General features: G+C 57.5%; 54 protein-coding genes (2 of these 54 cut by a window edge). 19 read left to right on the forward strand and 35 right to left on the reverse strand.

The window, feature by feature from the left end; genetic code table 11:
• From FJW00_RS00675 to gltP, 4 genes are all read right to left on the reverse strand, one after another.
• Positions 1-1,132, reverse strand: partial view of a methyl-accepting chemotaxis protein gene (locus FJW00_RS00675; RefSeq protein ID WP_046101031.1) — the 5' portion only. It extends 413 nt beyond the left edge of the window; the window shows 1,132 of its 1,545 coding nt (coding positions 1-1,132); it begins with the start codon at positions 1,130-1,132; its stop codon lies off the left edge, out of view.
• Positions 1,133-1,359: 227 nt separating this feature from the next.
• A complete protein-coding gene (gene murP, locus FJW00_RS00680; RefSeq protein ID WP_140922772.1) occupies positions 1,360-2,814 on the reverse strand; it encodes a PTS N-acetylmuramic acid transporter subunit IIBC in 1,455 nt (484 codons plus the stop codon).
• On the reverse strand, positions 2,814-3,725 hold the full coding sequence (gene murQ, locus FJW00_RS00685) for an N-acetylmuramic acid 6-phosphate etherase (RefSeq protein ID WP_140922774.1): 912 nt from the start codon (positions 3,723-3,725) through the stop codon (positions 2,814-2,816). The genes murP and murQ overlap by 1 nt, the downstream gene beginning before the upstream one ends.
• 358 nt (positions 3,726-4,083) lie before the next feature.
• A complete protein-coding gene (gltP, locus tag FJW00_RS00690; RefSeq protein ID WP_009092578.1) occupies positions 4,084-5,385 on the reverse strand; it encodes a glutamate/aspartate:proton symporter GltP in 1,302 nt (433 codons plus the stop codon).
• Positions 5,386-5,970: 585 nt separating this feature from the next.
• On the opposite strand from gltP, the gene acs reads away from it, so the two are divergent.
• The 3 genes from acs (at position 5,971) to FJW00_RS00705 (ending at position 10,048) form a co-directional block, all read left to right on the forward strand.
• Complete coding sequence (acs, locus tag FJW00_RS00695; RefSeq protein WP_009092579.1) at positions 5,971-7,926, forward strand: acetate--CoA ligase; 1,956 nt, start codon at positions 5,971-5,973, stop codon at positions 7,924-7,926.
• 140 nt (positions 7,927-8,066) lie between these two features.
• Complete coding sequence (locus FJW00_RS00700) at positions 8,067-8,396, forward strand: DUF485 domain-containing protein (RefSeq protein ID WP_140922776.1); 330 nt, start codon at positions 8,067-8,069, stop codon at positions 8,394-8,396.
• A complete protein-coding gene (locus FJW00_RS00705; RefSeq protein WP_009092581.1) occupies positions 8,393-10,048 on the forward strand; it encodes a cation acetate symporter in 1,656 nt (551 codons plus the stop codon). The genes FJW00_RS00700 and FJW00_RS00705 overlap by 4 nt, the downstream gene beginning before the upstream one ends.
• A gap of 78 nt (positions 10,049-10,126) precedes the next feature.
• Here the strand turns inward: FJW00_RS00705 and FJW00_RS00710 are convergent, their stop codons facing one another.
• From FJW00_RS00710 to FJW00_RS00720, 3 genes are all read right to left on the reverse strand, one after another.
• On the reverse strand, positions 10,127-10,672 hold the full coding sequence (locus FJW00_RS00710) for a YfaZ family outer membrane protein (RefSeq protein WP_009092582.1): 546 nt from the start codon (positions 10,670-10,672) through the stop codon (positions 10,127-10,129).
• A 136-nt stretch (positions 10,673-10,808) separates the two neighbouring features.
• Entirely contained in the window at positions 10,809-11,504 is a 696-nt protein-coding gene (locus tag FJW00_RS00715; protein WP_046101024.1) for an LrgB family protein, read from the reverse strand.
• On the reverse strand, positions 11,497-11,922 hold the full coding sequence (locus FJW00_RS00720) for a CidA/LrgA family protein (RefSeq protein WP_140028718.1): 426 nt from the start codon (positions 11,920-11,922) through the stop codon (positions 11,497-11,499). The genes FJW00_RS00715 and FJW00_RS00720 overlap by 8 nt, the downstream gene beginning before the upstream one ends.
• 102 nt (positions 11,923-12,024) lie before the next feature.
• Between FJW00_RS00720 and FJW00_RS00725 the strand changes: the two genes are divergently transcribed.
• Positions 12,025-12,927, forward strand: coding sequence for a LysR family transcriptional regulator (locus tag FJW00_RS00725; protein ID WP_140922778.1), 903 nt, complete (start codon positions 12,025-12,027; stop codon positions 12,925-12,927).
• 42 nt (positions 12,928-12,969) lie between these two features.
• Here the strand turns inward: FJW00_RS00725 and FJW00_RS00730 are convergent, their stop codons facing one another.
• From FJW00_RS00730 to soxR, 4 genes are all read right to left on the reverse strand, one after another.
• Positions 12,970-14,619 carry a Na+/H+ antiporter gene (locus FJW00_RS00730; RefSeq protein ID WP_009092586.1) on the reverse strand — a complete coding sequence of 550 codons (1,650 nt, stop codon included), beginning with the start codon at positions 14,617-14,619 and terminating at the stop codon, positions 12,970-12,972.
• Positions 14,620-14,764: 145 nt separating this feature from the next.
• On the reverse strand, positions 14,765-16,114 hold the full coding sequence (locus tag FJW00_RS00735) for an NCS2 family permease (RefSeq protein ID WP_009092587.1): 1,350 nt from the start codon (positions 16,112-16,114) through the stop codon (positions 14,765-14,767).
• A gap of 357 nt (positions 16,115-16,471) precedes the next feature.
• The gene (locus FJW00_RS00740; RefSeq protein ID WP_140922808.1) at positions 16,472-17,137 is read right to left on the reverse strand and encodes a glutathione S-transferase family protein; all 666 of its coding nucleotides are present in this window, start codon (positions 17,135-17,137) and stop codon (positions 16,472-16,474) included.
• A gap of 39 nt (positions 17,138-17,176) precedes the next feature.
• Positions 17,177-17,662, reverse strand: a complete 486-nt coding sequence (soxR, locus tag FJW00_RS00745) for a redox-sensitive transcriptional activator SoxR (RefSeq protein ID WP_140922780.1) — start codon at positions 17,660-17,662, stop codon at positions 17,177-17,179.
• Positions 17,663-17,762: 100 nt separating this feature from the next.
• Here soxR and soxS point away from each other — a divergent pair, with 100 nt between their 5' ends.
• Positions 17,763-18,188: a superoxide response transcriptional regulator SoxS gene (gene soxS / locus FJW00_RS00750; protein ID WP_009092591.1), complete on the forward strand. Its 426-nt coding sequence runs from the start codon at positions 17,763-17,765 to the stop codon at positions 18,186-18,188.
• 254 nt (positions 18,189-18,442) lie between these two features.
• Complete coding sequence (locus FJW00_RS00755) at positions 18,443-18,724, forward strand: YjcB family protein (protein WP_009092592.1); 282 nt, start codon at positions 18,443-18,445, stop codon at positions 18,722-18,724.
• Positions 18,725-18,796: 72 nt separating this feature from the next.
• Here FJW00_RS00755 and FJW00_RS00760 read toward each other — a convergent pair whose 3' ends face one another.
• Positions 18,797-19,747: an ATP-grasp fold amidoligase family protein gene (locus FJW00_RS00760; RefSeq protein WP_033736441.1), complete on the reverse strand. Its 951-nt coding sequence runs from the start codon at positions 19,745-19,747 to the stop codon at positions 18,797-18,799.
• Between the two features lie 8 nt (positions 19,748-19,755).
• A complete protein-coding gene (locus FJW00_RS00765) occupies positions 19,756-21,012 on the reverse strand; it encodes an oligosaccharide flippase family protein (RefSeq protein WP_033736443.1) in 1,257 nt (418 codons plus the stop codon).
• A 525-nt stretch (positions 21,013-21,537) separates the two neighbouring features.
• Between FJW00_RS00765 and FJW00_RS00770 the strand changes: the two genes are divergently transcribed.
• Positions 21,538-21,933 carry a transposase gene (locus FJW00_RS00770; RefSeq protein WP_009092595.1) on the forward strand — a complete coding sequence of 132 codons (396 nt, stop codon included), beginning with the start codon at positions 21,538-21,540 and terminating at the stop codon, positions 21,931-21,933.
• Positions 21,934-22,857: 924 nt separating this feature from the next.
• Here FJW00_RS00770 and FJW00_RS00775 read toward each other — a convergent pair.
• Together FJW00_RS00775 and FJW00_RS00780 are read right to left on the reverse strand one after the other, a co-directional pair.
• Positions 22,858-23,817, reverse strand: a complete 960-nt coding sequence (locus FJW00_RS00775; protein ID WP_140922782.1) for a DMT family transporter — start codon at positions 23,815-23,817, stop codon at positions 22,858-22,860.
• A gap of 76 nt (positions 23,818-23,893) precedes the next feature.
• Positions 23,894-24,721 carry an AraC family transcriptional regulator gene (locus tag FJW00_RS00780; RefSeq protein WP_009092597.1) on the reverse strand — a complete coding sequence of 276 codons (828 nt, stop codon included), beginning with the start codon at positions 24,719-24,721 and terminating at the stop codon, positions 23,894-23,896.
• A 122-nt stretch (positions 24,722-24,843) separates the two neighbouring features.
• On the opposite strand from FJW00_RS00780, the gene FJW00_RS00785 reads away from it, so the two are divergent.
• On the forward strand, positions 24,844-25,365 hold the full coding sequence (locus FJW00_RS00785) for an isochorismatase family protein (protein ID WP_140922784.1): 522 nt from the start codon (positions 24,844-24,846) through the stop codon (positions 25,363-25,365).
• Between the two features lie 72 nt (positions 25,366-25,437).
• Here the strand turns inward: FJW00_RS00785 and ssb1 are convergent, their stop codons facing one another.
• The gene (ssb1, locus tag FJW00_RS00790; protein ID WP_009092599.1) at positions 25,438-25,980 is read right to left on the reverse strand and encodes a single-stranded DNA-binding protein SSB1; all 543 of its coding nucleotides are present in this window, start codon (positions 25,978-25,980) and stop codon (positions 25,438-25,440) included.
• Positions 25,981-26,204: 224 nt separating this feature from the next.
• Here ssb1 and uvrA point away from each other — a divergent pair, with 224 nt between their 5' ends.
• Positions 26,205-29,033 (forward strand): excinuclease ABC subunit UvrA, encoded by a 2,829-nt coding sequence (gene uvrA / locus FJW00_RS00795; protein WP_046101018.1) that lies wholly within the window; start codon positions 26,205-26,207, stop codon positions 29,031-29,033.
• A gap of 234 nt (positions 29,034-29,267) precedes the next feature.
• Positions 29,268-30,332: an NAD(P)-dependent alcohol dehydrogenase gene (locus FJW00_RS00800; RefSeq protein WP_009092601.1), complete on the forward strand. Its 1,065-nt coding sequence runs from the start codon at positions 29,268-29,270 to the stop codon at positions 30,330-30,332.
• A 38-nt stretch (positions 30,333-30,370) separates the two neighbouring features.
• On the opposite strand, the gene FJW00_RS00805 is transcribed toward FJW00_RS00800, so the two are convergent.
• The 6 genes from FJW00_RS00805 to dnaB all read right to left on the reverse strand — a co-directional run bounded on the left by FJW00_RS00805 (position 30,371) and on the right by dnaB (position 35,348).
• A complete protein-coding gene (locus FJW00_RS00805) occupies positions 30,371-30,706 on the reverse strand; it encodes an MmcQ/YjbR family DNA-binding protein (protein ID WP_009092602.1) in 336 nt (111 codons plus the stop codon).
• On the reverse strand, positions 30,706-31,125 hold the full coding sequence (locus FJW00_RS00810; protein WP_009092603.1) for a secondary thiamine-phosphate synthase enzyme YjbQ: 420 nt from the start codon (positions 31,123-31,125) through the stop codon (positions 30,706-30,708). The genes FJW00_RS00805 and FJW00_RS00810 overlap by 1 nt, the downstream gene beginning before the upstream one ends.
• A 119-nt stretch (positions 31,126-31,244) precedes the next feature.
• Complete coding sequence (locus tag FJW00_RS00815; protein ID WP_009092604.1) at positions 31,245-32,438, reverse strand: amino acid aminotransferase; 1,194 nt, start codon at positions 32,436-32,438, stop codon at positions 31,245-31,247.
• 38 nt (positions 32,439-32,476) lie between these two features.
• On the reverse strand, positions 32,477-33,091 hold the full coding sequence (locus FJW00_RS00820; RefSeq protein ID WP_009092605.1) for a YitT family protein: 615 nt from the start codon (positions 33,089-33,091) through the stop codon (positions 32,477-32,479).
• A 241-nt stretch (positions 33,092-33,332) separates the two neighbouring features.
• A complete protein-coding gene (locus tag FJW00_RS00825; RefSeq protein WP_111208872.1) occupies positions 33,333-33,812 on the reverse strand; it encodes an Lrp/AsnC family transcriptional regulator in 480 nt (159 codons plus the stop codon).
• A gap of 129 nt (positions 33,813-33,941) precedes the next feature.
• Positions 33,942-35,348: a replicative DNA helicase gene (gene dnaB, locus FJW00_RS00830; RefSeq protein ID WP_009092607.1), complete on the reverse strand. Its 1,407-nt coding sequence runs from the start codon at positions 35,346-35,348 to the stop codon at positions 33,942-33,944.
• A 96-nt stretch (positions 35,349-35,444) separates the two neighbouring features.
• On the opposite strand from dnaB, the gene FJW00_RS00835 reads away from it, so the two are divergent.
• Positions 35,445-36,428, forward strand: coding sequence for a quinone oxidoreductase (locus FJW00_RS00835; protein WP_140922786.1), 984 nt, complete (start codon positions 35,445-35,447; stop codon positions 36,426-36,428).
• A gap of 208 nt (positions 36,429-36,636) precedes the next feature.
• Here the strand turns inward: FJW00_RS00835 and pspG are convergent, their stop codons facing one another.
• From pspG to FJW00_RS00850, 3 genes are all read right to left on the reverse strand, one after another.
• Positions 36,637-36,903: an envelope stress response protein PspG gene (pspG, locus tag FJW00_RS00840; RefSeq protein WP_009092609.1), complete on the reverse strand. Its 267-nt coding sequence runs from the start codon at positions 36,901-36,903 to the stop codon at positions 36,637-36,639.
• Positions 36,904-37,079: 176 nt separating this feature from the next.
• Positions 37,080-38,072 (reverse strand): tRNA dihydrouridine(20/20a) synthase DusA, encoded by a 993-nt coding sequence (dusA, locus tag FJW00_RS00845; protein ID WP_009092610.1) that lies wholly within the window; start codon positions 38,070-38,072, stop codon positions 37,080-37,082.
• Between the two features lie 106 nt (positions 38,073-38,178).
• A complete protein-coding gene (locus FJW00_RS00850; RefSeq protein WP_140922788.1) occupies positions 38,179-39,426 on the reverse strand; it encodes a conjugal transfer protein TraF in 1,248 nt (415 codons plus the stop codon).
• Positions 39,427-39,876: 450 nt separating this feature from the next.
• Here FJW00_RS00850 and zur point away from each other — a divergent pair, with 450 nt between their 5' ends.
• Positions 39,877-40,398, forward strand: coding sequence for a zinc uptake transcriptional repressor Zur (gene zur / locus FJW00_RS00855; protein ID WP_009092612.1), 522 nt, complete (start codon positions 39,877-39,879; stop codon positions 40,396-40,398).
• 42 nt (positions 40,399-40,440) lie between these two features.
• Here the strand turns inward: zur and dinF are convergent, their stop codons facing one another.
• The 3 genes from dinF to FJW00_RS00870 all read right to left on the reverse strand — a co-directional run bounded on the left by dinF (position 40,441) and on the right by FJW00_RS00870 (position 42,952).
• Positions 40,441-41,763: an MATE family efflux transporter DinF gene (gene dinF, locus FJW00_RS00860; protein WP_140922790.1), complete on the reverse strand. Its 1,323-nt coding sequence runs from the start codon at positions 41,761-41,763 to the stop codon at positions 40,441-40,443.
• A 100-nt stretch (positions 41,764-41,863) separates the two neighbouring features.
• The gene (lexA, locus tag FJW00_RS00865) at positions 41,864-42,478 is read right to left on the reverse strand and encodes a transcriptional repressor LexA (RefSeq protein WP_009092614.1); all 615 of its coding nucleotides are present in this window, start codon (positions 42,476-42,478) and stop codon (positions 41,864-41,866) included.
• 105 nt (positions 42,479-42,583) lie between these two features.
• Entirely contained in the window at positions 42,584-42,952 is a 369-nt protein-coding gene (locus FJW00_RS00870; protein ID WP_009092615.1) for a diacylglycerol kinase, read from the reverse strand.
• A 127-nt stretch (positions 42,953-43,079) separates the two neighbouring features.
• Between FJW00_RS00870 and plsB the strand changes: the two genes are divergently transcribed.
• Positions 43,080-45,503, forward strand: a complete 2,424-nt coding sequence (gene plsB / locus FJW00_RS00875) for a glycerol-3-phosphate 1-O-acyltransferase PlsB (protein WP_140922810.1) — start codon at positions 43,080-43,082, stop codon at positions 45,501-45,503.
• A gap of 245 nt (positions 45,504-45,748) precedes the next feature.
• Here the strand turns inward: plsB and ubiA are convergent, their stop codons facing one another.
• From ubiA to FJW00_RS00895, 4 genes are all read right to left on the reverse strand, one after another.
• On the reverse strand, positions 45,749-46,615 hold the full coding sequence (gene ubiA, locus FJW00_RS00880; protein ID WP_009092617.1) for a 4-hydroxybenzoate octaprenyltransferase: 867 nt from the start codon (positions 46,613-46,615) through the stop codon (positions 45,749-45,751).
• 28 nt (positions 46,616-46,643) lie between these two features.
• On the reverse strand, positions 46,644-47,156 hold the full coding sequence (ubiC, locus tag FJW00_RS00885; RefSeq protein ID WP_140922792.1) for a chorismate lyase: 513 nt from the start codon (positions 47,154-47,156) through the stop codon (positions 46,644-46,646).
• Positions 47,157-47,242: 86 nt separating this feature from the next.
• Positions 47,243-47,653 (reverse strand): phosphate-starvation-inducible protein PsiE, encoded by a 411-nt coding sequence (gene psiE / locus FJW00_RS00890; protein WP_009092619.1) that lies wholly within the window; start codon positions 47,651-47,653, stop codon positions 47,243-47,245.
• Between the two features lie 70 nt (positions 47,654-47,723).
• Positions 47,724-48,431, reverse strand: a complete 708-nt coding sequence (locus FJW00_RS00895) for a UTRA domain-containing protein (protein ID WP_009092620.1) — start codon at positions 48,429-48,431, stop codon at positions 47,724-47,726.
• A gap of 206 nt (positions 48,432-48,637) precedes the next feature.
• Between FJW00_RS00895 and FJW00_RS00900 the strand changes: the two genes are divergently transcribed.
• From FJW00_RS00900 to FJW00_RS00925, 6 genes are all read left to right on the forward strand, one after another.
• On the forward strand, positions 48,638-49,699 hold the full coding sequence (locus FJW00_RS00900; RefSeq protein WP_009092621.1) for an ABC transporter substrate-binding protein: 1,062 nt from the start codon (positions 48,638-48,640) through the stop codon (positions 49,697-49,699).
• A gap of 19 nt (positions 49,700-49,718) precedes the next feature.
• Entirely contained in the window at positions 49,719-50,531 is an 813-nt protein-coding gene (locus FJW00_RS00905) for an alkaline phosphatase family protein (protein WP_009092622.1), read from the forward strand.
• Positions 50,528-51,373, forward strand: a complete 846-nt coding sequence (locus FJW00_RS00910) for an ABC transporter permease (protein WP_140922794.1) — start codon at positions 50,528-50,530, stop codon at positions 51,371-51,373. Before FJW00_RS00905 ends, FJW00_RS00910 begins: the two co-directional genes overlap by 4 nt.
• Before the next feature lie 10 nt (positions 51,374-51,383).
• Complete coding sequence (locus FJW00_RS00915) at positions 51,384-52,169, forward strand: ABC transporter permease (protein WP_140028707.1); 786 nt, start codon at positions 51,384-51,386, stop codon at positions 52,167-52,169.
• A 2-nt stretch (positions 52,170-52,171) separates the two neighbouring features.
• Positions 52,172-53,164: an ABC transporter ATP-binding protein gene (locus tag FJW00_RS00920; protein ID WP_140922796.1), complete on the forward strand. Its 993-nt coding sequence runs from the start codon at positions 52,172-52,174 to the stop codon at positions 53,162-53,164.
• A 108-nt stretch (positions 53,165-53,272) separates the two neighbouring features.
• Positions 53,273-54,898: a Na/Pi cotransporter family protein gene (locus FJW00_RS00925; protein WP_009092626.1), complete on the forward strand. Its 1,626-nt coding sequence runs from the start codon at positions 53,273-53,275 to the stop codon at positions 54,896-54,898.
• Between the two features lie 37 nt (positions 54,899-54,935).
• On the opposite strand, the gene panS is transcribed toward FJW00_RS00925, so the two are convergent.
• The 3 genes from panS to lysC all read right to left on the reverse strand — a co-directional run.
• Positions 54,936-55,853: a ketopantoate/pantoate/pantothenate transporter PanS gene (panS, locus tag FJW00_RS00930; RefSeq protein WP_009092628.1), complete on the reverse strand. Its 918-nt coding sequence runs from the start codon at positions 55,851-55,853 to the stop codon at positions 54,936-54,938.
• Positions 55,854-56,034: 181 nt separating this feature from the next.
• Positions 56,035-56,730 carry an aquaporin Z gene (aqpZ, locus tag FJW00_RS00935; protein WP_309147964.1) on the reverse strand — a complete coding sequence of 232 codons (696 nt, stop codon included), beginning with the start codon at positions 56,728-56,730 and terminating at the stop codon, positions 56,035-56,037.
• Positions 56,731-56,969: 239 nt separating this feature from the next.
• Positions 56,970-57,671, reverse strand: partial view of a lysine-sensitive aspartokinase 3 gene (gene lysC, locus FJW00_RS00940; protein ID WP_140922800.1) — the 3' portion only. Its footprint extends 651 nt past the window's final position; only the last 702 of its 1,353 coding nucleotides appear in the window; the start codon falls outside the window, past its right edge; the stop codon is at positions 56,970-56,972.

Below are 57,671 nucleotides of genomic sequence, written 5' to 3' on the forward strand. Positions count from 1 at the left end.
GCGCCAGGATGTTGGTCTGGAAGGCAATACCGTCGATCACGCTGGTAATATTGGCGATTCGCTTCGAGCTGTCGGCGATTTCGCCCATCATCTCCATCATCTCGCTCATCACCTCACCGCCTTTGCTGGCCGCACTGCTGGTGTCGGCAGAAAGGGTATTTACCTCATGCGCGGTTTCCGTATTGCTCTTCACCGTCGCGGTCATTTCGTTCATGGTGGCCGCCGTCTGCTGCACGTTGGCGGCCGCCTGCTCGGTGCGACGACTCAGTTCGTTATTGCTGCGGGCGATAGCGTCGCTGGCGCTTAAAACGTTGATCGCCTGGCCGCTGACATCATCCACCAGCCAGCGGAACATCAGGCCGAGCTGGCCAATGGCACGCAGCGTCACGCCCACCTCATCCACGCGATCCATCTGCTCAACCTGATGACTGGCTCCGGTCGCCACGCGCAGGGCCTGCTGACACATCCGTTCGATCGGGCGGGAGATCTGCTGCTCCAGCCAGAGGCTGCTGAGTGTCAGCAGAGCGGCCATACCGGCAGCAAAACCGGCCAGGGCCGCCGGTGTCATACCCAGCGCCCAGGTACCCGCCACCGACAGGGGCAGCAGTGCCAGCAGGGTGCTGCGGATCCGCCAGCGCAGGGGCAGCGTCTTCAGCAATGAGGCGGGTCGTCCCCAGCCGCTGCGCACCAGCAGACCTTTGTGAAAACGTCGCCCTCTGGCGCGGCCTTCACGAAAATCCTGATAGAGCGCTTCGCTCTGACGCACCTCTTCCGGGGTGGGTTTAGTGCGCACTGACATATAACCCTGCACTTTGCCGTCACGCACCACCGGAATGGCATTGGCCCGCACCCAGTAGTGATCGCCATTTTTACGTCGGTTCTTGACCAGCGCGGTCCAGGGCTCGCCCTGCTTCAGCGTCGCCCACATGTCAGCAAAGGCTTCCGGCGGCATGTCGGGATGGCGCACCATATTGTGCGGCTGGCCGTTGATCTCGTCGGCGGTGAATCCGCTCGCTTCGATGAAGGCATCGTTGGCGTAGGTGATGTGGCTGTTGAGATCGGTGGTGGACATCAGTGTCGCATGATCGTCGAACAGATATTCACGCTGAGAGACAGGCTGGTTGTTACGCATCAAAAATCCTTGAAGACCCACCTTCTGCCCGCAACAGCTTAACTGTCAGCGGGAAAACGGTGGGCTGAGAGATAACGATTACCTTTTTTTATGTTTTCGGCATGCTTCTGTACTCTCTTTAGCGTTTCCGTTAAATTTCTGCCGCGAAAAAAGCCACTTTGCAGCGGCTTTCACATTTTTGGGTGATTATTCATCCGTTAGCCGGATTTCAGAATTCCGGCAGCCCGTCAGCTGAGGTCAACATTTCGGGTGCCGAACCACCAGGTCAGCAGAAACCCGCCGGTCCAGGCGACCATCAGCCCGGCCAGATAGACCACCATCCCGGCGAAGATCCCCTGTCCGGACGTCATCAGCGGCAGCGTGACCAGACCGGATGGCCCGAATACCGTATTCATCCCCACCGGTAATCCCAGCCACGCTACCAGTCCGATAAAGAAACCGCCCAGCGCTCCGCCCCCACAGGCGGTGATGAAGGGCTTGAGGCGCGGCAGGGTGACGCCGTAGATCAGAGGTTCACCGACACCCAGCAGGCCCGGCACAATGGCACCTTTGATCTGCGCCCGCAGCAGCGCCCCCTTCTCCGCTCTACACCACAGCGCCAGTGCTGCACCGACCTGCCCGGCCCCCGCCATTGCCAGAATCGGAAACAGGGAGTTAAAGCCCTGGCTTTCCATCAGCGCAAAGTAGACCGGAATAAAGCCCTGATGGATGCCGAACATCACCGCAATCAGGAACAGCCCGGCCAGCAGAGCACAGCCAAAGGGATTATTGTTGAGATGGATGAACAGCCAGGACATCCCTCTGAACAGTTCACCGCCCAGCGGCATGATGAGCAGATAGGTGATGGCGCCGGTGATCACCAGCGTAAAAAGCGAAGTGAGGATCATATCGAGGTTATCGGGAATGATGCGGCGCAGCTGTTTCTCAATCCATGCCCCGATAATCGTCGCCATCAGCACCCCAATAATGTTGCCGCGCGGATCGATGCTGAGGCCAAAGAAGCTCTCCATGCCGCTGTAGTAACCCGTGGTGGCAGTGGGCACATAGCCCAGCACAAACAGCGAGGCGATGATGGCACCGTTGACGCCGCTGCCGCCAAAGGCTTTCTGCGCGTTGTAGCCAATCAGGATGCTGAGAAAGGTGAACAGCCCTTTGCCGAACACTTTCATGTACGCCACGGTGTGCAGCAGCCAGGGTGCATGGTCGCCGGGCGCATTAAGGTGGAGGCTTTGCTCAATCAGCGTGGCGAAGCCGAGCAGCAGGCCCGCGCCGATAAAGCCCGGAATCAGCGGGGTAAAAATGGTGGCAAAACGCGACAGAAACTGGTGAACGCCGTGGGTCTGTTTGGCCCTGAGCTGCTGCTTCTGCTCCGCCGCCCGCTGTGCCAGATCCGCCGTCTGCTGGCGCGGAGGTGGCGAGATATCCTCCTGTGACAGCAGGCGCTGCATCCCTTCCGCGGCGGTCTGCGCTTTCCCCGGACCGAGGACAATCTGAAGCTGCGCCTCGCTGTCGATGACGCCCAGCACGCCCGGCAGGCTTTTCAGGCGTGGCAGATCGGCCTGCCCGGCCTGATTGAGCGTCAGCCGCAGCCGCGTCATGCAGTGACCGCAGGCTGCGATATTGTGCGCCCCGCCAACCGCCTGCAGGATATCGCGCAGCAGTGCTACGGTGATGCTGGCCATCAGCGTGCTCCCGCTGCCTGCAGAGCCTGACGGATAAAGCCCTGATGCTGGCTGAGCAGCGCTTTTGCCTCATCGGCGTCCAGTCCGGCCAGCACCATCAGGATGGCCGTTTTGCAGTGTCCGCCGCAGGCGGTGAGCGCGGCGCGGGCCGTGGCGTCATCACAATCCGTGGCCTGCATGACGATGTTGACCTGGCGCTGCACCAGCTTCTGATTCGTGGCTTCCACATCCACCATGAGATTGCCGTAGACCTTTCCACTGCGGATCATCGCGCCGGTGGTAAGCATGTTGAGCACCAGTTTCTGCGCCGTGCCCGCTTTCATGCGGGAAGAGCCGGTGACAATCTCCGGGCCGACCACCGGGGTGAGCGCAATCGCGGCAACCTGTGCCATGGCGCTGTCCGGATTACAGGTGAGCGCCACGGTGGTCGCGCCAAGTTCGTTCGCGTAAGCCAGCGCACCCAGCACGTAGGGTGTGCGACCGCTGGCGGCGATACCGACCAGGATATCGTGGCGGCTGAAGTGGATATCTTTCAGATCCTGCGCGCCCTGCTCCCGGTTATCTTCGGCGTTTTCAACCGCCTGCAGGATGGCGGTATGGCCACCGGCGATCAGGCCGATAACCTGTTCGCGGGGGGTGCCAAAGGTGGGCGGGCATTCGCTGGCGTCCAGAATACCGAGCCGTCCGGAGGTGCCTGCGCCGCAGTAGATCAGTCGTCCACCGGCCCGGAAGGCGGCACAGATGGCGTCAACGGCGGCAGCGATCTGCGGCAGGATAGCCTCAACCGCCAGCGCGACCTTTTTATCTTCATCATTAATGACGCGCAGCATCGCTTCGGTGGAGAGTTCGTCAATGTTCTGGCTGGCCGGGTTGCGGCCTTCGGTAATCATCTGGCTGAGGTCGAGTTTCATGGCGGGCTCCGCAAAAGGAATAAATTATTCAAACTGGAAAACATTATAAAGAATGATTAATTCGCTGGGGGAGATCTTTTTTCACTGGATGTGAGTGGCGTCGTTGTCAAATCGGAGCCGGTCAGAAAAGGTTCACCTGATCGTAAAGACGCATTCGTCATCCATGACGCTCGGCCCACGCCGTCCCTTGCGTGGGACGCTTTACTCGTCAGGTGAACATTTTCTTCCCTCAGGCTGTTTTACTGCTGTTTGAAAAGAAGTTTTAGCCGGACATCTGCCCTATCGACCCGGTATGAACTAAGCCACATAAAAAAAGGGCCCAACTTTCGTTGAGCCCTTTCTGCGTGAACGAGAACGATCAGCCTGCGGTCTGCGTCCGCAGCTGCAGCTCGTACGCCTTCGCCTGTTCTGCATCGAACTGGTTTTCCCAGCGGGAAATCACCAGCACCGCCAGCGCGTTACCGACCACGTTCAGCGCGGTACGCGCCATGTCCATGATGCGGTCAACACCAGCGATAAACGCCAGGCCTTCCAGCGGAATGCCGACGCTGCCCAGGGTGGCCAGCAGCACCACGAACGACACGCCCGGCACGCCGGCGATCCCTTTCGAGGTCACCATCAGCGTCAGCACCAGCACAATCTCGTCGGTCAGTGACAGGTCAATGCCATAGAGCTGCGCGATAAAGATGGCCGCGATGCTCTGATAGAGCGTTGAACCATCGAGATTAAATGAGTAGCCGGTCGGCACCACAAAGCTGGTGATCGCTTTCGGCGCGCCGTAGGCTTCCATCTTCTCCATGATGCGTGGCAGCACGGTTTCCGAACTGGAGGTGGAGTAAGAGAGGATCAGCTCATCTTTCAGGATACGCATCAGGGTGGTGATCCGCAGCTTGCAGAGACGCGCCACGCCACCCAGTACCACGAAGGCGAAGAAGAGAATCGCCACGTAAACCAGCAGCACCAGCTTGGCCAGCGGCCAGAGCGAGGCAAAGCCGAAGTTGGCAATCGTCACCGCAATCAGCGCAAACACCCCTACCGGCGCATAGCGCATGATCATGTTCGTGACTTTAAACATCGTTTCAGAGATGCCACGGAACAGGTTCACCAGCGGATCGCGCTGTTCTGACGGCAGAGACGAGAGGCCTAAGCCAAACAGCACCGAGAAAAAGATAATCGGCAGCATGTCGCCCTTCACCATCGAGGCGAAGATGTTCTGCGGGATCAGCGACAGAATGGTGGCAACCAGGCTGTGCGGACCACCCTGCACCTCTGCCGTTGTCGCTTCATATTTAGAGATGTCCACCGTTGCCAGCGTTGACATATCGATGCCGGTGCCGGGTTGAAATACGTTGGCCAGCGTAATACCGACCACAATGGCAAGGGTGGTGATCACTTCAAAGTAGAGAATCGTTTTGACGCCGATGCGTCCCAGCTTCTTTGCATCACCTACGCCGGCAATGCCGACCACCAGGGATGAAATCACAATCGGTACCACAATCATCTTGATGAGATGAATGAAGATATCGCCTGCCGGACTGAGAATGTTGGTGACTAACCATTCACGATTGTCTGGCTGATTATGCAACACAGCGCCCACAATGATACCAAGCACAAGGGCTGTCAGAATCTGCCAGGCCAGGCTGATTTTAAAACCTTTCATAACGTGTCATTTCCTCAGTCAAAACCCGTTTTTTCTCTGCTGCGAAGGTGCAGAAGACGATACACACAGGGAGTGAGCAAAAAGCCCGGTAAATTAGAGGGTGTCTTGAAACAGCGCCTCGTATGAAAATCTGACGATTCCCATACCCATTTTCAGACGCGGTCTGAGTTGATACCTGCAGAACAGGGGCGAGATAAGTACCATTTTCACTGTGGTAAATGCAACCCCTGGCGGATCCGATTAAAAGTTCACCACCTGAGTAGCATAAAGTGCTGCTGACGCTGAAAAACCCTAACCTGCTGTTATGAAAAGTATTACTTCGATGAATTTACGCATAGCTATGCAGGAGCGGTTAAAAAGGCTCCCGGCGCGTTTGCTCGCTTTTTATTCAGGGTGAGTGTCAAAAGGTCATGCCTGTCGCCCTTATCCCCGTCGGCTTATCCAGCAGAAATATCGGGATAGCCTCCCGCTCAGGCGGCGAAGAAATATCCCGTGATCTGTGGCGCAAAAAAGAAACAAAGGCTCAGGGCAGGCTTCAATTAACTATTGATTGACATATCATTAACATCTTCAAGGAGATCCGCCATGAGCCAAAACCACAAACATCCTGTTCCAGAGAACATTGCAGCGAATGCCCTGATCACAGCAGAACAGTATCAGGCGATGTATCAGCACTCTGTCGACGACCCGGACAGTTTCTGGGGCGAACAGGGCAAAATCCTTGACTGGATTAAGCCCTACAGCACCGTGAAAAACTGCTCATTTGCACCGGGTAACATCAGCATTCGCTGGTATGAAGATGGCACGCTGAACCTGGCGGCAAACTGCCTTGACCGTCATCTCGCCACGCGCGGCGACCACCCGGCCATTATCTGGGAAGGCGACGACGCCAGCGAGAGCAAAACCCTGACCTTCCGCCAGCTGCATGCTGAAGTCTGTCGCTTCGCCAACGTGCTGGAGCTGCTGGAGGTGAAAAAAGGCGATGTGGTGGCGATCTATATGCCGATGGTGCCGGAAGCGGCTGTGGCGATGCTGGCCTGTGCGCGTATCGGGGCCGTTCACTCGGTGATTTTTGGCGGCTTCTCACCGGAGGCGGTGGCGGGCCGTATCGTCGACTCCAGTGCCTCGCTGGTGATCACAGCAGATGAAGGGATCCGCGCCGGCCGCAGCATCCCGCTGAAGAAAAATGTCGATGACGCATTAAAAAATCCTGCCGTCACCAGCGTGAAGAACGTGGTGGTCTTCCGGCGCACCGGTAAAGAGGTAGGCTGGGTGGAAGGCCGCGATCGGTGGTGGCATGACCTGATGCAGAACGCCAGCACCAACCACTCCCCAGCCGAAGTGGGTGCAGAAGATCCGCTGTTTATCCTCTATACCTCCGGCTCCACCGGTAAACCCAAAGGGGTACTGCACACCACGGGCGGCTATCTGGTCTATGCGGCGACCACCTTTAAGTTTGTCTTTGATTACCATCAGGATGATATCTACTGGTGCACCGCCGATGTCGGCTGGGTCACCGGTCACAGCTATCTGGTCTATGGCCCGCTGGCCTGTGGCGCAACCACGCTGATGTTTGAAGGGGTGCCGAACTGGCCCACACCGAGCCGCATGGCGGAAGTGGTCGATAAACATAAAGTGACCCTGCTCTACACCGCGCCCACGGCTATCCGTGCGCTGATGGCGGAAGGCGATAAGGCGATAGCGAACACTGACCGCAGCACGCTGCGCATCATGGGTTCGGTCGGCGAGCCGATCAACCCGGAAGCCTGGGAGTGGTACTATCAGAAAATCGGCAACAGCCGCTGCCCGATTGTGGACACCTGGTGGCAGACCGAAACCGGCGGCTTCATGATCACCCCGCTGCCGGGTGCAACCGAGCTGAAAGCCGGTTCCGCCACCCGGCCGTTCTTCGGGGTGCAGCCCGCACTGGTAGACAACGAAGGTCAGCCTCAGGAAGGTGCCTGTGAAGGCAACCTGGTGATCACGGAATCCTGGCCCGGACAGGCGCGAACGCTCTTTGGCGATCACGACCGTTTCGAGCAGACCTATTTCTCCACCTTTAAAAATGCCTACTTCAGTGGTGATGGTGCCCGTCGCGATGAGGATGGCTACTACTGGATCACCGGCCGCGTTGATGACGTACTCAATGTCTCCGGGCACCGGCTCGGCACTGCCGAAATTGAGTCGGCGCTGGTGTCGCACCCGAAAATTGCCGAAGCCGCGGTGGTGGGCATTCCGCACAGCATCAAAGGTCAGGCGATTTATGCCTATATCACGCTGAATCACGGCGAGGAGCCGTCACCGGAGCTTTACACCGAAGTCCGCCAGTGGGTACGCAAAGAGATCGGCCCGATAGCCACGCCGGATGTGCTGCACTGGACGGACTCTCTGCCGAAAACCCGCTCCGGCAAAATCATGCGCCGTATTCTGCGCAAAATTGCCACCGGCGACACCAGCAATCTGGGTGACACCTCCACGCTCGCCGATCCTGGCGTCGTAGAAAAACTGCTTGAGGAGAAACAGTCCATCAACATGCCTTAAGCGCACGCTGTCCGGCGGGAAGATCGCTTCCCGCCACCCCCGCCCCACGCAGTCTGTTTCGGTAGTCACAAATATTATAACCAGCTGAATCCGCGTCCTGACGCGAGGTTCTCCCCTGCAAGACCTCCGGAGAAAATGTGATGAATGACGCCCTTTCGAGTCAGGATGCAATCAATCAACAGATTGAACGTAATCCCCGTTTTCATGAGCTAGTCCGTAAACGCCAGTCGTTCGCGACGCTGCTGTCGCTGATTATGCTGGTGCTCTATGTCGGTTTTATTCTGCTGATTGCGTTTGCGCCCGGCTGGCTCGGTACGCCGCTGCACGCCGGCACCAACGTGACCCGCGGTATTCCGATTGGTGTTGGACTGATTGTGGTCTCCTTTCTGCTGACCGGCGTCTATGTCTGGCGCGCCAACGGGGAGTTTGACCGTTTAACCAAAGCGATCCTCAGCGAGGTGAAATCATGACCCGACTCACCTTATGGCTGCTGGCCCTGATGCTGCCCTTCTCCGCGCTGGCCGCCGATGCGATAACCGGTGCCGTGCAGCGTCAGGCAACCAACTATCAGGCGATCATCATGTTTATGATTTTCGTCGGGGCCACGCTGGGGATTACTTACTGGGCCTCCAGACGAACCCGTTCACGCAATGATTACTACACCGCGGGCGGCAACATCACCGGCTTCCAGAACGGTCTGGCGATGGCGGGAGACTTTATGTCCGCGGCGTCGTTCCTGGGGATATCGGCGCTGGTTTACACCTCCGGTTATGACGGGCTGATCTACTCGCTCGGCTTCCTGGTCGGCTGGCCGATGATTCTGTTTTTGATCGCCGAACGGCTGCGCAACCTGGGTCGCTATACCTTTGCGGATGTCGCCTCCTATCGTCTTAAGCAGATGCCGATCCGCATTCTCTCCGCCTGCGGTTCGCTGGTGGTGGTGGCGCTCTACCTGATTGCGCAGATGGTGGGGGCCGGGAAGCTGATCCAGCTGCTGTTTGGTCTTAACTACCATGTGGCGGTGATTCTGGTCGGCATTCTAATGGTGATGTATGTGCTGTTTGGCGGCATGCTCGCCACCACCTGGGTGCAGATCATCAAAGCGGTGCTGCTGCTGTTTGGCGCCACCTTTATGGCGGTAATGGTCATGAAGGCGACCGGTTTCAGCTTTAATACGCTCTTCACCGAAGCGATGGCGGTCCATCCTAAAGGCGCCGCGATTATGCAGCCTGGCGGACTGGTCAAAGATCCCATTTCGGCGCTGTCACTGGGCTTAGGACTGATGTTTGGTACGGCTGGCCTGCCACACATTCTGATGCGCTTCTTCACCGTGGCCGATGCCAAAGAGGCGCGGAAAAGCGTCTTCTGGGCCACCGGCTTCATGGGTTACTTCTACTTCCTGACCTTCATTATTGGCTTTGGGGCCATTCTGCTGGTCGGCGCGAATCCGGCGTTTAAAGATGCGGCGGGTGCGCTGATAGGCGGTAACAACATGGCGGCGGTGCACCTGGCGAATGCGGTGGGCGGCAGCACCTTCCTCGGCTTTATCTCTGCGGTCGCTTTTGCCACGATTCTGGCGGTGGTGGCGGGCTTAACCCTGGCAGGCGCGTCGGCGGTGTCACACGATCTCTATGCCAGCGTTTACCGTAAAGGTCAGGCCAGCGAAAAGGATGAACTGCGGGTCTCTAAGATCACCGTGCTGGCGCTGGGCGTGGTGGCGATTGCGCTGGGTATTCTGTTTGAGAAGCAGAACATCGCCTTTATGGTCGGGCTGGCCTTCTCTATTGCGGCCAGCTGTAATTTCCCGATCATCCTGCTGTCGATGTACTGGTCAAAACTCACCACGCGCGGCGCGATGGTGGGCGGCTGGCTCGGTCTGCTGACCGCGGTGATCCTGATGATCCTCGGCCCGACGGTGTGGGTGCAGGTGCTGGGCAACGCCACACCGATCTTCCCGTATGAGTATCCGGCGCTGTTCTCGATGATCGTGGCCTTTGTGGGCATCTGGATCTTCTCGATTACCGACCATTCGCCGCAGGGTGCAGAGGAGCGTTCGCGCTTCCGGGCGCAGTTCATTCGCTCGCAGACCGGCACCGGTATTGAACAGGGTAAAGCGCACTGATCGCCCTCTGAAACGGGCAGAAACAGGCCATAAAAAAAGGGCGGCTCAATCAGCCGCCCTTTTCTTTCATGTCGCGCATCAGAAACGCAGTGAAGCCCCGACATAAGGACCATCGACCAGCACGTTATCTTTGCGTCCATCTTTGTTGTTCAGCTCGATGTACTGATAACCCACGCGCAGGTTAAGCAGTGAGACCGGCGTGAAGCTCAGGCCGCCCGCCGCTTCCTGGTAGCTGTCCAGCTGATCGGTGAAGGACTCCGGCGCATAGTAATATTCGCCATACAGGCCCCACATGCTGTTCAGGCTGTAGTGTGCTGCACCACCCAGCGCCACCGCAAATCCATCTTTTCCATCTTCAGGATGGGTGAAGATCGCTTTTGCGGTCGGCGCCAGACGCAGCGGCCCGAAATCGACGTTGTAACCCAGACCGGCACCGTAGGTGCTGCCGTCATGGTCGCTACGCAGCCAGTTACCCTTCAGAAACAGCCCCGGCGTGGTGGTGCCCAGACCCAGATTCAGGTTGGTGTTGTGTTCACTGACATCAACACTGCCTTCGATTGCCTGAGCGGCACCGCTCAGTAAAACCAGCCCGAGGGCGCTCCCGGTAACAAGTTGCTTAAACATGATTCCACTCCGTGAAAGGACAATTAATTCGGCCGCAAGGTTAACAGCCTGAAAAACGGAGACAACATTATCCGGAAAACTTTACGTAAAAATACGTGTCGCGGTCAGGAGAGTCGCCTGCGCAGAGCAGTGTAGACTATATCGTCCACATCAGGTGTCCAATCAGCGGAGCCAGAACCACGGTCACCACGCCAGAAAGCATCATCACCAGGCTGGCGACAACGCCCTCCTGCTGCCCAAGCTGATAAGCACGTGCCGTTCCGGCGCCGTGCGATGCTGCGCCCAGTCCCGCGCCTTTCGCTACGCCCTGCTTAATGGCAATGCGCAGAAACAGGACGTCACCCACCGCCATGCCAAACACGCCAGTGATCACCACAAACAGCGCCACCAGATCGGGCTGTCCGCCAATCGGCCCCGCGGCGGCCAGCGCAAAGGGGGTGGTGATGGAGCGAACAGCGAGGCTGCGCTGAATCGACTCCGGTAACGTCAGCAGCCGCGCCAGCCAGACGGAACTGCAGACAGCCACCAGCGTGGCGGTCACGACGCCCGCGCTCAGCGACAGCCAGTGACGCTTAATAATCGCCACGTTCTCATACACCGGCACGGCGAAGGCCAGCGTGGCGGGCCCCAGCAGCCACAGCAGCCAGTGGTTTTCAGCGATGTAATCCTGCCAGCTGATGTGCGTCAGCAGCAGTAGCGCCACCAGCACCAGCGGCGTCATGACCAGTGGCATCAGCAGCAGCGTCCGCCAGCGCCGGTAGAGCCGTTTATTCAGCGCATAGACCAGCAGGGTCACCGCCACACAGAGCAGGCTGAGCAGAATATCACGCATGGGGGCCCTGCTTACGCGCGGCGCGCGCGACTTCATACTGATAAAGCCGATCCACGACCCAGGCGGTGGAAGCCAGCACCAGCACGGTACTGACGCCGATCACCACGCAGATGCGCCAGCCGTCGACCCGCAGCAGATCGCCATAGTTGACCACCGCAACCACGGCCGGAATGAAGAACAGCAGCATCTCGGCCAGCAGCCAGCGTGACCCCGCTTTCACCCAGTTGAGCGGCACGACGCGCGTCACGATCAATGCCAGCAGCAGCAGCATGCCGACGATGTTGGCAGGCAACGGCAGATGCAGCCACGTTACCAGCCGGTCGCAGGCGATAAACAGACCGATATAGAACCCCAGCTGCAGCGGCAGACTCAGCCATTGCGCTGCGCGGTGACTGCGTGGTGTGAGTGCTAACGCCATACCCTTCTCTCCCGATTAAATTCACCGCACCAGTATAAATCGGCGACAGAAGGTGAAAAAAATGAATTAAAATTATCGTGATCATGCCTTAAAGGAATAGTTATGGATGTCCGCGCCCTGCGTTACTTTACTGAAGTGGTTCGTCAGCAGAGCTTTACCCGAGCGGCACAGAAGCTGTTTGTGACGCAGCCGACCATCAGCAAAATGCTGCGCCAGCTGGAGGAGGAGCTGGGCTGTACGCTGCTTCTGCGTGATGGCCGTCGCCTGCATCTTACCGACAGCGGACAGGCGGTCTATCAGCGCGGGCAGGCGATCCTGCAGGAGTTTCATCAGCTGGAAGCGGAGATCGGTGACATCAACGAGCTGAAAACCGGTGAGCTGCGGCTCGGCATTCCACCGATGGTCGGGATGCAGATAGCCGGATCGATCTCCGCGTTTCGCCGCCGCTATCCGGGTGTGGCGCTGAAAATTTCGGAGTTTGGCGGGCTGACCGTCCAGCAGGCGGTGCTGGCGGGCACTCTGGACATCGCCCTGACCGCCCTGCCGGTTGACGCCGGGCTGCCGCTAAACACCCTGCCCCTGATGCACCATCCGCTCTGCGTGCTGCTGCCCCGGCATCCGGCGTGGCTTGGCCGCCAGCAGATTGGACTGGCTGAACTGGCGCAGCATCCGCTGCTGATTTTCAACGAGGAGTTTTCGCTGAACCGTCAGCTGATGCAGGCGTTTCAGCGGCTCAGTCTGACGCCGACGATAGCGGTGCGCAGCGGCCAGTGGGATTTTCTGGCGGCGATGGTGCAGGCGGAAATGGGGCTGGCGATTCTGCCGGAGCCGATCTGTCAGCGGCTGGATAAGCACTCTTTATTGTGGCTGCCGCTGGAGTCGGAGCTGAAATGGAGTCTGGGTCTGATCTGGCGGGAAGGCAGTTATCTGTCGCGCAGTGCGCAGGCGTGGATAGCGTGCTGTCGCGAGCACTGGCCGGATCAGCCGCCGCGTCTGTCGGTGTAGCAGGCGGGCGCGCCGCGTTATCGCAGACGCGCCCGTTGCGGATTACTCCTCTTTTTCGATCAGCAGCGCTTCCAGCAGGTCCAGGTCGTGCAGTAATTTCTGCATCGTCTCATTGGAGATCTGCTGAGTGGCGCGCAGATGATAGACCTCGGCGCGTTCAGCGCGCAGCCCGGTCAGGCGGAAGCGACGCTCCAGGTTTTCAGCGAACAGCGCATGTTCGAGGTCGTTCTTCCCTTCGGCGCGACGACGTAAGTTGCCGATCACCCGCAGGCTCACCTCTTTCAGCAGCTCCGGATCGATATTCTCTTCCGACTCCTTCTCCAGCCGCTCTTCCATTTTGTGCAGGCTCTCAATCGCGGCTCCGGCCATGACGGCACGGGCGTTCTGCAGTTCGCGGCGATGCGCACCCTTGTCGATGGTATCGATGCCGCGCAGCAGAATCGGCAGGATCACTACACCCACCAGCAGCGAGAACAGAATCACCCCGGTCGCAATAAACACCAGCTCATAGCGCGCCGGGAAGGGTTCGCCATTGCTCAGGAACAGGGGAATAGAGAGCACACCCGCCAGGGTAATCGCACCGCGGACACCGGCAAAAGAGGCGATCAGCAGTTCGCGCAGCGAATAGTTAGAGAACTCCAGCGGCTTCTTCTTCAGCAGGCGTTTGCTGAAGCGCTGCATAATCCACAGCCAGCCGAAACGCACCAGCATCAGCGCCAGATAGACCAGCGCGATATCAGCGAACAGCATCCAGAGTTCGACGTTGGGATCGGCCTGCGCCTGGTCAACCGAGGTCTGCAGAATGTCCGGTAACTGCAGGCCAAGCATCAGGAAGACCATGCCGTTAAAGACAAACTCCAGCATCTGCCAGACGCTGTTGGCGCGCAGACGCATCGCCAGCGGAGCCTGACGGATAATGCCGGAGCGGGTGATGGTCATACCGGCCGCCACGGCTGCCAGGATGCCTGACACACCCAGATGTTCGGCAATCAGGTAAGAGGCGAACGGCAGCAGCAGCAGCAGAACGGTCTGGGTCGCCGGGTCGTCACCGCTCCAGCGGCTGAGCAGGCGCAGCGATTTCCCGTAGAGCCAGCAGACCGCTACACCCGCCACCAGACCACCGACGGCGACTTTCAGGAATTCGATGCTCGCGCCGCCCCAGGTAAAGACCATGGTGCCCATGGCGACAGCCACGGCAAACTTCAGCGACACCAGGCCCGACGCGTCGTTCATCAGTGCTTCACCCTGCACGATCGACATAATCTTTTTGGGAATGCGGCCTTCACCGACGATGCCGGAGAGCGCCACGGCGTCGGTGGGCGACAGTACCGCCGCCAGTGCAAAAGCGGGGATCAGCGGGATACCTGGCACCATCCAGTAGATGAGATAGCCGATACCAATTACGGTAATCAGCACCAGCGCCAGCGCTAAGCCGATAATTTCACGACCGTGATGCAGGAACTCACTGATCGGCGTCTTCCAGCCATCCGCGAACAGCAGCGGCGGGATGAACAGCACCAGAAACAGTTCCGGATCAAAGTCGACATGCAGACCAAACGTCGGCCAGGCCAGCAGCGCACCAGCGGCGATCTGGACAAGGGGTAACGGGATCTGAAAAGGGAGAATGCGGGCCGCGACGCCGGAGAGCGACACGACCAGCGTCATGATGAGAATAGTAAAAAAGATTTCCATGCTTTCCTTAGGCGTCGTTTCTTTCAGTCATTGGTTAAGCGATAAAGTGTAAAACAAACGGCGATGAAGGGTGTCAGCTACGCGTGCGACGAGGAGGAAAAAAGTGAAAAATTCCGGACGCGTTGTTACACGTCCGGTTCAGCAGTCAGATCGCCCAGCCTCCGGCATAAAACGCCACCAGCGCAACGGCAATCACGACGGTGCCGACGTTAAGCCTGCGCCATTCGCCCGCGAAGAGACGGCCCACTACCAGGCTGGCAAACCCAATCATGATGCCGGTCACGATGTTGCAGGTGAGCACGATGATCACCGCCGTTAACAGACCCGACATCGCATCGACAAAATCAGCGAAGTCGATTTTTGCCACGTTGCTCAGCATCAGCAGACCCACATACATCAGGGCAGGTGCCGTGGCGTATGCCGGTACCAGGTAAGCCAGCGGCGACATAAACAGAATGGCCAGGAACAGCAGGCCGACCACAATGGCGGTCAGACCCGTTTTACCGCCCGCCGCCGTTCCCGCCGCCGACTCGATATAGACCGCCGCCGGCGACGCGCCGACCAGACCGGCGAACAGGCTGCTGACAGAGTCCGAGGTCAGGGCACGGCCGCCATTGATGATCTGGCCCTGCTTATCCAGCAGATTGGCTTGCCCCGCCACGGCGCGAATGGTGCCGGTGGCATCAAAGACCGCCGTCATGACCAGTGCCAGCACGCTCGGCAGCACCACCGGCTGCAGGGCACCCATGATATCGAGGCTGAACAGCAGCGACTGTCCCTGCGCATCACGCAGGTCAGGCAGCGCAAACAGCCCGTGATACGTCACCGCCGGGTCAAAGATCAGTCCCAGCAGTGAAATAGCGATAATCGTCAGCAGGATGCCGCCCGGCACCCGGCGCTTCTCCAGCCCGATAATCGCCGCCAGACCCAGCAGCGTCATCATCACCGGAAAGGTGGTGAAGTGGCCCAGGGCGACCGGCAGGCCGGGAGCCGGATTTTTAACGACCAGGCCCACGCCATCCGCCGCAATCAGCAGCAGAAACAGACCAATTCCGACGCCAGTGCCATGCGCCACCCCCATCGGCAGATTGCGCAGGATCCACGCACGGATACCGGTGACGGAGATCAGCGTAAAGAGCAGGCCCATCAGGAACACCGCGCCCAGCGCGACCGGCACGCTGATGTGCTGACCCAGCACCAGGCTGAATGCGGTAAAGGCGGTTAACGAGATCGCGCAGCCAATCGCCATCGGCAGATTGGCCCATAAGCCCATCAGGATAGAACCAAAGCTGGCGACCAGACAGGTGGCGACAAAGACGGCCGTCGGGGAGAAACCGGCTTTGCCCAGCATCACCGGTACGACGATTACGGAGTAAACCATCGCCAGAAAGGTGGTGAGTCCGGCCAGAATTTCCTGACGCACGCTGCTGCCTCGCGCCGAGATCGAGAACCAGGCGTCCAGTTTTCCACTGGCCGGGCGTGATTCAGTTGACATAATTGAGCCTCAAAAATTTTTGTTGTGTGGATCGCTCTGCGGCCATCGCTGTCCCTGGAATAAGCGGGTAGACGGTAACCCTGACCGGGCGGACCCGGCAGGCAAACGTTTACCTTGCCGCAGAGTGTGGGTCGCTAAAGGCGGCCGGATAAAAAGGCAGGCGATTATCCGGCGTTTGGCGGCACAGTTTCAACTGTCAGAGGGAGATTGTTCAGCATAAAGACCGCGGTTCAGGGCGGAAAAGCGTGCAGCCGGGACCAGTGCAACGCGCTGACGCATTGAAGTTAAAGCGGTTTCTGGCGGACGTGTCACCGGCATAGCCGTGAAGAGAGACGGCTCGCCGGGCGAAAAAGAGGATCAGCCTGGCAGCGAAAGCTCGCCGCCCTGAGCGATCGCGCGCTGCCAGGCGGCGCGCTGCTGCACGGTCTCTAACCATTTCCGGGTGGCGGGCATCTGATCCAGCCCGGCGCGCTGCGCCAGTGCCAGCAGCGGAAAGCTCATCTGGACATCGGCTATGGAGAAGCGCTCACCGGCAAACCAGGGGTTAGCTGCCAGATGCTGTTCAATCATCTTCATGTGCGGCTTTAGCTGTTTATCCAGATACGCCTTCTGCACCCCTTTCCCGAATGCCGCCCCGACCGGACGCAGCAGCCACGGCACCGGGGCTTTACCCATCTGCCCGAAGATCAGCTTCATCACCAGCAGCGGCATCAGCGATCCCTCGGCGTAGTGCAGCCAGTAGCGGCACTGCAGACGTGACGCCTCATCACTGATTTTCAGCCGGAAGGTGTGATCGTAGTTCTCTTCCAGGTATTCCAGGATGACTCCCGACTCGGCCACAACCCGGTTGCCGTCGGTAATCACCGGCGATTTCCCCAGCGGATGCACCTTTTTCAGCGCCTCCGGGGCCAGCATCGTCGGTTCGCGTTGATAGCGTTTAATCTGGTACGGCACTTCCAGCTCTTCCAGCAGCCACAATACGCGTTGCGAGCGCGATTGCTCAAGATGGTGAACGGTGATCATCATGATTCCCTGTGTTTTGACCTCTCCTCAGTATAGACGTCACTCCACATCCGGATGTTTATCATCCTGTTCCGGGTCCAGCAGCACCGCTCCCGATCCCTGCTCGCCCAGCCGGTCGCCGGGATTACGCAGCGGGCAGTCGCGCATCGACAGGCAGCCGCAGCCGATACATCCATCCAGATCGTTGCGCAGGCGGGTCAGGGTTTCGATGCGCTTATCCAGCTCTTCGCGCCAGTGCCGGGTCAGCGCATCCCATTCCGGTGTCGACATCCGTTTGTCAGCCGGGATGTGATCGAGACTGTCGCTGACCGTCGCCAGCGGAATACCGATGCGCTGAGCAATCTTGATAATCGCCACGCGTCGCAGCACGTCACGACTGTATCGCCGCTGATTGCCGCTGTTACGCGTGCTGAAAACCAGCCCTTTGCTTTCATAAAAGTGCAGTGCCGACACCGCCACACCACTACGGCGCGCCACCTCACCCGGTGTTAACACCGGTTTGGGATAGTTGCGTTCTTTTTTCATCAGGCCCTTTACCTCAAGTTAACTTGAGGAATTATACTCCTTCTCTATCAAAACGACGAAACTCCCTATATCACTTATTAAGCACCAGAAGGATGAGGCCATGATGCAAGAAGAGATCATTCATTCCCTGACGCACTGGATTGACCAGAACCTCGACAAGAGTCTGTCGATCGATGAAGTTGCCGCTAAATCGGGTTATTCAAAATGGCACCTGCAGCGTATGTTCCGTACCGTGACGAAACAGACGCTGGGTGGCTATATTCGTGAGCGTCGCCTGACACTGGCAGCAGAAGCGCTGTCGCAGACACAGCGCCCGGTTTTTGATATCGCAATGCAATATGGCTACGACTCGCAGCAGACCTTCTCCCGCGTGTTTCGCCGCCAGTTTTCGCAGACGCCAACCGCCTACCGGCATACCATGCGACGTCAGGCGATTCAGCGTCCTCGCCTGCTGAGCTTTGGCTGCAACGACGGCATTGGCAGCTATACCCAGCGCACCACCGGTGAGTGCTGTCCGGTTCGCTGACCGGCAGATGCGCCTGCAACAGGCGCATCTGACTGAATTTCCCGCATTTCCTCCCCTGCCGTTCATTTTTCCCCCGCTCCAGCTGCCATACCAGAGTCAAATTTTGTTCAAAATTTAAAATCGGGTGATATAATGTGACCCAAGTCACACTTTGAACCTGGTTTGACGGCGAAAAAGCCCCTCCTGACACGCTTTTCTGCCGCCGGTGATGTCCGCGAATTGTCAGGAATCCTTACTGATATTGAGGTCCACCGATGGCCACGTTAACCGCCAGTTTTCTCGTTATGCGCTGGGAGTTGCTGAGCGCAGTTCTGATGTTTTTTGCCAGTACCCTGAAAACCCGACTGCGTCAGGATAGCCGTCATGTGATGGCGTTTATGTGTGGCGGGATTGGTTTAGGTGTGACCTGCTGGTTTGTGACGGGGCTGATGGGCATCACCCTGAGCATGGAAAACGTGCATAACTTTCTGGAAATCTCAAAGCATGCGTTTATCGATGTGATGAGTCAGGCACCTGCTGACTGGCCGATGCCCTGATCGATTGCGATAATCCCCAATCGACAGGCATAAAAAACCCCGCTGCGCGGGGTTTTTTATATTGCTGTGTGTTTAAATTTTCTTCAACATGGCAGGGATATTCACATCCTGCACTGTAACGCCCGGGCTCTGCGTTCCGCGGCGGTCCTGAATCCACATATCTCCCATCATCTGATTTAAACCGCGATCCAATCCGGTGACCAGTCCTGCACCTGGGGTGAAGGTCAGTTCGCCAAAGTAGATCCGCTCGTCATGGATATACCAGTCCACGCGCACATAGTCGAAATCACTGGCCAGCTTCTTGCTCAGTTCGAGCGCATGTTCCAGTGACGGCATGATCGGTGAGACATCCAGCCCGGTGTCACGAATCTTGTGATACGCCTCCTGGAGGTTATTCACGTAGAAATTCATCGACAGCAGCGGCTGGCAGCGGTTGTAGATCACCTGCAGCACATATTCAAACCGGCCATCGCGCTTGTTGAACATATGGAACTTGTAATCGATCGGCGCGCTTTTGCCATCACCAATGTACTTCTCCACCAGAATACGTGGCTTGATGTAGCGATAGTGAATCTCACGCGCTTCGTTGGCGAAGTCGGTCTTCAGCCAGCGATAGCAGTCATGAATGATCTGCTGCTTGCGCAGGGCATCCGGCTCTTCCAGCAGAATCTCTACCATGTTGGAGGCGTGGTTCGGTTTGATCACCGTCCCCTTCCAGCAGGGTAAGCTGTTCAGCGTGGTCGGGTCAGTGGTTTCGTGTACCAGCGGGATCAGGTACTCATCACCGATTTTCTCAGCAATGAATTCGCGCACCGAGTACTTATCTGACAGGCGACCGTAGTTCTGGTAATCGCCGAAGATAAACTTACGGTACAGCACCTTCTCGTTGAACACTTTTGGCTGACGCAGATTGGGCAGTTTTCTGAACTTGTGGAAGTAGTAGATGCGATCCTGATAAGCCCAGGGCATCTTCTTAATAAAATACTGCACACTTCTTCTGAGTTCTTCTTTCAACTTGAGCATATCTGACCTCATTTGTAGGTTTTGTAGTTGAGTGAGGAAACCTGAATCTTTTGAATGACGCCGTTTTTAAAGAAGTAATTCATTACGGTCAGGGACAAAAGTTCTGAAAGGAAAACGCTCCACGCGGCCCCCATGATGCCGTGACCCTGGATCAACCACCAGGAGAGCGGCAAACTGATGACCATCAGACAGACGATTTTCCTCAGCAGGTAATTGAATCCTCCCTCTTTAACCATGTAGCGATAGGCTACGGTCCCCATTGCCGAAAAGCTGGTGGCTATCGACAGCAACGTAATGAGACTTCCTGACTGTGTGTATTCCGGCCCGTACAACGCGATGATGATCCGCTCGCCGAAGAGCGAGATGATCAGCAGCATCAGCAGTGAAACCGCCATAACATAGCCATTGAGCCGGGCGGCAAGCTTAATGGCGACCTCGCCGCGCTCCCTGAAAATTTCAGTGAAGCAGGAGGTGATGAGCGCCACCGGGATAAAAATCCAGGAGGCGGAAATGGTATTCGCCGCCGCAAACAGGCCGAGGTCGCGCGCTGGCGCGGTGCCTGCCAGAAACATCTGCGCCGCTTTCACCTGCACAGAGATGAAGATGCTGGAGATGGCCAGTGGCAGACCGGCATACATCAGATAACGCACATAGGTGGTACGCTTTTCGCGCGGCGGCATCTGGTCCTGATGATCCTGATAGAAGTTGTGACGCTTAATCAGGTAAGGCACCAGGGTCACCGACACAATAGAGAGCGTCAGCCAGAGCGGATTGAGGCGCAGCCAGGCGATGGTAAAGCTGATGCCGAAACTCAGCAGCATGCCTGTCGCATTGGCAACGGTATTCAGGCGCGAGGCCAGCCGCGCATTGTTGTAGACGCTGAACGTGTCCTGGGTGACAAAAACGGACGCCACAAATGAGGCCAGTGCAAATGCCAGAAAATTTTCCTGCATGTTGTACCAGACCCAGATTAAGACTGGCACCGAAGTGACCAGTAACAGCACCATCCGCAGCGTCCGGGCGATGCTCATCAGACGCAGGCCTTTTGAGGCATTTTTGCTGACACGCTTAAACAGAATGGTTTCGGTGCCAAAGATGGCAACGGTTTGCACCATTGCAAATAGTGAGGTTGAAAACGCCATCTGGCCAAACACCGTTGGACCAAAGGATTTTGCCACGTAAGACGTCACAAAAATGACGCCAAATACGGAGATGATCTTTTCAGACATCATCCAGGCGGCATTAGACATTACGCTCAATTTCATCGACTCTTCCTTAGTATTACTCAACTACAACCGCTTCGGTACAACATCCCTGTAACGAATTAATAAGCGCGCAGTAGGCCTGGCGAAAATGTAAGACTTCAGACCAAACTGGTCCGAAAATTGAGAAGTTGATCATAATCCGGAGAGTGAATTCAGGATAATTCTTATTATATCTGGCGCGAATCACTTCAAATGGAAACGATTTCAGGCTGAAAATAACCCAACCTTAAACGGCCACAACCCCCCTATTATTCGGGTCGGTCAGGCTAAATATCCGGTTTACGTTTAATTTTTCCGTATTCGGGATGCGATGAATTTATAACAAAAATCCGCCTCCAGGAAGGCGCGGCCTGCGGATAAGAATAAAATAAGATTTATCCCATGATGATATTTATTCTAAATATCTTAATTTAGGCTTCGCTATTCCATTGGCGCACTTTAATACTGCATTAATAGAATCTTACAGTGCCAGAAATTATTAAAGTCATTCTCATCCATTAATCGATAAGAAAGGTAAGAGCATTTATGAGAAAGTCACGATACAGCGAAGATCAAATCACAAATGCCATTAAAGCTTCTGAATCGGGCGTGAAAGTCAGAGAGATTTGTGAAGAGTTAGGCATCTCTGAAGCCACGTTCTACAGCTGGAAGAAGAAGTTTTCTGGGTTGTCTTCGGAAGAAGGCAGAAAAATCAAGGAGCTGGAAGAAAAACTGCAGAATGCGACGCGTGAGCTGCAGACCCTCAACTCGGATAAAGAGATGCTGCAGAGCGTGCTTAAGCACTTCTTTACCACGAATGAAAAGCGTCAGGCTGTAGACTTCCTGCAGACCACGTTTGACATCGGCACCCGCCGCAGCTGCCGCCTGTTGGATATCAGCCGCAGCGTTTACCATTATCCGTCAGGCACGGAGAACCGATAACCCCCATGCTACCGCGCTTACCAGACTTAACGCTGAGATTTGTTCTTACCAGAAGAGATGAAGATCATTTAATAGGACAATTGCGGCACCCCTTTCCGCTCCATTTATAACTAATGAATGGCTTCACGGCTAAGCTTCTTTTTTTGCGGTAAAATTGATTCACAACAGCAAAAGTCTCGCATTCTACGCCGATTCTTCCCCTCCCAATCTCGTTTTAGCGGGATTGGGCCTCCTCTTTTTTTGTTAAGTGCTGCTAAACCCCACTACCAAAGCGTCTGGATAACATTAAGACGCTTTAAACTTAGAACGAAAAATAATCACACTTCTTTTAAGTTAATCCTGGCCCTAACCCAAACTTTTTGCGGTTACGCTTTAATTCCTTTGCGTGCCTTTTCCGCAATAGTTTCTCCAGGATTAATCCGGCACAAATAGTTTATTGCTCCTTATCACTAACGTTATGTGGCTATCTTTTCACTCTCTTCATTGCGCATCATTGATGCCACAGATTAATCTTTAATTAAAAACGCAGCGGCGGAATTTTCTTACTCATTGAATGAGGAATGAAGTTAATAGTGGTTTTTAGCGGGCATAACTCAGGGTCACAATCCAATAAAATGCGGCAGAGAAAAGCGTAACGTCCATAATGCTGCGCTTTTTTTCCTGATTTATGGGCGCTATCTGTGCAGGAAATTGCATCCCGGCGGTAAACGATCCGCCTTCAGCGGGTGAAAAGTGCCGATTTTTTGCTGACCGGGGGTGGATGGCAGGGGTTAACACGACGAGATTTTCCCCCTTCGCATCGCATGAAATCGATTTCGCGGCAAAAATCTGTCGGACAGAGTGCAAATCGGGATAGGGTTTTGTCTTAAAAAGCCGGGCAAAGCGGGCTTCGCACGGCCAGTTTATTCCAGAGATCGGTGTGGGTTATCCGCTGAGGGCAACCACCCGCGGCTGTGGTTTGATACGCATTGCCCACAGCACGCCAGCCATCAGACAGGCAATGCCGATAACGGTGAGCAGAGGTGGCCAGCGTTGATGCCAGAGAAAAGTCCATAACAGACCGAACAGGATCTCAAAAACAATCAGCGGCCCCATCAGTACCGTGGGCAGACGCTGGCTGGCTGCGTTCCAGCACAGGCTGCCGAGCCAGGAGCAGAGCAGGCCAATCGCCAGCATCAGAGAGATAAAGAGTGACGGATGTGGCCCGAACGGCAGCGGGAAGTCAGGCTGTTGCCAGGCGATCTGAACGCTGACCAGCGCATACAGGGTCAGCGCCATCGGCAGCGTCACCAGCCCCTGCGCCGTCGCCCAGGTCGAGGGTCGCAGTGCGGGATGAGTGCGCAGCCAGCGGGCATTGCGCAGCGGATACCAGGTCCAGCAGACCACCGCCAGCAGTGCCAGCACGATGCCGGTCAGGTAACGACTAAGATCCAGCGTTGCGCCCTGGCTCCGCAACTCCGCTGCATTGACGCAGAGCAACCCGGCCGCCATCATCACCAGCGCCGGAAAGAGCCGCCGCCAGGGCAGACGTCCTTCAAGATGGCCGTAACAGAGATTGGCGGTAACGGCGATCACCACCGGCAGTGTGCCGATAATCATGGTGGAGACCGGCGCGCCGGTGCGCTGAATGGCATTGGCCAGAAACGCATAATAGAAGAGGTTACCCACCAGCGAGAGTTTTACTGCCTCGCGCCAGTCGGCCCGCCCCAGCTGGCGCAGCTGGCGGCGATCGTGCCAGGCCAGCGGCAGCGCAATCAGCCCGAACGCCACATAACGTCCCGCCGACTGCAGTGCACCAGGGTAGTCAGGCACCAGCAGCGGCCCGACAAAGATCAGCCCCCACATCAGCCCCGCGGTAACGGCAAACATAACACCAGCAAACATGACTTTTTCCCGTATAGCTTTTTTTCACAGTGTGGCGGGAGTGAAGGAGGAAGGCTTGTAGCAGATTGCGGTTGTGTCAGGGCTGGCGCACCTGTTTCTGATAGCGGCCAGGCGTAATGCCATAGCGGTTAGCAAAGGCGCGGGTCAGATGAGCCTGATCGGTTAACCCGACGGCCGCTGCGACACTGGCAGCGGCTTCGCCCTGTGCCAGTCGCTGTTTGGCATCATAGAGGCGGAAAGCCATCAGCATCTGATGCGGCGTGACGTGATAGTGCTGGCGGAAAGCGCGTAAGAAGTGCCACGGCGACAGCGAGGCCAGCGCCGCCAGCTCCTCCAGCCGCACCGGTTCCGCCAGATTTGCCCGCAGAAAATCACGCACCTGATCAAAGCGATGCCCTCCCTCGGGCCTGCCCGGTGACGACATCCGCGCCAGCGGGCGAATCTGCAACAGCAGTTCGGAAAGCAGACTCTGGCGCGCCAGTCCGGACTCCGCCTGCCAGAGTGCGGCCAGCGTGCGGGAGAGCGGCTGCGCGATGCGCGGATCGGTCAGCAGCGCCTCATTAAACCACCAGCCGCGATCGCCGGTCAGTTCATCCATCAGCTGCGGCTGAATGTAGATCATCTGATAGCGCCAGCCCTCGTCACAGGCTGACTCACCGGTATGCAGCTCATCCGGATTCATGGTCACCAGCGAGTTCACCGGCGCGGTATATTCGGTGCCGCGATAGCGAAAACGCTGCGCACCCGCCTCAATCGTGCCAATGCCAAAGGCTTCATGGGTATGGGGTTCAAAAGCGTAGCGGGAGATGTGAGCCTGATAGAGTTCCACACCGGGCAACGCGGCCGGTTGCTGAAACTGTGCGCGGTCTTTTTCACAGGGAAAAACAGCCGGAACACCTTCCACTTCTCTCTCCTTATTTATCCGATGTCGGATTAGCATGCCTGCGACCGGGGGGAAAATGCAAAAGATTGCTATCCGCCGCGCCGCAGGTAACACTGTTTTTTTCTCATTCTGAGGGAGTCAGCATGGCACAGCGAGTCGTCATCGTCATTGATATGCAGAACGGCGTGTTCAGCACACCACGTTTCGATAAGGCAGGCCGGGTTGACCGGATCAACCGGCTGACCGATCGCGCCGATATCGTCCTCTTTATTCAGCATCGTGAAGGCACGATGTGCGAGGGCAACCCCAGCTTTGATCTGCTGCCGGAACTGGTTCAGCCTGCGGGCGCGCATTACGTGACGAAAACGGCCTGCGACAGCTTCTGGCAGACAGAGCTGGCCGCGCTGTTAAAGCGTCTGGAGGTAGAGGCGTTTGTGGTGTGCGGCTGTGCAACCGACTACTGTCTGGATACCACCATTAAAACAGGGGCCAGTGCGGGCTATGCGATAACCGTGGCGGCGGATGCGCACACCACCGCCGATCGCCGCTGGGTCGGGGCCGAAGCGCTGATTAATCAGCACAATGAGGTGTGGGCCTCGCTGCTGATCCCTGGCAACGTGCCGCGCGTGCTGAGCACGGATGCCGTGCTGGCGGAATGGTCATAGCCCCGGTTGGCCGGAGCCGCGCATAAAAAAAGCCCGCATAGCGGGCTTTTTAAACGCGTCAGGCCAGATGAATCAGAACGGAATATCGTCGTCAAAATCCATTGGCGGTTCGTTGTTGTTGCTGGCAGGCGCACTCTGCGGCTGCTGCGGACGGGACTGCGCGCCGCCGCTGAACTGATTGTTGTTGCCCTGCGGCTGCTGCGGCTGGCCCCAGCCATTGTTGTTGCCACCACCCTGCGCGCCTGCACCGGCGTTACCGCCCTGCTGACGGCCGCCCAGCATCTGCATGGTGCCGCCGACGTTAACCACGACTTCGGTGGTGTAACGTTCCTGGCCACCCTGATCCTGCCATTTACGGGTGCGCAGCTGACCTTCGATGTAAACCTGAGAGCCTTTGCGCAGATATTCACCCGCGACTTCAGCCAGTTTGCCAAACAGCACCACACGGTGCCACTCGGTGATCTCTTTGTTTTCACCGGTCTGCTTATCACGCCAGCTCTCCGACGTAGCCAGCGTAATGTTGGCAACAGCGCCACCATTTGGCATATAACGTACTTCCGGATCCTGACCCAGATTCCCGACAAGAATCACTTTGTTAACGCCACGACTGGCCATGTTGCTGTCTCCCGATGAGTTAATGCATTCAGTCTAATCCATCAATTCTAACACGTCCTGCTCACTGTTTCCCACTTTCGAGCCGCGTTCCGGTTTTAATCCTTCACACGTCCGGACCACAGAGTACTGGATATTTATTCAGTCTATTTTTTGTGCCATAATGACACGTTTATTCTGGCCGTGTCGGCAAGGCGCGGTGAGTGCTGCTAATCCGGGAAAGGTGAATGGATAAGATCGAAGTTCGTGGTGCCCGCACCCATAATTTGAAAAACATTAACCTGACCATCCCACGCGACAAACTCATTGTGGTGACCGGCCTGTCAGGCTCCGGTAAATCCTCACTGGCGTTTGATACGCTGTATGCGGAAGGTCAGCGCCGCTATGTGGAGTCGCTCTCTGCGTATGCGCGCCAGTTTCTTTCGTTAATGGAGAAGCCGGACGTCGATCATATCGAAGGTCTGTCGCCCGCCATCTCTATTGAACAGAAATCCACCTCGCATAACCCGCGCTCGACGGTGGGAACCATCACCGAGATCCACGACTACCTGCGTCTGCTGTTTGCCCGCGTGGGCGAACCGCGCTGCCCGGACCACAACGTACCGCTGGCGGCGCAGACCGTGAGCCAGATGGTCGATCAGGTTCTCGCTCAGCCGGAAGGCCGCCGTCTGATGCTGCTGGCACCGGTGGTGAAAGATCGCAAGGGTGAGCACACCAAAACGCTGGAAAATCTGGCGACGCAGGGCTACATCCGCGCGCGTATCGACGGCGAAGTGTGCGATCTGTCTGACCCGCCGAAACTGGAGCTGCAGAAGAAACACACCATCGAAGTGGTGATTGACCGCTTTAAAGTGCGTGACGACCTGGCGACGCGTCTGGCCGAGTCCTTTGAGACAACCCTGGAGCTCTCAGGCGGCACGGCGATCGTGGCGGACATGGATGACAGCGAGGCCGAAGAGCTGCTCTTCTCCGCGAACTTCGCCTGCCCGATTTGTGGTTACAGCATGAGTGAGCTGGAGCCGCGCCTGTTCTCCTTTAACAACCCGGCAGGCGCCTGTCCGACCTGCGACGGCCTGGGCGTACAGCAATATTTCGATCCGGATCGCGTGGTGCAGAACCCTGAGCTCTCTCTGGCAGGTGGCGCAATCCGTGGCTGGGATCGCCGCAACTTTTACTATTTCCAGATGCTGCGTTCGCTGGCGGACCACCTCAGTTTTGATATTGAAGCGCCGTTCGGCAGCCTGCCCGACAACGTGCAGAAAGTGATCCTGTACGGCTCTGGCAAAGAGAGCATCGAATTTAAGTACATCAACGACCGTGGCGACACCTCGGTTCGCCGTCATCCGTTTGAAGGCGTGCTCAACAACATGGAGCGCCGCTACAAAGAGACCGAATCCTCAGCGGTGCGCGAAGAGCTGGCGAAGTTCATCAGCAACCGCGCCTGTGCGAGCTGTGAAGGCACCCGTCTGCGTCGCGAAGCGCGCCATGTCTTTGTCGAAGATACGACGCTGCCGACCATCTCTGAGATGAGCATCGGTCACGCGATGTCCTTCTTTGAAAATCTGAAGCTCAGCGGCCAGCGTGCGCAGATCGCCGAAAAGGTGCTGAAAGAGATTAGCGATCGCCTGAGTTTCCTGGTGAACGTCGGCCTGAACTACCTGTCGATGTCACGTTCCGCTGAAACCCTTTCCGGTGGTGAGGCGCAGCGTATCCGTCTGGCGAGCCAGATCGGTGCCGGTCTGGTGGGCGTTATGTATGTGCTGGACGAACCGTCAATCGGCCTGCATCAGCGCGATAACGAGCGTCTGCTCGGCACCCTGATCCACCTGCGCGATCTCGGTAACACCGTGATTGTGGTTGAGCACGATGAAGATGCGATTCGTGCCGCCGACCACGTGATCGACATTGGTCCGGGTGCAGGCGTGCATGGCGGCCAGGTGGTGGCAGAAGGCACCGTGGATGAGATCATGGCACAGGAAGCGTCCCTGACGGGCCAGTTCCTGAGCGGCAAGCGTGAAATCGCCGTGCCGGAGGCGCGGGTGAAGGGCGATCCATCTAAGGTGCTGAAGATTACCGGCGCGCGCGGCAATAACCTCAAGGATGTCACGCTGACGCTGCCGGTGGGTCTGTTCACCTGCATCACCGGTGTCTCCGGCTCCGGTAAATCGACCCTGATTAACGATACGCTGTTCCCGATTGCGCAGCGGGCGCTGAACGGTGCCACCATCGCAGAGCCGGCCCCTTACCGCGACGTGGCGGGACTGGAGCACTTCGACAAAGTTATCGACATCGACCAGAGTCCGATTGGCCGCACGCCGCGCTCCAACCCGGCGACCTACACCGGCATCTTCACCCCGGTGCGTGAACTCTTTGCTGGCGTGCCGGAAGCGCGGTCACGCGGTTACACGCCGGGTCGTTTCAGCTTTAACGTGCGCGGCGGACGCTGTGAAGCCTGTCAGGGCGATGGCGTGCTGAAAGTCGAAATGCACTTCCTGCCGGACATCTATGTGCCGTGCGATCAGTGCAAAGGCAAACGCTATAACCGTGAAACGCTGGAAGTGAAGTACAAAGGCAAGAGCATTCACGAAGTGCTGGAGATGACCATCGAAGAGGCGCGTGAGTTCTTTGATGCGGTTCCGGCGCTGGCGCGTAAGTTACAGACGCTGATGGATGTGGGTCTCTCCTACATTCGTCTCGGCCAGTCCGCCACCACCCTCTCCGGTGGTGAAGCTCAGCGCGTGAAGCTGGCGCGTGAACTGTCGAAGCGTGGTACCGGTCAGACGCTCTACATTCTTGATGAGCCGACCACCGGCCTGCACTTTGCTGATATTCAGCAGCTGCTGGAAGTCCTGCATCAGCTGCGCGACCAGGGCAACACCATCGTGGTGATTGAGCACAATCTCGACGTGGTGAAAACCGCTGACTGGATTGTCGACCTTGGCCCGGAAGGCGGCAGCGGCGGCGGCGAAATCCTGATTGCCGGCACGCCGGAGACCGTAGCGGAGTGTGAAAAATCGCATACCGCGCGCTTCCTGAAGCCCCTGTTACAGAAGTAATGATGCCAGGCCCGCCCCGTGCGGGCCTGCTTATTTCTGCTGCCGGTTCAGCCAGAAAAATGCAGAATCAGGCAAGATTCAGACATGTATAGGCATATACGCCCTTCCCCACGCTGACTATCCTTAAGCGGTTCCTCTTTGGCACGCCCCTGGCGTCGCCCTGTTTTTTGCAGCACCACTGCGCTGCTGCACTTCATCAGAAAACACTCACGACACATCGAAACTGGAGACACCATGAATATTACGCATGCGTATGCTGCTCAGGATGCAAAATCCAAACTGGCACCGTTCGATTATAAGCCGCGTGAGCTGCGCGCCCATGACGTTCAGCTTGAGGTGCTGTTCTGTGGCGTCTGCCACTCAGACCTGCATCAGGCCCGCAATGAGTGGAAAAACACGATTTTCCCTGTGGTTCCGGGGCATGAAATTGTGGGTCGCGTCACCGCGGTGGGCCCACAGACGCAGAAATACAAAGTCGGCGATCTGGTCGGCGTAGGTTGCATGGTGGATTCGTGCCGCAGCTGCCCGAGCTGTCAGCAGGGGCTGGAGCAATATTGTGAAAACGGTTTTGTCGGCACCTACAACGGTGAAGACCGCGAGACCGGTGCGATCACCTACGGCGGCTACTCAACGGCGATGGTTGTGGATGAGAGCTTTGTGCTGCGCATTCCGGAAAACCTGGATCTGGCGGGCGTCGCGCCGCTGCTGTGTGCCGGTATCACGACCTACTCGCCGCTGCGCCACTGGAATGTCGGCCCCGGCAAAAAAGTCGGTATCGTAGGCCTGGGTGGCCTGGGGCACATGGGCGTGAAAATTGCTCACGCAATGGGGGCGCATGTGGTGCTGTTCACCACCTCGCCGTCCAAAATCGAGGATGGCAAACGCCTGGGCGCCGATGAGGTGGTGATCTCCAAAGATCCAGAGCAGATGGCGCAGCACGCCAACAGCTTCGACTTTATCCTGAACACCGTTGCCGCTCAGCACGACCTTAACCCCTTCATCACCCTGCTGAAGCTGGATGGCAATATGACGCTGGTCGGCGCACCTGAGCACGATCACCCGGCTCCGCAGGTGTTTAACCTGATCTTCAAACGTCGCAGCATCGCCGGTTCACTGATTGGCGGTATCGCAGAAACGCAGGAGATGCTCGATTTCTGTGGCGAGCACGGCATCACCTCGGACATCGAACTGATCGCGATGGATCAGATCAACGAAGCCTATGAGCGCATGCTGAAAAGCGATGTGAAATATCGCTTTGTTATCGACATCAACACCCTGCGCGAGCAGTCGGCTGCCTGATCGGGTCGCCTGCACCCTCCTGCTCAGGCAGGGGGGTGTTAAAGCGCGGCCTGGCGCGCGGCGTCAACCTGCTGGAAGGAGGCATCGACCAGATAGTAGATCTGCGAATCCTTCAGCGACCCATCCAGGAACAGCGTGCTCCAGTGTGATTTATTCAGATGCTCGCTGGGAATGATGTCGCTATGCTCTTCGCGCAGCAGCTCTGCCAGCGCAGGCGTCGATTTCAGCGAAACCGCAGGCCGCCCTTTTACCTCATGTACCATCGCAAACAGCACGCCGTTGCTTTTGATCTGCGTGGCCTTCCAGTCACTGTGGACGCTCTGCTCTGCGCCCGGCTTGCTCATGCAATAGGTCAGTAAGTCTGAGTGATTCATCACGATTCCCCTTGTAAAGTGGCGACAATCCGCCTGGCACCGCCCTCAATGCGATGCTCGCCCAGCCAGATACCCTGCCAGGTCCCCAGAACCAGGCGTCCCCGCTGAACCGGCAGCAAGAGCGACACGCCCAGGGTCGAGGATTTAATGTGCGCCGGCATGTCATCACGTCCTTCGTAGTCGTGCTGATAAGGCGCATTCTCCGGCACGTGCCGCAGGAAATGCTGCTCCATATCGCTGCGCACCGTCGGATCGCAATTTTCATTTAAGGTTAATGACGCCGACGTATGCTGCAACAGCAGATGCAGCAGACCGGTTTTGATATCACGCAATCCGGAGAGCGAGTCGGTGATCTCATCAGTGATGAGATGAAAGCCGCGCGGCTTCGCGCTCAGCGTAATAGTCTGTTGATGCCACATAGCTTATTCCTGAAACGGTTACCCCGTTTAAGTGTGCAGCATGTCGCCGAAAGGTAAACCCTGAGCCATAAAAAAACCGCCAGCGCGAGGCGGGCGGTTTGTTCACAGCAGACGTGCCGTTACATCACCGCGGCAAAGGCTTCCGCCACCTGATGCACATTTTTGCTGTTCAGACCGGCCACACACATGCGGCCACTGCCCACCAGGTAGATGCCGAACTCATTGCGCAGGCGGTCAACCTGCTGCACGCTCAGGCCGGTGTAGCTGAACATGCCGCGTTGCTTCAGCAGGTAGTCGAAATTTTTGCCCGGCAGTGCCGTGCTCAGCACCCCGACCAGTGATTCGCGCATCGCGAGAATGCGCAGACGCATCGTCTCCACTTCGTCCAGCCAGCTCGCTTTCAGCGCGTCGTCGTTGAGGACGCGGGCCACGACCTGCGCACCGAAATTCGGCGGGCTGGAGTAGTTGCGACGAACGGTCGCTTTCAGCTGGCCCAGCACGCGCGCTGACTCTTCGGCGCTGTCACAGACGACAGAGAGCCCGCCTACGCGCTCGCCATAGAGCGAGAAGATTTTAGAGAAAGAGTTGCTGACCAGTGCCGGCAGGCCCGCAGCCGCGACGGCGCGCAGCGCATAAGCATCCTGCTGCATGCCTTCACCAAAGCCCTGATAGGCGATATCCAGGAAAGGAATCAGCTGCTGTGCTTTCAGTACCTCAATGGTCTCATCCCACTGTGCATTGGTCAGGTCAGCGCCGGTCGGGTTATGGCAGCAGGGATGCAGTAACACGATGCTCTGCGCTGGCAGCGTTTTCAGGGTATGGATAAAGGCATCAAAACGCACACCGTGGGTTTCGGCGTCATACCAGGGGTAGCTCTTCACCTCAAAACCTGCGCCATTAAAAATCGCGATATGGTTTTCCCAGGTGGGATCGCTGACCCAGACGGCCGACTGCGGGAAGTAACGCTTAAGGAAGTCTGCCCCGACTTTCAGCGCACCCGATCCCCCCAGCGTCTGAATCGAGGCGATACGACCCGCCTGCAGCACCGGATGGTCGGCACCAAACAGCAGCGGCGCGATCGCGTTGCGGTAGCTGTTCAGGCCTTCCATGGGCAGATAGAGCGATGCCTGCTTTGGCTCGGCATTGAGCTGCTCTTCAGCAGCCGCTACGGCCTTCAGCTGCGGGATAATGTTCTGCTCGTCGTAGTAAAGCCCGATGCTCAGGTTAACTTTGTGTTCGCGCGGATCTTGTTTAAAGGCTTCCATCAACGACAGAATCGGATCGCCCGCATAGGCATCAACGTTTTGAAACACGGTGTAGGTCTCCATGATTGGTCCAGAGGTAAAGAGGGCTAAACCCGATAGCGTCCCGGACGGTGGTTCATTGCAATAATCAGATTGAGGATCACGGCTCCTGCAATGGAGGCCAGCAGGATGGGGCCACTGACCACAAACAGGGACGCCAGCACGACGCAGGTGTCGACCGCCATCTGCAGTTTACCCGCGCGGATCCCAACGCGATCCTGTAGCCACAGCGCCAGAATATTGATGCCGCCCAGGCTCGCCTTATGACGAAACAACACTATAAACCCGATCCCCATGATGACGTTACCGAACAGTGTCGCATAGAACGGATTGAGATCGGAAAAGTGAACGAACAGCGGGTGCAGCTGCGTAAACAGCGATACCAGCCCGACGGCACAGAAGGTTTTCAGGGTAAATTCCCAGCCCATGCGTTTTACCGCCAGCCAGTAAAAAGGCAGGTTGATCAGGAAAAATGCGCTGCCAAAGGAGAGCGGAGAGAGGTAGCTCAGCAGAAAGGCGATACCGGCAGTGCCGCCCGTCAGGGCACCTGCCTGTTTCAGCATAATGACGCCGAACGAAACCATCAGGGTGCCCAGCACCATCGCCAGCGCATCTTCAATACGCGAATGCGGGACGCGGGAGGGTTCTGCGATGTTATCCATGGGGGTTGTCTCAGTGCAAATGATGCGGTTGCAATGCAAAAAACGCACCATTGCCGCAGCCTCATTCGGCTGCTGGCCGGAGGCTGGTGATATCCCGTTGATTTCCAAGGCGCTTTATAACAGGATTTCGTGCATGCGTTTCGGTCAAAACCGTCACTCCATGCGCAAAAACCCGTTAAGATGCGTATTCTTTGCGTTTATAGTCGCCAGTCTGCACCAAAAACGCACAGCACGCACCTTTTTAGCGCGTTTTGCTCGCAGGCAGCATCATCAGGCCATTCTCTTTCATGCGCCCCAGTACCACGGAGGTTTTGACGTGGGACACGCTCTGATGGCCCGCCACTAACTGGCTGATAAGCGCACTGAGGGAGTTAAGATCGGCCACCGCCACTTTAAGCAGATAGTCAGCGTCACCGGTGGTTTTGTAGGCGTCGACAATCGCCTCTTCCTGCTCCACCATGCGGTGAAAGCTCTCCACATATTCGGTGGTGTGGTTGATTAAGCGTACCTCTATCAGCCCCACCATCCCCAGCCCGATGGCATCGGGCGAGAGCCGGGCGTGATAGCCCAGAATCAGATTGGCCTGTTCCAGATTGATGCGGCGGCGGGAACATTGCGAGGCGGAGAGGCCAACCAGGTCGCTGAGTTCCTGGTTAGTAAGACGGCCGTTAGCTTGTAATAAAGTCAGGATTTTCAGGTCGTAATCGTCTACGTGAGTCATTCCGTTTCCACAGCGTGAGAGGCGTCGCTTTGTTACAGATAACCCGATAACCGCAGAGGTTGTCCAACACTATTTTCTGATGATGGGAGCTGTCATGCACAGATCGTGCATGACAGCACAAAGCGCAGATTATTCGTCGTCGTATTGCGGGCCGGCGTAGTTGTCGAAGCGTGACCACTGACCGTTAAACGTCAGCCGCACCGTACCGATTGGACCGTTACGCTGTTTACCCAGGATGATCTCGGCGATCCCTTTGAGATCGCTGTTCTCGTGATAGACCTCGTCACGATAGATGAACATGATCAAATCCGCATCCTGCTCGATCGATCCCGATTCACGCAGATCCGAGTTAACCGGACGCTTATCGGCACGCTGCTCCAGTGAGCGGTTAAGCTGCGACAGCGCGACCACCGGCACATTAAGCTCTTTGGCCAGCGCCTTGAGCGAGCGGGAGATCTCCGCAATCTCCAGCGTTCGGTTGTCCGACAGCGATGGCACGCGCATCAGCTGCAGGTAGTCGATCATGATCAGGCTCAATCCGCCGTTTTCACGGTAGATACGCCGGGCACGCGAACGCACTTCAGTGGGGGTCAGGCCGGAAGAGTCATCGATATACATGTTCTTCTTCTCCAGCAGGATACCCATGGTGCCGGAGATACGGGCCCAGTCCTCATCATCAAGCTGGCCGGTTCGGATGCGGGTCTGGTCGACGCGGGAAAGCGAGGCCAGCATACGCATCATGATTTGCTCGCTGGGCATCTCCAGACTGAAAATCAGCACTGGCTTATCCTGCAGCATCGCGGCGTTTTCGCATAGGTTCATCGCAAAAGTGGTTTTACCCATCGAAGGACGGGCGGCGACGATGATCAGGTCTGAACCCTGCAGGCCAGCGGTCTTTTTATTCAGATCCTGATAGCCGGTGTCGACGCCGGTGACGCCATCGTGCGGGGTCTGATAGAGCGACTCAATACGGGAGACGGTCGATTCCAGAATCTGCTCGATGTTCTTCGGCCCGGCATCTTTATCTGCGCGCGCTTCGGCAATCTTGAAGACGTTCGATTCCGCAAAGTCGAGCAGCTCTTCGCTGTTCCGCCCCTGCGGATCATAACCGGCATCGGCGATCTCGTTGGCAACGGAGATCATCTCGCGTACGACCGCACGTTCGCGCACGATATCGGCATAGGCGCCGATGTTCGCTGCACTCGGGGTGTTTTTCGCCAGCTCAGCCAGGTAGGCGAATCCCCCCGCCATCTCCAGTTCGCCACGGGTTTCCAGTGACTCGGAGAGCGTAATCAGGTCAATGGGCTTGCTGTTTTCCAGCAACCGCTGCATCTCTGAAAAAATCAGCCGGTGCGAGCGGTTGAAAAAATCATTCGCGACGACGCGCTCAGAGACGTTATCCCAGCGCTCGTTATCCAGCATTAACCCACCGAGCACCGACTGCTCCGCTTCCAGCGAATGCGGGGGCATTTTCACGCCAGCCAGCTGGCGATCCTGCGTTTCGTTCGATTTGTTGGTGGGTTTATTTCCTGCCATAGTGAATGCATTACCGATCTTCTGTGGGGACGCGCAAGTATACCTTAGTTGGGGTGCGTGCCTCACCCTCATGATGAAACAATCACAGGAGTCAGAATGGCAAAGCGTATTCAGTTCAGCGCGCACGGCGGACCGGAAGTGTTAACGTGGACGGATTTTGACCCGGCTGACCCGGCTGAACATGAAGTGCAGGTGGAACACCGCGCGATCGGGATTAATTACATCGACACCTATGTGCGCAGCGGCCTCTATCCTGTGGCGGCGTTTCCTTCGGGGCTGGGTACGGAAGCCGCAGGCGTGGTGTCGCGGGTGGGCCGCGGCGTCACCCTGTTTAAACCCGGCGATCGCGTGGTCTACTGCCTGGCGTCAATGGGGGCCTACAGCGAACTTCATAACGTGGCCGAAGATCGCCTGATGCATCTCCCGGAGGCGATCAGCTTTGAGCAGGGTGCCGCCAGCTATCTGAAAGGGCTGACCACGCAGTATCTGCTGCGGCAGACCTATAAAATCAGCGCCGGCGAGACCTTCCTGTTTCATGCCGCAGCAGGCGGCGTCGGTTTAATCGCCTGTCAGTGGGCAAAAGCACTGGGCGCACACCTGATTGGCACGGTAGGCTCTGCGGAAAAAGCAACCATCGCCAGAAACGCCGGGGCCTGGGCGACCATCAACTATCGTGAAGAGAATATTGCCGCGCGCGTCAGCGAGCTGACCGACGGGAAAAAAGTCGGCGTGGTGTATGACTCTGTCGGCAAAGATACCTGGGAGGCGTCGCTGGATTCCCTGCGCCGTCACGGGCTGATGGTCAGTTTCGGTAACGCGTCCGGGCCGGTAACCGGCATCGACCTTAGCATTCTGAATAAGAAAGGCTCGCTGTTTGTTACCCGCCCTTCGCTGTTTGGCTACATCACCAACCGCCAGGAGCTGGAAACGGCCAGCGCCGAACTCTTCTCGCTGCTGGCAAGCGGCGCAATCAGGGTGGAGGTACCGGAGCAGCAGAAGTTTGCGCTGAAAGAGGCCAGCAAAGCGCATCAGATTCTGGAGAGCCGCGCCACGCAGGGTTCCTGCCTGCTCATCCCCTGACCGGACAAACAAAAAGGGCTTCCCGCAGGAAGCCCTTCTCTTTTTTATTTTTTGTTCGCGCTGGTGTAGGGACAGCGGCGATGAATTCCTGTCGCGTCGATGGCACATCGCGTTGACAAAAGCCATCCTGCCAGAAAACATAAGTAAAAAATATGTTTAATTGCAGATTGCGGCTTTGCAATCTCTCACTCTGTGATCACTCCCGCAATTATCGCCAGCTTTTCCGGTCTAACCTGTTGATCTTACGTCTTAGCTTACGTCGTGCCCGCGCCTCGCTGTCGCCAAAGAAGGCGCGATGCAGCCAGACCGCGATCACGGCCAGCACCAGCCACGGTAACACTTTGATAACAAGTGCAAACAGCCCGCCGACAAACATCACCAGGGTGGCGACCACCAGTGCTGCCAGCACGCCCAGCAGCGACACGCCGGTCAGCAACAGCATCAGGAAAAACCCCAGTACAAATAAAATTTCCACGTCAGGACTCCTTTATCCACTTTCATACCAGGACAGTTACAAAAAGCGTGCCAACAGGTAACCTATTGAATAGTCGTGGTTTACGGGAAGGGGGCGTGAGATAACCTGGTGAAAAAGACCAGATGATGGCGTAAAAAAAACCAGCCTGAAGGCTGGTTTTCTGTGACGTCAGCGGATCAGGCTTCCTGTGGAATCTTATCCGCCACCAGCGCCAGCGCCGCTTCCAGAACGCGGACATCCGCCCCCGGCTTATGCGCATTTTCACTCAGATGGCGTCGCCACTGGCGTGCGCCCGGAATGCCCTGGAAGAGTCCCAGCATATGGCGCGTGACGTGGCCCAGATAGGTGCCCTTCGCCAGTTCCGCTTCAATATAGGGATACATGGCGCGTACCACCTCAACCGGGTTAGCCGCCGGATGCTGACGCCCGAACAGCTGCTGGTCGACCTGCGCCAGAATGCCGGGGTTCTGATAGGCTTCACGGCCCATCATCACGCCGTCAAGGTGCTCCAGATGCGCCTGTGCCTCTTCCAGCGTTTTCACGCCGCCATTAAGCGCAATCGTCAGATGCGGGAAATCGCGCTTCAGCTGGTAGACGCGGGGATAATCCAGCGGGGGGATTTCGCGGTTCTCTTTGGGGCTGAGGCCGGAGAGCCAGGCTTTGCGCGCATGGATGATAAATGTCTCGCACTCGCCGCGGCCCGCCACCGTGCCGATAAAGTCGGTCAGGAAGGCATAGCTGTCCAGCTCATCAATTCCGATACGGGTTTTCACCGTGACCGGAATCGACACCACGTCGCGCATCGCTTTCACGGCATCTGCGACCAGAGTGGCTTCGGCCATCAGGCAGGCACCGAAACGGCCATTCTGCACCCGATCAGAGGGACAGCCGACGTTAAGGTTGATCTCATCGTAGCCGCGCTGCTCCGCCAGCTTCGCGCACTGCGCCAGCGCCGCCGGATCGCTTCCGCCCAGCTGCAATGCAACCGGGTGTTCAGCGTCACTGTAAGCCAGATAATCCCCTTTGCCATGGATGATCGCGCCGGTCGTCACCATTTCGGTGTACAGCAGGGTGTCGCCGGTCAGCTGACGATGAAAATAGCGACAGTGCCGATCGGTCCAGTCGAGCATAGGGGCGATGGAGAAGCGTTGCGAAGAAAAAGTAGCCATGTAGCGCAGACAATCCGGTAATTGAGGGTGATGGAATTCTGTGCAAGGATAACACAAGGGCGGGCGATAGTGCATCGCCCGCCCCCGGAGAGCCGGGATAATCCGCTTAGAAGTTAAAGCCCAGCTGCATCATCGCGCCCCAGGTATTGTTAGCACCGACGGAGCCAGCCAGATCCAGATGGACAGCTTTGTTAAACGGCGACAGACCAAAACCTGCCGTGGCCACATTTTCGTCGTTAGACCGCATGTCCGCACGATAACCCGCGCGCAGCTGCAGCCAGTCAAGTACGCGGTACTCCGCACCCACTGCCGCATACTGGCTGTTATCCTGAGTTTTGAAGCGTTTGGTTTCCGTGAGATCCACATCGCCGGTCACGGTAAACGGACCTTTATCCCAGGACAGACCGGTGGTAACCAGCGGGCGAATCTGGTAGGTGTCGCGGAATCCGTTAACCTCCCGGGTCTGCAGATCGCGTGAAACCAGGTTCTGTCCGGTCACACCCAGCGTCCAGTTTTCAGCAAAGGTGGTCGCCAGACCGGCATCAACGTTAAAGCCGGTGTCGGTGCTGCGATACTGACTGTTGTTGATGTCATTTTTGTCGTAGTTATAGATGCTGGCAGTGTAGTTATAGAGCCAGGTTTTCTGCACTTTTGGCGTCACGCCCACCGACACCGGCTGACCGGCGACAGTGAACTCATGCGCCACCGCCACACCATAATCGGTAACCAGCGCCGCTAAGCCGTTCGCACTGGAGCGAAGGTTATTCTGATCGCCCGGAAGAGGAATCGCCCCGTTTTCTATACTACGCAGATAGTTAATATCACTCTGGACCACGTTGGCGCGGACGTGTGCCGTTCCGTAGGCTTTGGCGATAAAGGCGAAAGGCAGCGTTTCATTGGGGATCGTAACAGCTATGGCCGCACCCGCACTGCCGTCGGCTTTGTTACCGCGCAAATCGCTGAGCTTATCTGCCACATCGCCTGAGGCCGCACGCAGTTCAGAGTTAGCACGGAAGAAATCCGCTGGTGTGAGGTTACCCAGCACCGTGCGGTAACGATCCACGGTGTCGGTAATATCATCGACTTTATCGATCAGCTTATCTTTGTCCGTTACCTGAATGCCTGCTGAAGGAATAATAATGCTGACATTATCGTCAGATTTAGCACGCGTCATTAATGCCGGGTTCGCCAGCACTGCAGAGCCATAAACAGAAGATGCCACGCCGGTGCCGCCCATGGCGTCATTACGTGCATCATACCAGGTCCCTGCCGCCATGGCGGAAGAAGAAAGGAAAAGCGCGGTCGCTGCAGCGGAACAGATCAGCGCTGAGCGTTGAGCGGATTTTTTCACCATTTGCCTGCCATCACCTGAGAAAGTGTCGTTGATACATTCAACAACTGAATAGTTTGTCAGCCCTATTGTGAACCCTGGCTAACGCGTTATTGCTGTGAATTCAAAGGAAACAGTGTCTTAATTCAAAGGATTGGACGTTTTGCGACCAGAATTAGCGTTTAATTATTAAAAACGGACCGGCTAATTTCAAATAATGTCAGACTTTTATTAAGTCTTTCTGAACATTACTTCTTAACTCAGTGAGATGCAAAGCAAAAGGACAAAAAATTCTGCTCCGGTTGATTTACAGGTGGATCGGTTTTTTCGTCAGATTTGAGATAGAGAGGAGCAAAAATTCCACAGGCGCTGTTTTTTCAGGCTAATTGTGCTGTTTTAACAGACAGAAACGCGCTTCAGCACCCTGACAGGTTATGTGATAAAATAACATCACTTATTCAGCGGAGGATTTTCATGACTACCATGACGTCGCAGCAAATTTTGATTCAGGCCGAAAAAATGTGCCTGCAACGTGGTGTGCGTCTGACTTCGCAGCGCGCTGAAGTGTTGCGTCTGATGGCGGAACAGCCGGGCTCAATCAGTGCCTACGATCTGCTGGATCAGCTCCGGATCAGCGAACCTCAGGCCAAACCTCCCACGGTTTATCGTGCGCTCGACTTCCTGCTGGAGCAGGGTTTTGTGCATCGGGTGGAGTCCAACAACAGCTATGTGATGTGTCACCATTTTGAGGCGCCGGCTCATACGTCGGTCATGCTGGTCTGTGACCGCTGCGCCGCCGTCACCGAGAAGCAGGCGCAGGGCGTGGAAAAGATTATCGCCACGCTGGCGGGTGAAGCGCAGTTTGCCCTGCGTCACAGCGTGATCGAAGCCCATGGCTTATGCGAAAACTGCGCGGAAGCAGACGCCTGCACGCAGCACGAAAACTGCGGACATGACCATCAGGATGAGGGTAAAAAGCGCGGACGACGGGGATAAGCGGCGGAACAATCACTATCGGACTAAAAACGATCTGCCTGCTCAGGCCGCAAACCAGCTGTTCTGACGCCAGTGCCTGCGCCAGATGAGCCACAGTGAGAGGCCGCGCAGTGCGAGGAAAACCGTTACCGCCAGCCATAAACCGTGATTGCCCAGCACCGGCACGCTCAGCAGCGTCAGAAAATAGCCTGCGGCTGCCACCACCATGCTGTTACGCATCTCACGTCCGCGCGTTGCGCCGATAAACATCCCATCCAGCAGATAACACCAGACGCCGATCAGCGGCATGATCACCTGCCAGACCAGATAGCGGTCGGCCGCCTGCTGCACTGTCTGAAGAGAGGTCAGCAGCATCACGATTTGCGGGCCGGTAAAGGCATAAACCAGCGAGAAGAAGAGCGCCACCGCCGCCGCCTGTCGGCAGGCAGAGTGCCAGACGCGCAGCAGTTTGCTGCCATCTTTTGCGCCATGCGCTTCACCTGCAAACGCTTCGACGGCATAGGCAAAGCCATCGAGCGCGTAGGCGGTAAAGGTAATGAACATCAGTAACACGGCATTCACCGCGACCACCTCCGGCCCCAGCCTGGCGCCCAGCACGGTCAGCGAGGCGAAACAGAGCTGCAGCATAAGAGAGCGCAGCATAATGTCCCGGTTGAGGCGCAGCAGCCGGGCGCTGTCACCGCGCCAGCTCTGTTTCAGCAGGCTGAACGGAATGCCGCGCAGCTTCAGAACCCGCCAGACCATCATGCCGCCGACGCCCAGCGTGATATATTCCGCCAGTGCCGTGGCGGTGGCTGCCCCCGCAACGCCCCAGTGCAGCCCCATGACCAGCCAGAGGTCGAGCACGATATTCACCAGGTTCCCCACTACCAGCAGGATCACCGGCGCACGCGCATACTGCACGCCCAGCAGCCAGCCCAGAATCACCAGGTTCGCCAGCGTGGCAGGCGCACTGAGCCAGCGGATCTGAATAAACAGTCCGGCCTGCGCCAGTACCAGAGGATCGCCGCCAATCAGATGGGTGGCCAGCTGAATAATGGGGTAACGCAGCGCGACAAACAGCAGACCCGCCAGCAACGCCATGATCAGCGGCTGGATCAGGGCGCGTGCCAGCGCCGCTTTGTCGCCTGCCCCGAAGGCCTGTGCCGTCAGGCCCGTGGTGCTCATGCGAAGGAAAAGCAGCAGCATAAAGAGGAAGCTGGTGACGGTCGTCCCGACCGCGACCCCGCCAAGATAGACGGGGCTGTCGAGATGACCAATCACTGCCGTATCGACCACGCCCAGCAAGGGAACGGTGATATTTGACAGGATCATGGGCAGCGCGAGCCGCCAGAGATTTTTATCGGTTGCCGTGATAAAGCGCATTCGCCATTCCGTGCTCAGTGTCGCTGCGCAGAGGCGGCAGCGACAAAATCAGGGCAGACAGAATAGCACCAGAAAAGGCGAATGCACGCAGGCGTCAGAATCAGAGCCATTCGCCGTTGCGTACGACACCCACCGCCAGACCTTCCACGGTCAGCGACTGGGCGCGCGTATCGACAACAATCGGGTCGAAGTCGCTGTTTTCGGGCAGCAGATGCACGATAGCACCCTGCTTTTTCCAGCGTTTCACCGTCACTTCATCGTCAATGCGGGCCACCACGACCTGGCCATTGCGCACATCCTGCGTTTTATGCACCGCGAGCAGGTCGCCGTCCATAATTCCGATATCTTTCATCGACATTCCGCTGACGCGCAGCAGGAAATCCGCCGAAGGTTTGAACAGGCCCGGATCGACTTTGTAATGCGTCTCGATATGTTCCTGCGCCATGATGGGCTCACCGGCAGCAACCCGGCCAATCAGTGGTATGCCTTCTGAGGCTTCTTCTTCCATTAACAGACGGATGCCGCGCGATGCGCCGGAGACAATCTCAATGACGCCTTTGCGCGCCAGCGCTTTCAGATGCTCTTCTGCCGCATTTGGCGAGCGGAAACCCAGCTGCGCGGCAATCTCGGCACGCGTAGGCGGCATGCCTGTTGAAGTAATATGGTCGCGAATCAGGTCATAGACCTGCTGCTGCCTGCTGGTTAATGCTTTCATCCCGCCCCCTGGTTGTTTATACAGTCGCTGTGAGTATATACAGGTATTGGCGAAATGAAAACCGATTGTCAGGGAAAACGCGGCCTGAGCCGCGTTATGGAAGGTTTATCGCAAATGTGTCCAGAGCAGCGCGATCCAGACAAACAGGGCCAGTAAGATAGCCAGCAGCACCGCTGCCGAACCCATATCTTTTGCCCGGCCCGCGAGCGGATGATGCTCCTGACCGATGCGATCGACCACCGCTTCAATGGCGCTATTGAGGATTTCGACGATGACCACCAGCACCACCGACCCAATCATAAGGATGCGCGAGATCACATCAACGTCCAGCCAGCACGCGATAATGATCGCCGCCAGCGCAGCCAGGGCTTCCTGACGAAACGCCGCTTCATGTTGCCACGCGGCACGCAGCCCCTGCCAGGAGTAACCGGCGGCTTTTACTATTCTGATAAGTCCGGTGGCATTATTTGCCATGTGTGGGAACCCTTTTATCGGATTGACGTCAATGTCTGGGCTGCGTGCATTTGGCACCACCACAGATCTTCGCTGCACTTTCTGGTATGCTTGCGGCGCTTTGCTAACAAGAGGCTTCATGTTGTCTATGTCAGGTTGGCGTAAACTTTATTATAAATTGCTTAATTTACCACTCTCGTTTCTGGTAAAGAGTAAGGCCATTCCGGCCGATCCCGTGTCTGAACATGGTCTGGATCCGACCCGACCTATTATGTATGTTTTGCCTTACGATTCGAAGGCTGACTTACTGACTTTGCGCGCGCAGTGTCTGCGGCATCATCTGCCCGATCCGCTCTCTCCACTGGAGATTGATGGTTCCCTGCTGCCTCGCCACGTCTTTATCCACGATGGCCCGCGCGTCTTCCCCTATTTTGTACCCAGCGTGGAATCGGTGAAAATTTTCCACGATTACCTGGACCTGCATCGCAATAATCCCACGCTGGATATTCAGATGCTGCCCGTCACCGTGATGTTTGGCCGCGCACCGGGACGTGAAGTCCAGGGCGAAGCCACACCACACCTGCGGGTGCTGAACGGCGTGCAGAAGTTCTTTGCGGTCATCTGGCATGGGCGCGACAGCTTTGTCCGCTTCTCGCCGACCGTGTCGCTGCGGCGTATGGCCACGGAACATGGGACAGATAAGACGATCGCGCAGAAGCTGGCCCGCGTCGCGCGTATCCATTTTGCCCGTCAGCGGCTGGCTGCGATTGGCCCGCGTTTACCGGCCCGTCAGGATCTGTTTAATCGCCTGCTGCAATCCAAAGCGATTGAAAAAGCCGTAGAAGATGAGGCGCGCAGCAAAAAAATCTCCCATGAGAAAGCGCAGCAGAATGCCGTCGAGATGATGGAAGAGATTGCGGCGAACTTCTCCTATGAAGCGATTCGCGTTACTGACCGGGTGATGGGCTGGCTCTGGAGCCGTCTCTATCAGGGCATCAACGTCAATGGCGGCGAAAAAGTGCGCCAGCTGGCGCAGGATGGTCATGAGATTGTCTACGTGCCCTGCCACCGCAGCCACATGGATTATCTGCTGCTCTCCTACGTGCTCTATCATCAGGGCCTGGTGCCGCCGCACATCGCAGCAGGCATCAACCTCAACTTCTGGCCAGCCGGTCCGATCTTCCGTCGTCTGGGTGCCTTCTTTATCCGTCGCACCTTTAAAGGCAACAAGCTGTACGCCACGGTATTCCGCGAATACCTCGGTGAGCTGTTCACCCGGGGTTACTCGGTTGAGTACTTTGTCGAAGGTGGCCGTTCACGCACGGGCCGTCTGCTGGACCCGAAAACCGGCACGTTAGCCATGACGCTGCAGGCGATGCTGCGCGGCGGCAATCGTCCCATCACGCTGGTGCCGATCTACATCGGATATGAGCATGTGATGGAAGTGGGTACTTACGCCAAAGAGCTGCGCGGCGCGGCAAAAGAGAAAGAGGGCTTCATGCAGATGGTGCGTGGCCTGCGTAAGCTGCGCAATCTCGGTCAGGGTTACGTTAACTTTGGCGAACCGCTGCCGCTGGTTAACTATCTCAACAAGCGCGTGCCGGAATGGCGTGACTCGATCGATCCGATTGAGCCACAGCGTCCCGGCTGGCTGACCCCGACCGTGAACGATATTGCGGCTCGCGTGATGGTGCGGATCAATGAAGCCGGCGCGGCTAACGCCATGAACCTCTGTGTTACGGCCCTGCTTGCCTCACGTCAGCGCTCACTTACCCGCGAACAGCTGATTGAACAGCTGGAGTGCTATACCCAGTTGCTGCGCAATGTGCCTTACTCGCCGAATGCGACCCTGCCCGATCTCTCTGCGGAAGCGCTGCTGGATCACGCCCTGGGCATGAACAAGTTTGAGAGTGAAAAGGACAGCATTGGCGACATCATCATTCTGCCGCGTGAGCAGGCGGTGCTGATGACCTATTACCGCAACAACATTCATCACATGCTGGTGATGCCGTCGCTGATTGCCGCCATTGTTCAGCAACACCAGACGCTGAGCGAAGCGGAACTGCTGCGTCAGGTCAGCCTGATCTATCCAATGCTGAAGAGCGAGCTCTTCCTGCGCTGGGAGAGGGATGAGCTGCCGCAACTGCTGACTGAACTGAGTCAGGAGCTGGCGCGTCAGGGTCTGATTACGCTTGAGGCCGGTGAACTGCGCTTTACCGCAGCGCGCTATCGCACGCTGCAACTGCTGGCAGCTGGTGTGCGTGAAACGCTGCAGCGTTATGCCATTACCTTCTCGATTCTCAGCGCCAAGCCGACGATTAACCGCGGCACGCTGGAGAAAGAGAGCCGGACGCTGGCACAACGTCTCTCCGTGCTGCACGGTATCAACGCTCCGGAGTTCTTCGACAAAGCGGTCTTTACCTCACTGGTACTGACGCTGCGTGATGAAGGCTATATCAGTGACAGCGGAGATGCGGATGTGGCACAGACCCAGGCCACCTGGCACATCCTGGCTGACCTGGTGACCAGCGATGTCCGGATGACCATTGAAACGGCTGTCGCGCACGACTGATACCCGCGTAAAGCAAAAAAGGCGACCTCAGGGTCGCCTTTTTTATGTCGCACAGGGCTGTCTGGCAGGCTTCTTACAGCAACGAAGAACCTGACGCGCAGGGGACAGGGACAGAAGAGGAAAGCGTCCCGCGCCAGGGATGGCGCGGGCCGAGCCGTCATGGATGACAGCTTTTGCGTCTTTCCGATCTGGCCCTGTCCCCTGCGCAGGCGCGGTCTTCCCGCTATGACAGGCTGCCTTTCCAGTCAGAACAGCTGAGTGAACGGCGGCGTATTCATTAAAATGCCGAGGAACAGCACCATCCCGACATAGTTGTTATTGAGGAAAGCCTGGAAACAGGGCTGACGTTCGCGCCCGGCTATCAGCTTCTGCTGATAAACAAACAGGGCGGCAGCCAGCAGCAGCGTCCAGTAGAAGGCGCTGTTCAGGTGCAGCATCGTCCCCACCGACGCCATCAGCAGCAGGGTTGCCAGTTGCAGCAGACCAATAATCAGCTTGTCGAAGCGACCAAATAAAATGGCGGTCGACTTCACCCCAATCTTCAGGTCATCGTCCCTGTCCACCATCGCATACTGCGTATCGTAAGCAACCGTCCAGCAGATGTTGGCAATGAATACCAGCCAGCAGACCAGAGGTAAGGACTCACTAACTGCACACCAGGCCATAGGGATTGCCCAGCCAAATGCGGCCCCCAGTACGACCTGCGGCAGATGGGTATAGCGCTTCATAAAGGGATAGACCCAGGCCAGCGCCAGCCCCACCACGGAAAGCATGATGGTCATCAGGTTCATGGTCAGCACCAGCGCAAAAGCCACCAGCCCCAGAATCACAAACAGCAGCTTTGCTTCTCTGGCACTCACCGCGCCGCTGGCCAGCGGCCGATGTCGGGTGCGCTCAACGTGACCATCCACTTTGCGATCGGCATAGTCATTGATGACACAACCCGCCGCCCGCATCACAAAGACCCCGGCCACAAACACCACCAGCACCGGTAACGGCGGCATCGCCATGTCAGCCAGCCAGAGTGCCCAGAGCGTGGGCCACATCAGCAGCAGCGTGCCGATCGGTTTATCGATGCGCATCAGGCGGCTGTAGTCCCGCCATTTATTCATACTTAAGCTCTTTTCCACCACAAAATCCTCAGACCAGATCGCGATAGAGCGGCGATGCCGGTAAAAACAGTTCAGTCAGCAGCAGCGGCTTGCCGGAGAGGCGCAGACGCGACCGCCGTCCCCACAATGCATCAATCTGTCCGGGTTCAATAAAATCGCGGGTCAGCGTCGAAGAGGAGAAAAGATAGCGACCCAGAGGACGGGTACCCAACTGCTGCAGCATCGCCTCAGGCCCGTTGAGGGTGCTTTCCGGCACCAGGGTGCGGCCCGCCAGCCAGGGCTGATCGTCGCCGAACAGCAGCACTTCACGCAGCCAGAAGCGTTCATCATCCGGCAACAGGGCGCGTTCCTCGCCCAACTCGCTGGCATCGATAAAGCCTTCGCGCAATGGCTGAACCGTCACCCGCTGACAATGCTGTTCAAAACGGCGCGTCATTGAATCCTCTTCCATCAGCCAGTCGAGCAACGGCGGCGCAAGGGCTGCCTGCGATGAAGAAAGCCAGTTGAGCGCACCTAATAAGCTGAGCGCGTCTTGAGACATAGCACCACTCCCGGTAATTTTGAGGTCGGTAGTTTAGCGCAGAGACGCGATGCGAACACCTGCCGTCGTACCAGACGGCAGGTGAATTATTCGCGTTTCAGCCGGTTGCTGTTTGCCAGCCACAGCGTAATGACCAGCATCAGTATCGCCGCCGAGTAGCAGAGCGTATCGAAGGGATTTTTGTGATCGACAATAATCAGGCGGATGATCGCCGTAATGCCGATGTAGACAAAATAGCGCAGCGGAAAGTGATAGCCGGACTGAAAGTACTTCACAATCAGGGCAATAAATTCGAAGTAGAGGAAATAGATCACGATTCCCTCAATCAGCAGATAGGAAGAGGCCTGCTCGCCGGTATTAAACAGCACGTTTGCCAGATGGATCGTCTCTTTGCCTAAAAAGACGATCAGGATGATCGCCAGACTCAGCAGGCCCACATTCAGCACCCACTGCAGTGCCGTTGCAAGGTGGCGGGCCAAAGGATTTTTGTCACTCATGTTGCGCCTTAAAATGGAGTTATCAGCGCGCATCATCATGCGCGAGTGTGATGTAAATCACAATAACTCCTCAGGCTTCGACATCCACACAGAGTGCATCATAGCGCCAGTATTCACAGTCGCAGTCGATCACCGCTTTTTGCTGATTGCGGTTGATGCGGGTGATCAGCAGGCCGGGGCTGCCGGTCGCCACATTTAGCGCAGGTGCGGCAACGTCCGGCAGCGGGCCGGGCAGAATGGTAAAGCGCGCGCCACCGTAACGAATACCGTAGCGCTGGTCATAGAGGTCGGTCAGGGAGCGCGTCAGATCTTCCTCCAGCAGGCCAGGGAAAAAGTGCGGATTCAGGTAGTGTTCCACATAGAGTACCGCGCGCCCATCAATGCGCCGCAGACGGCGGATGCAGTAGACCACCGAGCCAGGGGCCAGACCCAGTGCTGTCGCCACGGCGTCCTGCGCGGCTACCTCGCCAGCCGCAATAACCTCCGTCGTCGCCCGCCGCCCCTGCTCCGTCGCCATCGCATGAAAGTGGCTGTGGTGCAGCGGGTTGTAGACCAGCCGCGGCGGCGCGATAAACCAGCCCCGACGCAGCTCACGGTAGATCATCCCCTGCGCTTCCAGCTTGCCCAGCGCTTCACGCAGCGTGATCCGCGTGGTGCTGAAAGCCTCGCTTAAGGCGCGTTCCGCCGGCAACCGCCCGCTCTGAAACTCGCCATCCCGGATACGGCTCAGCAGTGCACTGGCGATCGCCTCCGCCGTTTTGAGTGCGATTGACTCCACAACAGTAGCCTCATTCTGGTGCGACTCCGCACTATAACTGTTCAGGTTAACGCGCCTGTGACGGGCGGATGACCCGGGTCTGCTGCCTTTCTTCCCCCGTATCGCGCGGTTCTGTCATAAATCGTTCATATACAGGGGCTACATTGGCTCGGTTCTTGCTGGACTAGACCAGTCAGGCCCCTCAACTTACACCCGGAGCAACTGAGATGAAAGCGTTTATCGCCTCTGTAGTAGCCAGTGCTGTAGTGCTCACCCTGCCCGTCGCGCAGGCCGCCGATAACGACCTCGCCGCGCTGGAAAAAGCGGCGCGCAGTGAAGGCCAGGTCAACAGCGTCGGGATGCCGGACAGCTGGGCCAACTGGAAGGAGACCTGGAGCGATCTCAATAGCAAATATGGCCTTAAGCACAGCGACACCGATATGTCATCGGCGCAGGAGCTGGCGAAATTTGATGCGGAGAAAGATAACGCCAGCGCTGACATCGGCGACGTCGGCGCGGCCTTTGGCCCCATCGCCGTGGCGAAAGGGCTGACGCAGCCATATAAACCGACCCACTGGGATCAGATCCCGGCCTGGGCCAAAGATAAAGAGGGTCACTGGGCGCTGGCCTATACCGGCACCATCGCTTTCCTGATCGACAAGCAGCAGGTTAAGGATATCCCCCACAGCTGGGCCGATCTGAAAAAAGGTAAGTATGTGGTTACTATCGGTGATGTCGGCGTGGCAGCTCAGGCAGCCAACGGTGTGCTGGCGGCAAACTATGCATTAGGCGGCGACGAGAAGAACCTGAAACCGGCGCTGGCTTTCTTTGCTGACCTGGCAAAACAGGGGCGTCTTGGCGTGACCGATCCGGTGATCGCCAACATCGAAAAAGGGGAAGTGCAGATGGCGGTGGTGTGGGACTTTAACGCCCTTAACTACCGTGACCAGATTGATAAAAGCCGCTACGAAGTGGTGATCCCTTCTGACGGTTCTGTGACTTCCGGTTACACCACCCTCATCAATAAATATGCGAAACATCCTGCCGCGGCAAAACTGACGCGCGAATATATCTTCTCAGACCAGGGTCAGATTAACCTGGCGAAGGGCTATGCCCGTCCGATTCGTGCCGAGCATCTGACGCTGCCTGCGGATGTTCAGGCTCGCCTGCTGCCGCAGTCAGAGTACAAAAATGCCCGCCCGGTTAAAGATCAGGCCGCCTGGGATAAATCGTCAAAAATGCTGCCGCGCCTGTGGCAGGAAAACGTCATCATCAACATGCAGCAGTAACCTGCGGCGGGGAGAGGAAATGAAGACTATCCTGGTGGTGCTGGATGGGCTGAGCAATCAGGTCGCACAACATGCAATGGGTTATCTGCATGCCGAATGTTCGCAGGGCAACGGCTTTTACTACCGTCTGACCTGTGAACTGCCCTCGCTGTCGCGGCCGCTTTATGAGTGCATTCTGACCGGCGTCCCGCCGGTCAGAAGCGGCATTATTCACAATGGCGTCAGCCGGTTAAGTCGCGAGCGTAGCATCTTTCACTTTGCCCGTGCGGCGGGCCTGACCACCGCGGCGGCGGCCTACCACTGGGTGAGTGAACTTTATAACCGAACCCCGTTTGTTCCGGCGCGCGATCGTCATACGGACGCACCGGAACTGCCGATTCAGTATGGTCATTTTTACTCTGACGACAGCTATCCCGATTCGCATCTGTTTGAAGACGCAGAGAGCCTGCGGCTGCGTCACGATCCCGACTTTCTGCTGATCCACCCGATGAACATCGACGACGCCGGTCATAAATCGGGCCTCTCCTCACCGCAGTACCGCAACCGGGCGCGCATCGCCGACGGCCTGCTGTCGCAGTGGATGCCGCTGTGGCTGGCCGAGGGCTATCAGGTGATGGTGACCGCCGATCACGGTATGAATGACGATCGCTCCCATGGCGGCATTCTGCCTGAGGAGACTACGGTGCCGCTGTTTGTCTTTGGCCGGGCCTTCTCGCTGCAGCCTGACCTGGCACCGCAGCAGACCGATCTGTGCGGCACCCTGTGCGAACTGCTTGAGGTACCGCATGACAAACCGGTCTGCCGCGGACTGCTGGCGGAGCCACCGAGATGAGGAGAAAAGGCTTTGCCCTGCTGCTGCTGCTGCCGTTTGCCCTGTTCTGGGTCGCCTTTCAGCTGGCACCGCTGCTGTGGATCGCCATCAACAGCTTCTGGAGTGAGATGAACAGCCAGTGGGGCTGGGATAATTATCACGACATCCTGACCTCGCCCTTTTATCAGCAGGCGTTTCGTTTTTCGCTCGATATTTCGCTCTGGTCAAGCGTCTATGGATTAGTGATTGCGCTGGTTACCGGCTACTCCCTGCACCAGCTCGGCGGCGGGCGGCTGCAGCGTTTCCTGCTCTCCTTTACCAACATGACCAGCAATTTTGCCGGTGTACCGCTCGCCTTCGCCTTTGTGATCCTGCTGGGGCTGAACGGCTGTCTGACGCTGCTGCTGCGTCACTACGGGCTGATTGAGAGCTTCCGGCTCTTTTCGCGCAACGGCATGGTGCTGGTCTACACCTGGTTCCAGATCCCGCTGGGCGTGCTGCTGCTCTACCCGGCGTTCGACGGGCTGAAGAAAGAGTGGCAGGAGTCAGCGGCTCTGCTGGGGGCCAGCCGCTGGCACTATGGGTGGCACATCGCCCTGCCGATTCTGTTTCCGGCGCTGCTTGGCACCTTTGTTATGCTGCTGGCGAACGCGCTGGGGGCTTACGCCACCATTTATGCCCTGACTACCGGAAACTTTAACGTGGTGCCGGTGCGCATCGCCGCGCTGGTTTCCGGGGATATCTCGCTGGACCCCAACACCGGCAGCGCGCTGGCGATGCTGCTGGTAGCGATTATGGCGCTGATCACCCTGGTGCAGCAGTATCTGGTGCGCCGCAGCTATCTCAACGCGAAACAGCCCTGAAGGAGCCGTCATGTCACCTGCTGAGCGCCTGTATCACCGGATAATGGTTGGGTTACTTTTTCTCCTGCTGGCCCTGCCGCTGGCGGCCACGCTGCTCTATGCGATCGCCTCTGACTGGAGTAATACCATTCTGCCGCAGGGCTATAGCCTGAAGTGGTTCATCCAGCTCTGGAGTGACCCGCGTTTTCTGACGGCGCTGGGCCATTCCCTGCTGATTTGCTTTGGTGCGCTGCTCTTTTCGCTGCTGCTGGTGCTGCCTGCCATGTTTGTAATCGCTTACTACTATCCACGGCTGGATGCGGTGATGAACATTCTGATCCTGATGCCCTTCGCCGTGCCGCCGGTGGTCTCGTCAGTGGGTTTGCTGCAGCTCTACTCTTCCTCCCCGCTGATGCTGACCGGCACACCCTGGATACTGATTGGCTGTTATTTCACCATCGCGCTGCCCTTTATCTATCGGGCGCTGGCGAACAATATGCAGGCCATCAACCTGAAAGAGCTGATCGACGCCGCGCAGCTGCTGGGTGCCAGCACCTGGCAGGCGGCACTCTGGGTGGTGCTGCCCAACCTGCGCAAAGGGATGCTGATTGCGGTCCTGCTCTCCTTCTCTTTTCTGATTGGCGAATTTGTCTTTGCTAACCTGCTGGTCGGCAACCGCTATGAAACCCTGCAGGTCTATCTCTACAACATGCGCAACGGCAGCGGTCACTTCACCAGCGCGCTGGTGATCTCCTATTTCTTTGTGGTGCTGCTGGTTACCTGGCTGGCTAACGCCCTGAATCCCGAACGAGGCTGAGTATGAGTTATCTTGAGGTCAGATCGCTGAATAAACGCTATGGGCCCACCCCCATTTTCGAGGAGATCGATTTCAGCGCGGCAGAAGGTGAGTTTGTTACCCTGCTCGGCCCCAGCGGCTGCGGTAAATCGACGCTGCTGCGCTGCCTGGCCGGTTTAACCGGCGTCGACAGCGGCGAAATCCGACTGGCCGGTCACGATATTGTGCCGCTGGCGCCGCAGAAGCGCGCCATCGGTATGGTGTTCCAGAGCTACGCACTCTTTCCCAACATGACGGTAGAGAAAAACGTCGCGTTTGGCCTGACGATGCAGAAGCTGCCCGACGCAGAGATCCGCCAGCGGGTGCCGGAGGTGCTGGAGCTGGTGGAGCTCAGCGACTATGCGCGCCGTTATCCGCATCAGCTGTCGGGCGGACAGTGTCAGCGCGTGGCTCTGGCGCGCTCGCTGGTGACGCGTCCGCGTCTGCTGCTGCTGGATGAGCCACTGTCGGCGCTGGATGCGCGAATCCGTCGCCATCTGCGCGATCAAATCCGCCGCATCCAGCGCGAGCTGAACCTCACGACCCTTTTCGTCACCCACGATCAGGAGGAGGCGCTGACGCTCTCCGATCGTATTGTGCTGATGAACCGGGGTAAAATCGTGCAGAACGGCGATGCCGAAGCGCTCTACACCCAGCCGGCTGACCTCTTCGCCGCCGGGTTTATCGGTAACTACAACCTGCTCAGCGCTGAGCAGGCGACGCGGCTGACCGGCCAGCCTTTTCACAGCCAGGTGGCGATTCGTCCGGAATCGATGCAGTTCATGGCGCAGGGCCAGGGCATTCCTGCGGTCATCCTCAGCCACAGCCTGCTGGGCAATGTCATCCGCTACCGTATCCGGGCGCAGGATGTGGAACTTTCGGTGGATGTGCTTAACCGATCGGCGGCGGATTTGCATCCCGCTGGCAGTCAGATTGGTCTACAATTAGCGATGTCGACTTTGCGCCAGGTGGCTTAAAACACAGGAAAAAATCAGGCAAAGCACGGCAATCCCTTTTCACAGATTGCTCTCTCCGTCAGGCTGGCAGTCTGTGCTTTAAGCCTGACTCTGGAGGAGCAACCCCCCGTGTTAACTCTGCTTAATTTACTCTCCGCCGTGGCCCTGCTGGTCTGGGGCACGCATATCGTCCGCACCGGCATCATGCGGGTTTACGGCGCCGATCTGCGCCGCGTCCTCAGCCGCAGCATAGAAAAGAAACCGATGGCCTTTCTGGCAGGCATTGGTGTGACCACGCTGGTGCAGAGCAGCAATGCCACCACCCTGCTGGTCACCTCCTTTGTGGCGCAGAATCTGGTCAGCCTGACCCCCGCGCTGGTGGTGATCCTGGGGGCGGATGTCGGCACCGCGATCATGGCGCGTATCCTGACGTTTGATCTCTCCTGGCTCTCGCCGCTGTTTATCTTTTTTGGCGTGGTCTTCTTTCTCAGCCGTAAGCAGACCCGAGCCGGACAGCTAGGCCGGGCCAGTATCGGACTGGGTCTGATCCTGCTGGCACTGCAGCTGATTGTTGAAGCCGCCCGCCCGATTACCCAGGCCGCCGGGGTCCAGGTGCTCTTCTCCAGCCTGACCGGCGATGTGATGCTCGATGCCCTGCTGGGCGCGGTCTTCGCCATTATCAGTTACTCCAGCCTGGCTGCGGTGCTGATCACCGCCACGCTGACCGCCACCGGGGTGATCTCTTTCAAGGTGGCGCTCTGTCTGGTGATTGGTGCCAACCTGGGCAGCGGCCTGCTGGCCCTGATCAACGCCAGCGGCTCCAATGCGGCGGGCAAGCGCGTGGCGCTCGGCAGCCTGCTGTTTAAGCTGATCGGCTGCGTGGTGATCCTGCCCTTTGTCGATATCGTGGCGACATGGCTGGATAAGCTGCCGGTGAACGATGAAGAGCTGGTGATCTTCTTCCACGTCTTCTACAACCTGGTTCGCTGCGTGGCGATGGTGCCCTTTGCTGACCTGATGGCGCGCCTCTGCCGTCGTCTCATCGCCGACGATGTGGACACCGCTCTGCAGCTGAAACCGAAGCATCTTGACCGCAGCGCGCTGGATACCCCGGCGCTCGCCCTGGTGAATGCCGCCCGCGAGGCGCTGCGCATGGGCGACGTGCTGGAGCAGATGCTGGAGGCGTTTAATAAGGTGATGCATGGGGAATCGCGCGAGGAGCGCACGGTGCGGCGGCTGGATGATGATGTCGATGTGCTCTACACCGCCATCAAACTCTATCTGGCGCGGATGCCGAAAGAGGATCTGCCGGAAGAGGATTCGCGACGCTGGGGGGAAATCATTGAGATGTCGCTCAATCTGGAGCAGGCCGGCGACATCATTGAACGGATGAGCGGTGATGTAGCGGATAAGTCGCTGGCGGCGGGCCGCGCCTTCTCAGCCGAGGGACTGAAAGAGCTGGAAGGCCTGCAGGAGCTGCTGATTAGCAACCTCAGAATGAGTCTGTCGGTGTTTCTGTCGCACGATGTCACCAGTGCCAAACGGCTGCGCCGAGCGAAACATCGTTTCCGTCTGATGATTCGCCGCTACTCGCACGCGCACGTTGACCGCCTGCATCAGCAGAACGTGCAGAGTATTGAGACCAGTTCGCTGCACCTCGGTTTGCTCGGTGACATGAAGCGTCTCAACTCACTGTTCTGCAGCGTCGCCTATACCGTGCTGGAGCAGCCCGACGATGAGCGTGATTATGAATAAGCGCGCAGAGGAGGGAAACCTCTGCGCGCCATCGGTGTTACGGCTTCTTGATCGGCTTTCCGGACCAGTAGCCCGCCAGCAGTGAACCTGACAGGTTGTGCCACACCGAGAACAGCGCGCCCGGCAGGGCCGCCAGCGGCGAGAAGTAGAGCTTGCCCAGCGTCGCCGCCAGACCGGAGTTCTGCATCCCGACCTCCAGCGCCAGCGTGCGGCAGGTTGACTCATCAAAGCCAAACAGCTTGCCTCCCCAGTAACCGCCCAGCAGGCCAATGGCGTTATGCAGGATCACAGCGGCGATCACCATCAGGCCCACCGATCCGATAAAGCTCTGACTGCCCGCCACAACTGCGCTGATGATCAGCAGAATACAGATCATTGAAAACGCAGGCAGCCAGGGCTCGACCCGGCGAACCACGCTGTTCATGCTGTGATGAATGATCAGCCCGAGGCTGATCGGGATCACCACGATTTTCACGATGCTCAGCAGCATCCCCACCACATCCACCTGAATATGGGTGTCCACATAAAAGCGGGTCAGCAGCGGCGTGGCGAATACGCCCACCAGCGCCGAGACGGAGGAGATCGTGACCGACAGCGCCACATCCCCCTTCGCCAGATAGATCATCACGTTGCTGGCGGTGCCGCTGGCGACGCTGCCGACCAGAATCATCCCCGCAGCGAGATCGGGCGGCATATGGAACAGTTTTGCCAGCGCCCAGGCAGCTAACGGCATCACCAGATAGTGCAGAAAGGTACCGGCAATTACGGGTGCGGGGCGGGTCAGCACCCGTTTAAAATCGTCAATATTGAGCGTCACGCCCATGCCAAACATGATCAGCATCAGCAGATACGTGACCCACGGCCCGATGCCAAGAAACGTTCCGGGCGAGTAATACGCGGCGACAGATAACAGCACGGCCCAGAGCGGGAACAGGCGGGTTAAAGTGGCGAGCATGGCCAGACTTCCTTATAAGAGTGTTGTGTTTTATGCAGAGTTGCCCCTGAAGCACGCCATACAGGAACGACTGCTGACGCGGGCGGGATCATAACATTTCGTTATCACGACGTAAGGCGAACATGCGGCGGGGCGGGAAAATGCGGATCGACTGCTGCCGATCCGCTGCAAATCGACGAAATTACGCTGCTTTATCCTCTAAACTGCGGTAGATCACACCACCCACCACACCACCGATAACCGGCATCAGCCAGAACATCCACAGTTGTGAGAGTGCCCAGTCCCCCTGGAACAGGGCTACTGCCGTGCTGCGAGCCGGGTTAACCGAGGTGTTGGTCACCGGAATCGTCACCAGATGAATCAGGGTTAACGCCAGGCCAATCGCAATCGGCGCAAAGCCTTTCGGCGCGCGTTCGCTGGTCGCCCCCATGATGACGATCAGGAAGATGGCTGTCATCACGACTTCGCTGATCATGCCCGCCTGCAGGCTGAAGCCGCCCGGCGAATGCGCGCCGTAACCATTCGCCGCGAAGCCGCTGGCGGCGGCACTGAACTCGCCTCTGCCGCTGGCGATCAGCCAGAGCACCGCACCCGCCGCAATGCCACCCGCCAGCTGCGCGAGGATGTAAGGGATAGCCTGCGCCGCGGGAAAACGTCCGCCTGCCACCAGGCCCAGGGTGACCGCCGGGTTAAAATGACCGCCTGAAATGTGTCCGACCGCATAGGCCATGACCAGCACGCTCAACCCGAACGCCAGCGCCACGCCCAGAAAGCCGTTGCCCAGCTGCGGAAACGCGGCAGACAGCACGGCACTCCCGCAACCGCCCGCCACCAGCACAAAGGTGCCCAGCGCTTCTGCGATTAACCTTTTCATGATATTTCCTGTGATTGGGTGAATGGATTTTGCGGCGGGATTATAAAACTGCGCAGACGGATAGCAACGCAAGCACATGAAATGGCAGGATAAAAGGGTTGCCATTTGGCAACAGGGAATAATAACCCTTTGTAAAGAGGGGATTTATCCGGGATGAGGTAACGCGTGGGAAAACCGGCCAGGGTGACCCGGCCGGACGCTTTCTCAGGCCGCGCTGAGGCGGCCTGAGAAAACAGAGAGGCTTACTCGAACAGATTGCGGTGCAGCGTACGCACCACGCTTTCTGCATCGTTGCCCGGCACCAGGAAGCAGAGGTTGTAGCTGCTGGCACCGTAGCAAATCATGCGCAGGTTGAACGGGTCGAGCACACCAAACACCTCTTTGCCAACGCCGCAGGCTTTAGAGAGCTGGTTGCCGATAATCGCCACCAGCGCCAGATCTTCTTCTACTTCTACCCGGCAGAGCGACGAGAGTTCCGTCAGCAGCGCCTGGGTCAGCAGGCTGGCACTGGTAGAGGTGGAGCCGGTGGTGTCGAGCGTCAGCGCCACGCTCACTTCCGAGGTGGTGATCAGATCGACCGAGACGTTGTGGCGCGCCAGAATGTTGAACAGTTCGGCGAGGAAACCAAACGTATGCAGCATGTTCAGGCTGTGCAGCGTTAACAGCGTCTGCTTGCGGCGCAACGCCAGCGCCCGGAACAGCGGCGGGTTGCGGGTTTCGTTGCAGACGCGGGTTCCTCCCGCGGCCGGATCCTTGCTGGAGCCGACAAAGACCGGGATACCGCGGCGTACGGCGGGCAGCAGCGTGGCCGGATGCAGGACTTTCGCGCCAAACGTCGCCATTTCAGCGGCTTCTTCAAAGGTGATTTCATCAATACGCTTCGCGGTCGGCACCACGCGCGGATCGGTGGTGTAGATACCCGGCACATCGGTCCAGATATCCAC

The organism is Pantoea anthophila (assembly GCF_006494375.1).
GTDB lineage: Bacteria > Pseudomonadota > Gammaproteobacteria > Enterobacterales > Enterobacteriaceae > Pantoea > Pantoea anthophila.

Coding starts and splice junctions, on each gene's coding strand:
- murQ (WP_140922774.1), bottom strand. CDS start 3,725: ATGAAACTCGACCTCAGCCAGATGATTACCGAAGGCCGCAACCCGGCC.
- FJW00_RS00850 (WP_140922788.1), bottom strand. CDS start 39,426: ATGGTGAAAAAATCCGCTCAACGCTCAGCGCTGATCTGTTCCGCTGCA.
- acs (WP_009092579.1), top strand. CDS start 5,971: ATGAGCCAAAACCACAAACATCCTGTTCCAGAGAACATTGCAGCGAAT.
- dusA (WP_009092610.1), bottom strand. CDS start 38,072: ATGGCTACTTTTTCTTCGCAACGCTTCTCCATCGCCCCTATGCTCGAC.
- lexA (WP_009092614.1), bottom strand. CDS start 42,478: ATGAAAGCATTAACCAGCAGGCAGCAGCAGGTCTATGACCTGATTCGC.
- FJW00_RS00785 (WP_140922784.1), top strand. CDS start 24,844: ATGGCACAGCGAGTCGTCATCGTCATTGATATGCAGAACGGCGTGTTC.
- FJW00_RS00770 (WP_009092595.1), top strand. CDS start 21,538: ATGAGAAAGTCACGATACAGCGAAGATCAAATCACAAATGCCATTAAA.
- FJW00_RS00735 (WP_009092587.1), bottom strand. CDS start 16,114: ATGTCAACTGAATCACGCCCGGCCAGTGGAAAACTGGACGCCTGGTTC.
- FJW00_RS00715 (WP_046101024.1), bottom strand. CDS start 11,504: ATGCGTGATATTCTGCTCAGCCTGCTCTGTGTGGCGGTGACCCTGCTG.
- FJW00_RS00870 (WP_009092615.1), bottom strand. CDS start 42,952: ATGGCAAATAATGCCACCGGACTTATCAGAATAGTAAAAGCCGCCGGT.
- FJW00_RS00810 (WP_009092603.1), bottom strand. CDS start 31,125: ATGTGGCATCAACAGACTATTACGCTGAGCGCGAAGCCGCGCGGCTTT.
- FJW00_RS00705 (WP_009092581.1), top strand. CDS start 8,393: ATGACCCGACTCACCTTATGGCTGCTGGCCCTGATGCTGCCCTTCTCC.
- ubiC (WP_140922792.1), bottom strand. CDS start 47,156: ATGTCTCAAGACGCGCTCAGCTTATTAGGTGCGCTCAACTGGCTTTCT.
- dinF (WP_140922790.1), bottom strand. CDS start 41,763: ATGCGCTTTATCACGGCAACCGATAAAAATCTCTGGCGGCTCGCGCTG.
- murP (WP_140922772.1), bottom strand. CDS start 2,814: ATGGCCAGCATCACCGTAGCACTGCTGCGCGATATCCTGCAGGCGGTT.
- FJW00_RS00775 (WP_140922782.1), bottom strand. CDS start 23,817: ATGTTTGCTGGTGTTATGTTTGCCGTTACCGCGGGGCTGATGTGGGGG.
- FJW00_RS00900 (WP_009092621.1), top strand. CDS start 48,638: ATGAAAGCGTTTATCGCCTCTGTAGTAGCCAGTGCTGTAGTGCTCACC.
- dnaB (WP_009092607.1), bottom strand. CDS start 35,348: ATGGCAGGAAATAAACCCACCAACAAATCGAACGAAACGCAGGATCGC.
- FJW00_RS00710 (WP_009092582.1), bottom strand. CDS start 10,672: ATGTTTAAGCAACTTGTTACCGGGAGCGCCCTCGGGCTGGTTTTACTG.
- soxR (WP_140922780.1), bottom strand. CDS start 17,662: ATGAAAAAAGAACGCAACTATCCCAAACCGGTGTTAACACCGGGTGAG.
- FJW00_RS00910 (WP_140922794.1), top strand. CDS start 50,528: ATGAGGAGAAAAGGCTTTGCCCTGCTGCTGCTGCTGCCGTTTGCCCTG.
- FJW00_RS00835 (WP_140922786.1), top strand. CDS start 35,445: ATGGCAAAGCGTATTCAGTTCAGCGCGCACGGCGGACCGGAAGTGTTA.
- FJW00_RS00920 (WP_140922796.1), top strand. CDS start 52,172: ATGAGTTATCTTGAGGTCAGATCGCTGAATAAACGCTATGGGCCCACC.
- FJW00_RS00805 (WP_009092602.1), bottom strand. CDS start 30,706: ATGAATCACTCAGACTTACTGACCTATTGCATGAGCAAGCCGGGCGCA.
- FJW00_RS00765 (WP_033736443.1), bottom strand. CDS start 21,012: ATGAAATTGAGCGTAATGTCTAATGCCGCCTGGATGATGTCTGAAAAG.
- FJW00_RS00820 (WP_009092605.1), bottom strand. CDS start 33,091: ATGGATAACATCGCAGAACCCTCCCGCGTCCCGCATTCGCGTATTGAA.
- ubiA (WP_009092617.1), bottom strand. CDS start 46,615: ATGAATAAATGGCGGGACTACAGCCGCCTGATGCGCATCGATAAACCG.
- ssb1 (WP_009092599.1), bottom strand. CDS start 25,980: ATGGCCAGTCGTGGCGTTAACAAAGTGATTCTTGTCGGGAATCTGGGT.
- FJW00_RS00800 (WP_009092601.1), top strand. CDS start 29,268: ATGAATATTACGCATGCGTATGCTGCTCAGGATGCAAAATCCAAACTG.
- panS (WP_009092628.1), bottom strand. CDS start 55,853: ATGCTCGCCACTTTAACCCGCCTGTTCCCGCTCTGGGCCGTGCTGTTA.
- uvrA (WP_046101018.1), top strand. CDS start 26,205: ATGGATAAGATCGAAGTTCGTGGTGCCCGCACCCATAATTTGAAAAAC.
- plsB (WP_140922810.1), top strand. CDS start 43,080: ATGTCAGGTTGGCGTAAACTTTATTATAAATTGCTTAATTTACCACTC.
- FJW00_RS00755 (WP_009092592.1), top strand. CDS start 18,443: ATGGCCACGTTAACCGCCAGTTTTCTCGTTATGCGCTGGGAGTTGCTG.
- soxS (WP_009092591.1), top strand. CDS start 17,763: ATGATGCAAGAAGAGATCATTCATTCCCTGACGCACTGGATTGACCAG.
- FJW00_RS00905 (WP_009092622.1), top strand. CDS start 49,719: ATGAAGACTATCCTGGTGGTGCTGGATGGGCTGAGCAATCAGGTCGCA.
- FJW00_RS00730 (WP_009092586.1), bottom strand. CDS start 14,619: ATGGAAATCTTTTTTACTATTCTCATCATGACGCTGGTCGTGTCGCTC.
- FJW00_RS00740 (WP_140922808.1), bottom strand. CDS start 17,137: ATGATCACCGTTCACCATCTTGAGCAATCGCGCTCGCAACGCGTATTG.
- zur (WP_009092612.1), top strand. CDS start 39,877: ATGACTACCATGACGTCGCAGCAAATTTTGATTCAGGCCGAAAAAATG.
- FJW00_RS00825 (WP_111208872.1), bottom strand. CDS start 33,812: ATGACTCACGTAGACGATTACGACCTGAAAATCCTGACTTTATTACAA.
- psiE (WP_009092619.1), bottom strand. CDS start 47,653: ATGAGTGACAAAAATCCTTTGGCCCGCCACCTTGCAACGGCACTGCAG.
- FJW00_RS00720 (WP_140028718.1), bottom strand. CDS start 11,922: ATGGCGTTAGCACTCACACCACGCAGTCACCGCGCAGCGCAATGGCTG.
- FJW00_RS00700 (WP_140922776.1), top strand. CDS start 8,067: ATGAATGACGCCCTTTCGAGTCAGGATGCAATCAATCAACAGATTGAA.
- FJW00_RS00760 (WP_033736441.1), bottom strand. CDS start 19,747: ATGCTCAAGTTGAAAGAAGAACTCAGAAGAAGTGTGCAGTATTTTATT.
- FJW00_RS00725 (WP_140922778.1), top strand. CDS start 12,025: ATGGATGTCCGCGCCCTGCGTTACTTTACTGAAGTGGTTCGTCAGCAG.
- gltP (WP_009092578.1), bottom strand. CDS start 5,385: ATGAAAGGTTTTAAAATCAGCCTGGCCTGGCAGATTCTGACAGCCCTT.
- FJW00_RS00915 (WP_140028707.1), top strand. CDS start 51,384: ATGTCACCTGCTGAGCGCCTGTATCACCGGATAATGGTTGGGTTACTT.